Annotated in this window: 55 protein-coding genes and 1 tRNA gene (2 of these 56 cut by a window edge); 34 read left to right on the top strand and 22 right to left on the bottom strand. The window is 63.6% G+C overall.

The features are described 5' to 3' along the window. Positions 1 to 669, bottom strand: partial view of a LysR family transcriptional regulator gene (locus JaAD80_RS02570; RefSeq protein ID WP_102292739.1) — the 5' portion only. Its footprint begins 240 nt before the window's first position; 669 of the gene's 909 nt are visible here — the first part of the coding sequence; the start codon lies at positions 667 to 669; its stop codon lies off the left edge, out of view. Between the two features lie 118 nt (positions 670 to 787). On the opposite strand from JaAD80_RS02570, the gene metE reads away from it, so the two are divergent. From metE to minE, 4 genes are all read left to right on the top strand, one after another. Continuing rightward, complete coding sequence (metE, locus tag JaAD80_RS02575; protein ID WP_102292740.1) at positions 788 to 3118, top strand: 5-methyltetrahydropteroyltriglutamate--homocysteine S-methyltransferase; 2331 nt, start codon at positions 788 to 790, stop codon at positions 3116 to 3118. 251 nt (positions 3119 to 3369) lie between these two features. Continuing rightward, positions 3370 to 4119, top strand: a complete 750-nt coding sequence (minC, locus tag JaAD80_RS02580) for a septum site-determining protein MinC (RefSeq protein ID WP_102292792.1) — start codon at positions 3370 to 3372, stop codon at positions 4117 to 4119. 37 nt (positions 4120 to 4156) lie between these two features. Next, positions 4157 to 4972 (top strand): septum site-determining protein MinD, encoded by an 816-nt coding sequence (gene minD / locus JaAD80_RS02585; RefSeq protein ID WP_071325832.1) that lies wholly within the window; start codon positions 4157 to 4159, stop codon positions 4970 to 4972. A 1-nt stretch (position 4973) separates the two neighbouring features. Continuing rightward, complete coding sequence (minE, locus tag JaAD80_RS02590) at positions 4974 to 5225, top strand: cell division topological specificity factor MinE (RefSeq protein WP_034752886.1); 252 nt, start codon at positions 4974 to 4976, stop codon at positions 5223 to 5225. 44 nt (positions 5226 to 5269) lie between these two features. Here minE and JaAD80_RS02595 read toward each other — a convergent pair whose 3' ends face one another. Continuing rightward, positions 5270 to 5773: a hypothetical protein gene (locus JaAD80_RS02595; RefSeq protein WP_102292793.1), complete on the bottom strand. Its 504-nt coding sequence runs from the start codon at positions 5771 to 5773 to the stop codon at positions 5270 to 5272. Positions 5774 to 5940: 167 nt separating this feature from the next. Between JaAD80_RS02595 and JaAD80_RS02600 the strand changes: the two genes are divergently transcribed. The 7 genes from JaAD80_RS02600 to JaAD80_RS02630 all read left to right on the top strand — a co-directional run bounded on the left by JaAD80_RS02600 (position 5941) and on the right by JaAD80_RS02630 (position 13562). After that, on the top strand, positions 5941 to 6630 hold the full coding sequence (locus JaAD80_RS02600; RefSeq protein ID WP_102292741.1) for a response regulator transcription factor: 690 nt from the start codon (positions 5941 to 5943) through the stop codon (positions 6628 to 6630). Between the two features lie 92 nt (positions 6631 to 6722). Further along, positions 6723 to 7997 carry a glutamyl-tRNA reductase gene (gene hemA / locus JaAD80_RS02605; protein ID WP_102292742.1) on the top strand — a complete coding sequence of 425 codons (1275 nt, stop codon included), beginning with the start codon at positions 6723 to 6725 and terminating at the stop codon, positions 7995 to 7997. 86 nt (positions 7998 to 8083) lie between these two features. Continuing rightward, positions 8084 to 9160, top strand: coding sequence for a peptide chain release factor 1 (gene prfA, locus JaAD80_RS02610; RefSeq protein WP_102292743.1), 1077 nt, complete (start codon positions 8084 to 8086; stop codon positions 9158 to 9160). Positions 9161 to 9364: 204 nt separating this feature from the next. Then, positions 9365 to 9835, top strand: a complete 471-nt coding sequence (locus tag JaAD80_RS02615) for a disulfide bond formation protein B (RefSeq protein ID WP_102292744.1) — start codon at positions 9365 to 9367, stop codon at positions 9833 to 9835. Positions 9836 to 9846: 11 nt separating this feature from the next. After that, the gene (gene prmC / locus JaAD80_RS02620; protein ID WP_102292745.1) at positions 9847 to 10677 is read left to right on the top strand and encodes a peptide chain release factor N(5)-glutamine methyltransferase; all 831 of its coding nucleotides are present in this window, start codon (positions 9847 to 9849) and stop codon (positions 10675 to 10677) included. Positions 10678 to 10892: 215 nt separating this feature from the next. Next, a complete protein-coding gene (gshA, locus tag JaAD80_RS02625; protein ID WP_102292746.1) occupies positions 10893 to 12494 on the top strand; it encodes a glutamate--cysteine ligase in 1602 nt (533 codons plus the stop codon). Positions 12495 to 12518: 24 nt separating this feature from the next. Next, complete coding sequence (locus tag JaAD80_RS02630; protein WP_102292747.1) at positions 12519 to 13562, top strand: histone deacetylase family protein; 1044 nt, start codon at positions 12519 to 12521, stop codon at positions 13560 to 13562. Positions 13563 to 13643: 81 nt separating this feature from the next. Here JaAD80_RS02630 and JaAD80_RS02635 read toward each other — a convergent pair whose 3' ends face one another. Together JaAD80_RS02635 and JaAD80_RS02640 are read right to left on the bottom strand one after the other, a co-directional pair. Next, positions 13644 to 14426, bottom strand: coding sequence for a LytTR family DNA-binding domain-containing protein (locus JaAD80_RS02635; protein ID WP_102292748.1), 783 nt, complete (start codon positions 14424 to 14426; stop codon positions 13644 to 13646). Beyond that, positions 14413 to 15678 (bottom strand): histidine kinase, encoded by a 1266-nt coding sequence (locus tag JaAD80_RS02640; RefSeq protein ID WP_102292749.1) that lies wholly within the window; start codon positions 15676 to 15678, stop codon positions 14413 to 14415. Before JaAD80_RS02640 ends, JaAD80_RS02635 begins: the two co-directional genes overlap by 14 nt. Positions 15679 to 16016: 338 nt before the next feature. On the opposite strand from JaAD80_RS02640, the gene JaAD80_RS02645 reads away from it, so the two are divergent. Next, entirely contained in the window at positions 16017 to 16442 is a 426-nt protein-coding gene (locus tag JaAD80_RS02645; protein ID WP_102292750.1) for an organic hydroperoxide resistance protein, read from the top strand. 57 nt (positions 16443 to 16499) lie between these two features. Here the strand turns inward: JaAD80_RS02645 and JaAD80_RS02650 are convergent, their stop codons facing one another. Then, a complete protein-coding gene (locus tag JaAD80_RS02650; RefSeq protein WP_102292751.1) occupies positions 16500 to 17342 on the bottom strand; it encodes a type 1 glutamine amidotransferase domain-containing protein in 843 nt (280 codons plus the stop codon). Between the two features lie 108 nt (positions 17343 to 17450). Between JaAD80_RS02650 and JaAD80_RS02655 the strand changes: the two genes are divergently transcribed. Genes JaAD80_RS02655 through JaAD80_RS02665 form a run of 3 tightly spaced genes read left to right on the top strand, consistent with a single transcriptional unit; the run spans position 17451 to position 19544 of the window. After that, positions 17451 to 18359, top strand: coding sequence for a LysR family transcriptional regulator (locus tag JaAD80_RS02655; RefSeq protein ID WP_102292752.1), 909 nt, complete (start codon positions 17451 to 17453; stop codon positions 18357 to 18359). 40 nt (positions 18360 to 18399) lie between these two features. Further along, a complete protein-coding gene (locus JaAD80_RS02660) occupies positions 18400 to 18876 on the top strand; it encodes a GNAT family N-acetyltransferase (protein WP_102292753.1) in 477 nt (158 codons plus the stop codon). Continuing rightward, positions 18873 to 19544 carry a diphthine--ammonia ligase gene (locus JaAD80_RS02665; RefSeq protein ID WP_102292754.1) on the top strand — a complete coding sequence of 224 codons (672 nt, stop codon included), beginning with the start codon at positions 18873 to 18875 and terminating at the stop codon, positions 19542 to 19544. The genes JaAD80_RS02660 and JaAD80_RS02665 overlap by 4 nt, the downstream gene beginning before the upstream one ends. A gap of 67 nt (positions 19545 to 19611) precedes the next feature. Here the strand turns inward: JaAD80_RS02665 and JaAD80_RS02670 are convergent, their stop codons facing one another. Together JaAD80_RS02670 and JaAD80_RS02675 are read right to left on the bottom strand one after the other, a co-directional pair. Further along, entirely contained in the window at positions 19612 to 20073 is a 462-nt protein-coding gene (locus JaAD80_RS02670; protein WP_102292755.1) for an FKBP-type peptidyl-prolyl cis-trans isomerase, read from the bottom strand. Between the two features lie 155 nt (positions 20074 to 20228). Next, complete coding sequence (locus tag JaAD80_RS02675) at positions 20229 to 22106, bottom strand: potassium transporter Kup (protein WP_102292756.1); 1878 nt, start codon at positions 22104 to 22106, stop codon at positions 20229 to 20231. Between the two features lie 237 nt (positions 22107 to 22343). Between JaAD80_RS02675 and rarD the strand changes: the two genes are divergently transcribed. Next, a complete protein-coding gene (rarD, locus tag JaAD80_RS02680; RefSeq protein ID WP_102292757.1) occupies positions 22344 to 23234 on the top strand; it encodes an EamA family transporter RarD in 891 nt (296 codons plus the stop codon). 95 nt (positions 23235 to 23329) lie between these two features. Further along, a complete protein-coding gene (ettA, locus tag JaAD80_RS02685) occupies positions 23330 to 24997 on the top strand; it encodes an energy-dependent translational throttle protein EttA (RefSeq protein WP_102292758.1) in 1668 nt (555 codons plus the stop codon). 72 nt (positions 24998 to 25069) lie between these two features. Here the strand turns inward: ettA and JaAD80_RS02690 are convergent, their stop codons facing one another. After that, entirely contained in the window at positions 25070 to 25648 is a 579-nt protein-coding gene (locus JaAD80_RS02690; protein ID WP_258002779.1) for a porin family protein, read from the bottom strand. Positions 25649 to 25876: 228 nt separating this feature from the next. On the opposite strand from JaAD80_RS02690, the gene JaAD80_RS02695 reads away from it, so the two are divergent. Beyond that, a complete protein-coding gene (locus JaAD80_RS02695; RefSeq protein WP_102292760.1) occupies positions 25877 to 26458 on the top strand; it encodes a molybdopterin-dependent oxidoreductase in 582 nt (193 codons plus the stop codon). A 172-nt stretch (positions 26459 to 26630) separates the two neighbouring features. On the opposite strand, the gene JaAD80_RS02700 is transcribed toward JaAD80_RS02695, so the two are convergent. Beyond that, the gene (locus JaAD80_RS02700) at positions 26631 to 26993 is read right to left on the bottom strand and encodes a hypothetical protein (protein WP_102292761.1); all 363 of its coding nucleotides are present in this window, start codon (positions 26991 to 26993) and stop codon (positions 26631 to 26633) included. Between the two features lie 263 nt (positions 26994 to 27256). On the opposite strand from JaAD80_RS02700, the gene JaAD80_RS02705 reads away from it, so the two are divergent. Beyond that, on the top strand, positions 27257 to 28711 hold the full coding sequence (locus JaAD80_RS02705) for a sensor domain-containing diguanylate cyclase (protein ID WP_102292762.1): 1455 nt from the start codon (positions 27257 to 27259) through the stop codon (positions 28709 to 28711). A 10-nt stretch (positions 28712 to 28721) separates the two neighbouring features. Here JaAD80_RS02705 and JaAD80_RS02710 read toward each other — a convergent pair whose 3' ends face one another. The 6 genes from JaAD80_RS02710 to JaAD80_RS02735 all read right to left on the bottom strand — a co-directional run bounded on the left by JaAD80_RS02710 (position 28722) and on the right by JaAD80_RS02735 (position 33776). Further along, complete coding sequence (locus tag JaAD80_RS02710; protein WP_102292763.1) at positions 28722 to 29564, bottom strand: Rossmann-like and DUF2520 domain-containing protein; 843 nt, start codon at positions 29562 to 29564, stop codon at positions 28722 to 28724. 9 nt (positions 29565 to 29573) lie between these two features. Then, on the bottom strand, positions 29574 to 30161 hold the full coding sequence (locus JaAD80_RS02715; RefSeq protein WP_102292764.1) for a DUF924 family protein: 588 nt from the start codon (positions 30159 to 30161) through the stop codon (positions 29574 to 29576). A 16-nt stretch (positions 30162 to 30177) separates the two neighbouring features. After that, positions 30178 to 30918 carry an MgtC/SapB family protein gene (locus JaAD80_RS02720; RefSeq protein ID WP_102292765.1) on the bottom strand — a complete coding sequence of 247 codons (741 nt, stop codon included), beginning with the start codon at positions 30916 to 30918 and terminating at the stop codon, positions 30178 to 30180. Further along, positions 30919 to 31173 carry a hypothetical protein gene (locus JaAD80_RS02725; protein ID WP_102292766.1) on the bottom strand — a complete coding sequence of 85 codons (255 nt, stop codon included), beginning with the start codon at positions 31171 to 31173 and terminating at the stop codon, positions 30919 to 30921. Next, positions 31173 to 32984 carry an aminopeptidase P family protein gene (locus JaAD80_RS02730; RefSeq protein WP_102292767.1) on the bottom strand — a complete coding sequence of 604 codons (1812 nt, stop codon included), beginning with the start codon at positions 32982 to 32984 and terminating at the stop codon, positions 31173 to 31175. Before JaAD80_RS02730 ends, JaAD80_RS02725 begins: the two co-directional genes overlap by 1 nt. A 93-nt stretch (positions 32985 to 33077) precedes the next feature. Further along, complete coding sequence (locus tag JaAD80_RS02735; protein ID WP_102292768.1) at positions 33078 to 33776, bottom strand: Crp/Fnr family transcriptional regulator; 699 nt, start codon at positions 33774 to 33776, stop codon at positions 33078 to 33080. A 180-nt stretch (positions 33777 to 33956) separates the two neighbouring features. On the opposite strand from JaAD80_RS02735, the gene JaAD80_RS02740 reads away from it, so the two are divergent. From JaAD80_RS02740 to JaAD80_RS02780, 9 genes are all read left to right on the top strand, one after another. Next, positions 33957 to 35888, top strand: a complete 1932-nt coding sequence (locus JaAD80_RS02740; protein ID WP_102292769.1) for an AMP-binding protein — start codon at positions 33957 to 33959, stop codon at positions 35886 to 35888. 14 nt (positions 35889 to 35902) lie between these two features. After that, positions 35903 to 36763 (top strand): ABC transporter ATP-binding protein, encoded by an 861-nt coding sequence (locus JaAD80_RS02745; protein ID WP_258002780.1) that lies wholly within the window; start codon positions 35903 to 35905, stop codon positions 36761 to 36763. A 41-nt stretch (positions 36764 to 36804) separates the two neighbouring features. Next, positions 36805 to 37701 (top strand): branched-chain amino acid ABC transporter permease, encoded by an 897-nt coding sequence (locus JaAD80_RS02750; protein WP_180979265.1) that lies wholly within the window; start codon positions 36805 to 36807, stop codon positions 37699 to 37701. Between the two features lie 84 nt (positions 37702 to 37785). Further along, positions 37786 to 38844, top strand: coding sequence for a branched-chain amino acid ABC transporter permease (locus tag JaAD80_RS02755; RefSeq protein WP_102292772.1), 1059 nt, complete (start codon positions 37786 to 37788; stop codon positions 38842 to 38844). Positions 38845 to 38900: 56 nt separating this feature from the next. After that, the gene (locus JaAD80_RS02760; protein ID WP_102292773.1) at positions 38901 to 40220 is read left to right on the top strand and encodes an ABC transporter substrate-binding protein; all 1320 of its coding nucleotides are present in this window, start codon (positions 38901 to 38903) and stop codon (positions 40218 to 40220) included. A 124-nt stretch (positions 40221 to 40344) separates the two neighbouring features. After that, positions 40345 to 41181, top strand: a complete 837-nt coding sequence (locus tag JaAD80_RS02765; protein ID WP_102292774.1) for an ABC transporter ATP-binding protein — start codon at positions 40345 to 40347, stop codon at positions 41179 to 41181. A gap of 15 nt (positions 41182 to 41196) precedes the next feature. After that, complete coding sequence (locus JaAD80_RS02770; protein WP_102292775.1) at positions 41197 to 41550, top strand: MmcQ/YjbR family DNA-binding protein; 354 nt, start codon at positions 41197 to 41199, stop codon at positions 41548 to 41550. Position 41551: 1 nt separating this feature from the next. Continuing rightward, on the top strand, positions 41552 to 42808 hold the full coding sequence (locus tag JaAD80_RS02775; protein ID WP_102292776.1) for a phenylacetate--CoA ligase family protein: 1257 nt from the start codon (positions 41552 to 41554) through the stop codon (positions 42806 to 42808). 76 nt (positions 42809 to 42884) lie between these two features. Next, a complete protein-coding gene (locus JaAD80_RS02780) occupies positions 42885 to 43466 on the top strand; it encodes a hypoxanthine-guanine phosphoribosyltransferase (RefSeq protein ID WP_102292777.1) in 582 nt (193 codons plus the stop codon). Between the two features lie 176 nt (positions 43467 to 43642). Here JaAD80_RS02780 and JaAD80_RS02785 read toward each other — a convergent pair whose 3' ends face one another. The 3 genes from JaAD80_RS02785 to JaAD80_RS02795 all read right to left on the bottom strand — a co-directional run bounded on the left by JaAD80_RS02785 (position 43643) and on the right by JaAD80_RS02795 (position 45865). After that, on the bottom strand, positions 43643 to 44596 hold the full coding sequence (locus tag JaAD80_RS02785) for a nitronate monooxygenase family protein (RefSeq protein ID WP_102292778.1): 954 nt from the start codon (positions 44594 to 44596) through the stop codon (positions 43643 to 43645). A gap of 103 nt (positions 44597 to 44699) precedes the next feature. Continuing rightward, positions 44700 to 45623 (bottom strand): MBL fold metallo-hydrolase, encoded by a 924-nt coding sequence (locus JaAD80_RS02790; protein ID WP_102292779.1) that lies wholly within the window; start codon positions 45621 to 45623, stop codon positions 44700 to 44702. An 8-nt stretch (positions 45624 to 45631) separates the two neighbouring features. Continuing rightward, positions 45632 to 45865, bottom strand: a complete 234-nt coding sequence (locus JaAD80_RS02795) for a DUF1289 domain-containing protein (protein WP_102292780.1) — start codon at positions 45863 to 45865, stop codon at positions 45632 to 45634. 278 nt (positions 45866 to 46143) lie between these two features. Here JaAD80_RS02795 and JaAD80_RS02800 point away from each other — a divergent pair, with 278 nt between their 5' ends. Next, on the top strand, positions 46144 to 46557 hold the full coding sequence (locus JaAD80_RS02800; protein WP_102292781.1) for a CopG family transcriptional regulator: 414 nt from the start codon (positions 46144 to 46146) through the stop codon (positions 46555 to 46557). A 54-nt stretch (positions 46558 to 46611) separates the two neighbouring features. Continuing rightward, positions 46612 to 47889 carry a PHB depolymerase family esterase gene (locus tag JaAD80_RS02805; RefSeq protein WP_258002781.1) on the top strand — a complete coding sequence of 426 codons (1278 nt, stop codon included), beginning with the start codon at positions 46612 to 46614 and terminating at the stop codon, positions 47887 to 47889. A 4-nt stretch (positions 47890 to 47893) separates the two neighbouring features. On the opposite strand, the gene JaAD80_RS02810 is transcribed toward JaAD80_RS02805, so the two are convergent. From JaAD80_RS02810 to JaAD80_RS02820, 3 genes are all read right to left on the bottom strand, one after another. Next, positions 47894 to 49045 (bottom strand): two-component system response regulator, encoded by a 1152-nt coding sequence (locus JaAD80_RS02810; protein WP_102292783.1) that lies wholly within the window; start codon positions 49043 to 49045, stop codon positions 47894 to 47896. 31 nt (positions 49046 to 49076) lie between these two features. Continuing rightward, a complete protein-coding gene (locus tag JaAD80_RS02815; RefSeq protein WP_102292784.1) occupies positions 49077 to 52133 on the bottom strand; it encodes a response regulator in 3057 nt (1018 codons plus the stop codon). Positions 52134 to 52229: 96 nt separating this feature from the next. Then, a complete protein-coding gene (locus JaAD80_RS02820; RefSeq protein ID WP_102292785.1) occupies positions 52230 to 52433 on the bottom strand; it encodes a cysteine-rich CWC family protein in 204 nt (67 codons plus the stop codon). Positions 52434 to 52664: 231 nt separating this feature from the next. On the opposite strand from JaAD80_RS02820, the gene argB reads away from it, so the two are divergent. Further along, a complete protein-coding gene (gene argB, locus JaAD80_RS02825) occupies positions 52665 to 53558 on the top strand; it encodes an acetylglutamate kinase (RefSeq protein WP_010393729.1) in 894 nt (297 codons plus the stop codon). 65 nt (positions 53559 to 53623) lie between these two features. Then, a tRNA-Thr gene (locus JaAD80_RS02830) sits at positions 53624 to 53698 on the top strand. Between the two features lie 369 nt (positions 53699 to 54067). On the opposite strand, the gene JaAD80_RS02835 is transcribed toward JaAD80_RS02830, so the two are convergent. Continuing rightward, positions 54068 to 54937, bottom strand: a complete 870-nt coding sequence (locus JaAD80_RS02835; RefSeq protein ID WP_258002782.1) for a TraB/GumN family protein — start codon at positions 54935 to 54937, stop codon at positions 54068 to 54070. Positions 54938 to 55021: 84 nt separating this feature from the next. Here JaAD80_RS02835 and JaAD80_RS02840 point away from each other — a divergent pair, with 84 nt between their 5' ends. Continuing rightward, the gene (locus JaAD80_RS02840) at positions 55022 to 55756 is read left to right on the top strand and encodes a pyrimidine 5'-nucleotidase (protein WP_102292787.1); all 735 of its coding nucleotides are present in this window, start codon (positions 55022 to 55024) and stop codon (positions 55754 to 55756) included. 102 nt (positions 55757 to 55858) lie between these two features. Beyond that, positions 55859 to 56024 carry the 5' portion of a nucleoid occlusion factor SlmA gene (gene slmA, locus JaAD80_RS02845; protein WP_086137299.1) on the top strand. Its footprint extends 410 nt past the window's final position, so only the first 166 of its 576 coding nucleotides appear in the window; it begins with the start codon at positions 55859 to 55861; its stop codon lies off the right edge, out of view.

A 56024-nucleotide genomic window follows, 5' to 3' on the forward strand; every position in this document is an offset into this window, starting at 1 on the left:
CACCGTCAATTCGGCCGTGCGGCGCTCGAAAACGATGCCGGCCGGGCGCAGCACTTCGCGGATCAGGTCGATACGCTCTTCCGGCACGGGATAAGTGATCAAGGTTTCGCCCGTAAAGTCGGCCGCCGTCAGGCGGCGCTGCGCCTGCAGCCGGTGTTTCTGCGCCATCACCACCAGCATTTCAAAACGGAACAGGGGAAATACGGTGAAGTCGGGACCGTATGGCGAGCCGATCACCAGATCCGCCTCGCCCGAGCGCAGCAATTCCGCCGGCTCGCTGTGAAAGCCGGAAACAAGATCGATCTCCACTTCCGGCCAGCGCTGGCGGAACGCATCCATCACCGGCATGAGCCAGTCGAAACAGGTATGGCACTCGAGCGCCACGCGCAGCTGTCCCGTGTCCCCTTGCGACAGGCGCGCCACGTCGCGCTCGGCCAGCTCGATCTCGGGCAGCAGCTTGTCGGCCAGTTCCAGCAGCCGGCTGCCGGTGGCCGTAAACGCGATCGGCATCGACTTGCGCTCGAACAAGGGCGCCTTGTAGCGCTCTTCCAGCAGGCGGATCTGGTGCGACAGCGCCGACTGGGTCAGGTTGAGCAGCTGCGCGGCGCGCACCAGGCTGCCGGACGAACGCAGGGCACTCAGGGTGCGCAGGTGGCGGATTTCTAGCATCGGGAAATGACGGGATGGACGTGAATTATTTTCATGTTAATCGATAAAAGGTTTCGTTTTGATTATAGATCAGATTGCCGCACACTCTAGCGCATCCACATTAAATCTCGATGACATCATGACCGTTCACACCCACATTCTTGGCTTTCCCCGTATCGGCGCCGCGCGCGAACTGAAATTCGCGCTGGAAAGCCACTGGCGCGGCGAACTGCCAGAGGCGGCCCTGGAAGCCACAGGCCGGCAATTGCGCGCGCGCCACTGGGCGCAGCAAAGGGACGCCGGCCTGGACTACGTCACGGTGGGCGACTTCGCCTTTTACGACCAGATGGCCAGCCATATCCAGCTGCTGGGCTGCGAGCCGGCGCGTTTTCACTTTGAGGCGCAGCAATCGCCCTTGTCGCGCTATTTCACCATGGCGCGTGGCGCGGCGACCCATGCGGCGCAGGCCGAACAGGCCGGCTGCTGTCAGGCCGAGCACGCCCATGCGCCCCACGATGGCGGCCAGCATGCGCTGGAAATGACCAAGTGGTTTGACACCAACTACCATTACCTGGTGCCCGAATGGTCGCCGCAGACGCGTTTCTCGCTGGCGTGCGAACGGCTGCTGGCGGAAGTGGCCGAGGCGCAGGCGCTGGGCCACCAGGTCAAGGCGGCCCTGATCGGCCCCCTCACCTTTCTCTGGCTGGGCAAGGAAAAGACACCCGGCTTCGACCGCCTGGCCCTGCTGGAACAATTGCTGCCCGTCTACGGCGCCCTGCTCGACCGCCTGAAGCAGCAAGGCGTGGCCTGGGTGCAAGTCGATGAACCGATCCTGGGCCTGGACTTGCCCAACGCCTGGCGCAGCGCCTTTGAAAGCAGCTACTGGCAGCTGAACCAGGTGGGCGTGAATATCCTGCTGGCCACGTATTTCTCGCCGCTGGAAGAAAACCTCAGCCTGACCTGCCGCCTGCCCGTGGCCGGCCTGCATGTCGACGGCATCCGCGCGCCGCATGAACTGACCAGCGTGACGGACTGGCTGCCCGCGCACAAGGTGCTGTCGGTCGGCATCGTCGACGGGCGCAATATCTGGCGTACCGACCTCGACGCCGCCCTGGCCGTGCTGCGGCCGCTGGCGGCCAGGCGCACTGGCCAGTTGTGGCTGGCGCCGTCGTGCTCGCTGCTGCACGTGCCGTTCAGCCTGGAGGCGGAAACGCAGCTCGATGCCGACATCAAGCCCTGGCTGGCGTTCGCCACGGAAAAGCTGGCGGAACTGTCCCTGCTCAAGGGCGCGCTGCAAGGCCATGCTGATGACGCCGCGCTGGCCAGCGCGCGCGTGGCCAGCGCCAGCCGCCGCGCCAGCGCCCGCGTGCACCGTACGCCGGTCACGCAGCGCCTGCAGGCGCTGTCGCCTACCGTCGACCGCCGCGATTCCAGCTTCCCGTTGCGCCAGACCGTGCAGCGCGCGCGCTTCCAGCTGCCCGACTTTCCGACAACGACCATCGGCTCCTTCCCGCAAACGGCGGCCATCCGCGCCGCCCGCGCCAGTTACAAGCGGGGCGAGCTGGCACGCGCCGACTACGAACAGCAGATGCGCGCCGAAATTGCCCACGCCGTGGGGCGCCAGGAAGCGCTGGGCCTGGACGTGCTGGTGCATGGTGAAGCGGAGCGCAACGACATGGTCGAATATTTCGGCGAGCAGCTCGACGGCTTTGTCTTCACGCGCCTGGGCTGGGTGCAGTCGTACGGCTCGCGCTGCGTCAAGCCGCCCGTCATCTATGGCGACGTGCAGCGCCCGGCCGCCATGACCGTCGCCTGGACCGTCCATGCGCAAAGCCTGACGCACAAGCCGATGAAGGGCATGCTGACGGGCCCCATCACCATCTTGCAATGGTCGTTCGTGCGCGACGACCAGCCGCGCGCGACAACGGCGCTGCAGATCGCCCTGGCCATCCGCGACGAAGTGGCTGACCTGGAAACGGCCGGCATCGGCATCATCCAGATCGACGAGCCGGCCATCCGCGAAGGCTTGCCGCTGCGCCGCGGCCAGTGGGATGCCTACCTGGACTGGGCCACGCGCGCCTTCCGCATCGCCGCCTCGGCGGCCGGCGACGCGACGCAGATCCACACGCACATGTGCTACGCGGAATTTAACGACATCCTGCCGCAGATCGCCGCCATGGATGCCGACGTCATCACCATCGAGACGAGCCGCTCGGACATGGAGCTGCTGACGGGCTTTGGCGATTTCCAGTATCCGAACGACATCGGCCCCGGCGTGTACGACATCCACTCGCCGCGCATCCCCGCCACCGGCGACATGCTGCGCCTGCTGCAAAAAGCCAGCGCCGTGATTCCACCGGCCCAGCTGTGGGTCAACCCGGACTGCGGCTTGAAGACGCGGAGCTGGGCGGAAACGGAAGCGGCCTTGCAAAACATGGTCGCGGCGGCCCGGCAGATGCGCGCGGCTTGATCCAGGATCGATCCAGAATTGATGCAGGACAGCGCCGTCAGGGCGCATTCTCGGCGGCTTTCGGGGCGGCGCAGCGGTTTTCCGTTGCGCCGCCCCGGTTTTTTGACGGGAAGTACCTGTTGCCCTGCGGAATAGCACACGCCAGGCCCCTGACGGTGATTTTTTTGCAGTAGAATGCAAGAAATTTACTGCTCTCTATTGTTGCCGCACGGAAAAGTCGGCCTGCCGCAGTTTCACTTTGATAAATGTTTATGTCCAAAAGCCCGTCGCAGAAGCCTATCGAAATCAAGATTTCCACCGTCGTCGCTGTCTCCGCCATTGTGCATAGCGCCGCTACGCAGGCACTCGATAGTGCCTTGCACGACATGACGGGAGGCGTGGCGGACTTTTTCGAGGACGACCTGGCCGTGCTGGACGTGGCCGCCCTGCCGCCGGGCAGCGAACCGGTCGACTGGGCCGCCCTGGTGGCCCTGCTGAAAAAATACCGTTTGAATGCCGTGGCCGTGCGCAATGCGCCGGCCGAGATGCATGAGGCCATCCTGGCGCAAGGCCTGAGCCTCGACAGCGGCAAGACGCGCGACGATGCGCCGCCCAAGGATGGCCCGAAGGATACGCCGACGGCCGCCGCCCAGTCCGGCGCCGAAGCGCAGGTGATGGTGGTTGACACGCCGGTGCGCGCCGGCCAGCGCATTTATGCGCGCGGCTGCGACCTGATCATCACGGCCGTCGTCAACAATGGCGCCGAGATCATCGCCGACGGCAGCATCCACGTGTATTCCTCGCTGTACGGCCGCGCGCTGGCCGGCGCCTCGGGCAATGCCCAGGCGCGCATCTTCGCGCTGGCCATGGAACCGGAACTGGTGTCGATCGCCGGTGTGTACCGCACGTTTGAAGATGGTTTCCCTGCAGAAATGGCGCGGGGACCCGCGCAAATTCGTTTGGCTGGTGACAGAATCGATATACACTCTGTCAATCCGGTCACTCCCGTGAACCGCTCTTAAGCTGCACAATTCAAGAGATATCTGAAAAGGATTATTTGTGGCAAGAATTATTGTTGTGACGTCCGGCAAGGGCGGTGTCGGCAAGACGACCTCTAGCGCCAGTTTTTCCACTGGCCTGGCCATGCGTGGCCACAAGACAGCCGTGCTCGACTTCGACGTGGGCCTGCGCAACCTCGACCTGATCATGGGTTGCGAGCGCCGCGTGGTCTACGACCTGATCAATGTGATCAACAAGGAAGCGACCCTGAACCAGGCCCTGATCAAGGACAAGCACTGCGACAACCTGTTCATCCTGCCGGCCTCGCAAACGCGCGACAAGGATGCCTTGTCGGAAGAAGGCGTGGAACGCGTGTTGAACGACCTGATCAACATGGGCTTCGAATTCATCATCTGCGATTCGCCGGCCGGTATCGAGCATGGCGCGCTGATGGCGCTGACGTTTGCCGATGAAGCCATCATCGTCACCAACCCGGAAGTGTCGTCGGTGCGCGATTCGGACCGCATCCTCGGCATCCTGCAAGCCAAGTCGCGCCGCGCGCAGACGGGGGGCGAGCCGGTCAAGGAACATCTGCTGATCACCCGCTACTCGCCGAAACGCGTGGAATCGGATGAAATGCTGTCCTACCAGGACGTGCAGGAAATCCTGCGCATCCCGCTGGTGGGCATCATCCCTGAATCGGAACAAGTGCTGGCTGCCTCGAACCAGGGCAATCCGGCCATCCATTTCAAGGGCACGGACGTGGCGCAAGCCTATGAAGACGTGGTCTCGCGTTTCCTCGGCGAAGATGTCGAGTTGCGCTTTACCAACTATGAAAAGCCTGGATTACTCCAGCGTATTTTTGGGGCGAAGTGATATGGCCTTGCTTTCTTTCCTGTTCCCCCCCAAGCCGAAGACGGCCACCGCGGCCAAGGAACGCCTGCAGATCATCATCGCCCGCGAACGCAGCGGACGCGATGGTCCGGACTTCCTGCCCGCCCTGCACAAGGAATTGATCGCCGTCATTTCCAAGTACACCAAGGTCAATGCCGACGACATCAAGATCTCGCTGGACCGCCAGGGCAACCTGGAAGTGCTCGACGTCAACGTGGTCCTGCCGGACGCCTGATGCACCACGCCCCTCCTGGCCACGCCCGGGATGGGCGCTCCAGGCTACTTCGGCCTGACCGTGAGCAACTCCTGCGCCACCGCGGCGCAGGCATTCACGTGCTGGTTGCCGATCTGGCGGAACACGGCATAGCCGATCGCCGCCGCCACCGCCTGGCCGGCAAACGGCACGAAGCGCGCCACCTGCTTGGTGGCGATCTTAACGCCACTGCGCTTGAGCAGATGCAAAATCAGTTCGCGCGACACCAGCTTTCCTACCAGCATGCCGCCCATGCCCACCGCCGCGCGGTAGGCCATCATCTTGAACTGCGGGTTGAGGCGCTCGATCTGCTCGGGCGTGAGGCCGAATTCGTGGTTGATATCGTTGATCAGCATGGAAAACAGGCCCACATCGGACATCAGGTCGATGCCGGGAATGGGAATGGCCGAGGCGCCGGCCGACATCATGGCGCGCCGCTGCACCAGGCGCCGGCAGCGCTCGCGCACCTGTTCGATGTCGGCAAGACTGGCCGGTATCAGGGTCCAATCGGTGGTGTTGTTGTCTAGCATCGCCATTTCTCCGCGCTGAGGGTGTATCGGCAAGTGTAGCGTAAAGGGCCGGCCTGCCGATTTCACTGGACACAGTTGCAATCTCTGTTATATTTCACTTGAGCATTCCTTAACATTACGATAAGCAGAACAGACCGTCTGTTTGTTGCTACACATACCAGCCAATCATGCGAATTGCCGTACTCGATAGCGACCATAGTCAGGCAGAACTGATCTGCCAGGTGCTCACGGCCGCCGGCCATGCCTGCCACGAGTTTCAGAGTGGCAAGGAAATGCTGGGGCAGCTGCGCAAGGACAGTTGCGACATGCTCATCCTCGACTGGCATGTGAGTGACCTGGACGGTGCCGAAGTGCTGCGCCGTGCCCGCGAAAAACTGGCGCCCAAGGCGCCTGTGTTGTTTATGACCAACAGCTCGGGCGAAGACGATGTGGTGGCGGGCATGACGGCCGGTGCCGACGACTACATGATCAAACCGCTGCGGCGCAGTGAACTGACCTTGCGCACGCAGGCGCTGCTGCGCGTGGCCTATCCGGCGCAGAATGGTGCCGAACAATTGCAATTCGGTCAATATACGTTTGAAACCCGCCCAGGCCGCCTGCTGATGGGCGGTGAAGTGCTGGACGTGACGCACAAGGAATTCGCCCTGGCGCTGCTGTTCTTCCGCAACCTGGGCCGCCCCCTGTCGCGCGCCTACATCCACGAAGCCGTGTGGCAGCGCGACACGGCCCTGCCTTCGCGCACCATGGACACCCACGTCTCGCGCGTGCGCAACAAGCTGCAGCTGAAACCGGAACACGGCTACCGCCTGGTGCCCGTCTACAGTTATGGCTATCGCCTGGAAAAACTCGGGGGGTGACAGGCGCGCTGCAGGGCGAAAACAGCCGGACTGCTCAAAGATCGGGCACAAAGCGCTATAATGTCGGCATAAGAATTCCCAACAGCCCTGAAATGCAACTGCTCGCCGTCGGCCTCAACCACACCACCGCCCCAGTGTCGCTCCGCGAACAGCTGGCGTTTGCGCCTGAGCATCTGGGCCAGGCGGTGATGGCGGCGCGCACCTGGTTTCAGCGCATCGACTTGCGCGACAACGACGAAGCGGCCATCCTCTCGACCTGCAACCGTACCGAGCTGTATGCGGCCAGCCATGTGCCCAATCCGCTCGACGCGGGCGCGCATTTCCTCGCCGACTACCACCAGCTGAACTACAGCGAGCTGCGCCCCCACTTATATATGCTGCCGCAGCACGACGCCGTGCGCCACACTTTCCGCGTCGCCTCCGGGCTCGACTCGATGGTGCTGGGCGAAACGCAGATCCTCGGGCAGATCAAGGACGCCATCCGCACGGCCGACGAGGCGGGCGGCCTGGGCACGTATCTGCACCAGCTGTTCCAGCGCAGCTTTTCGGTGGCCAAGGAAGTGCGCAGCAGCACGGAAATCGGCGCCCACAGCGTTTCCATGGCGGCCGCCGCCGTGCGCCTGTCGCAGCGCATCTTCGACAAGATCGCCGAGCAGAACGTGCTGTTCATCGGCGCCGGCGAAATGATTGAATTGTGCGCCACGCACTTTGCGGCGCAAAACCCGAAAAGCATCACCATCGCCAACCGCACCATGGAGCGGGGCGAAGAACTGGCGCACCGCTTCAGCGGCAAGGCCATCCGCCTGGCGGACTTGCCGGAGCAGCTGCACCGGTTCGACATCGTCATCTCGTGCACGGCTTCCTCGTTGCCGCTGCTGGGCCTGGGCCTGGTCGAGCGCGCCATCAAGGCACGCCGCCACAAGCCGATGTTCATGGTCGACCTGGCCGTGCCGCGCGATATCGAAGCGGAAGTGGGCCGCCTGAACGACGTCTTCCTGTACACGGTCGACGACCTGGGCAAGGTCGTGCAGACGGGCCTGGAAAGCCGGCAGGCGGCCGTGGCGCAAGCCGAGTCGATCATCGAGACGCGCGTGCAATCGTTCATGAGCTGGGTCGATGACCGCGCCATGGTGCCCGTCATCCAGCATCTGCATGAAAACAGCGAAGCGCTGCGCCTGATGGAAGTGGAACGGGCGCGCAAGATGCTGGCCAAGGGCGCCGACATCGACGCCGTCCTGGAAGCGCTGTCGAAAGGCTTGACGGCCAAGTTCCTGCACGGCCCGCAACAGGCGCTGCACCACGCGCAAGGCGACGAGCGCAAGCAACTGGCCACCCTGCTGCCGAAACTGTTCCGCCCCCGCCGTTAGCGCCGCCCCGCCGGCCGCCTGCGCGCGGCCACCCTGCCCGCCTGCCGGGCCTGCTTCATCCCTACACTCTATTACCGCGAATCGCTATGAAACCATCCATGCTGGCCAAACTCGATCAACTGGCGAACCGCCTGGTTGAACTCGACGAACTGTTGATGCACCCGGACGCCACGTCGAACATGGACAGCTACCGCAAGATGACGCGCGAGCATGCCGAACTGGGCCCGCTGGTGGCGCTGTACCGTTCCTACCAGGAAGCGGGCAACGACATCGCCACGGCGCAGGAAATGCTGGCGGACCCGGACATGAAGGAATTCGCCCAGGAAGAAATCGAAACGGCGAAAGCCACCATGGCGCAGCTGGAACGCGAATTGCAGACCATGCTGCTGCCGAAGGACGTCAACGACGAGCGCAACATCTTCCTGGAAATCCGTGCCGGCACGGGCGGCGATGAATCGGCCCTGTTCGCCGGCGACCTGCTGCGCATGTACACGCGCTTTGCCGAACGCAACCGCTGGCAGGTGGAACTGGTGTCCTCGTCCGATTCCGACCTGGGCGGCTACCGCGAAGTGATCGTGCGCGTGGTCGGCAATGGCGCGTATTCAAAGCTGAAGTTCGAATCGGGCGGCCACCGCGTGCAGCGCGTGCCGGCCACGGAAACGCAGGGCCGCATCCACACCTCGGCCTGCACGGTGGCCGTGATGCCCGAAGCGGATGAAGTCGAAGACGTCAACATCAACCCGGCCGACCTGCGCATCGACACCTACCGCGCCTCGGGCGCCGGTGGCCAGCACATCAACAAGACGGATTCCGCCGTGCGCATCACCCACTTGCCGACCGGCATCGTGGTGGAATGCCAGGATGACCGCAGCCAGCACAAGAACAAGGCGCAAGCGATGAAAGTGCTGGCCGCGCGCATCAAGGACGTGCAGCTGCGGGAACAGCAGTCAAAGGAAGCGGCCACGCGCAAGAGCCTGATCGGTTCGGGCGACCGCAGCGAGCGCATCCGCACTTACAACTTCCCGCAAGGCCGGCTGACGGACCACCGCATCAACCTGACCTTGTACAAGCTCGACTTCATCATGGATGGGGATTTGACGGAGCTGACGAATGCGCTGGCGGCGGAACACCAGGCCGAGCTGCTGGCGGCGCTGGGGGATTAACCCCTAAAGCAAGGGCCGGGGTCGGACGGGGACGCCGAGTCCCTGAGGGTCCGACCCCGGATTCTGCCTTTGGGTTGAAGTTTGTAGGTCGGCTTAGCGCGCAGCGCGTAAGCCGACAGCTTTAAGTAGCGGCTAAGCAATAAAAATCGGCCCTTGTGCGAGAATGCGTAACGCTTTTCCCCCATCCACCTCACCGTGTCGCCCATGAAAAATTCACGCACCGTCCTCCTGTTGATCGCCGCCCTGTGTTTCCTGATGCTCGGCGTGGCCATGTATTTGCAGCATGCCATGAACATGGCGCCCTGCCCGCTGTGCGTGATCCAGCGCTACCTGTTCCTCGCCATCGGCATCGCCTGCCTGGCCGGCGCGGCCGCGAAGCGGCCCAAAATCGGCGCCGGCATCGGCCTGCTGGCAGCCCTGGGCGGCCTGGGCGTGGGCGCCAAGCATCTGTACGTGCTGGCCAACCCCGGCTTTTCCTGCGGCATCGACCCCGTGGAAACGGCGCTGAACAAGGTCTTCACGGCCGAACTCATGCCCTTCATGTTTGAATCCTATGGCGCTTGCGAAAGCGCCGGCGAGCCGTTTTTCGGCCTGTCGATCCCGCAATGGGCATTTGTCTGGTTCGCCATTTTTGCCATCGGCCTGCTGTGGACCCTGTTGCGCCGTAAGAAATAATTGAAAGCACCATGCCAGAAACCTTGATTCCCGCCGGCAGCACTGTCGGCGCCCTGCAAATCCGACCGCTGCTCGACCCGCTCGACAACCGCATCCTGCTGGGCCACGCGCTGGGCCTGTCGCGCGTGAGCCTGATCACGCAATCGGAGCGCGTGCTCACTGACGATGAAGCCGAGCGCCTTTCCGGCTTGCTGGCACGCCGCCTGCAAGGCGAGCCGATCGCCTACATCGTCGGCCAGCGCGAATTCTTCGGCTTGCCTTTTGCCGTCAGCGACGCCGTGCTGATTCCCCGTCCCGACACGGAAGTGCTGGTGGAACTGGCGCTCGAGCGCCTGCCGCCCGGCGGACGCGTGCTCGACATGGGTACCGGCAGCGGCGCCATCGCCGTCGCCCTCGCGCATACGCGGCCCGACGCCGTCGTCACGGCCCTCGACGTCAGCAGCGCGGCGCTGGCCGTGGCGCGCCGCAATGCCAGCGCCAACGGCGTCAACATCACCTTCATGGCCAGCGACTGGTTCGAAGCGCTGGGCACGGAAAAGTTTGACCTGATCGTCTCCAATCCCCCCTACATCGCCAGCGGCGACCGCCACCTGGCCGAAGGCGATTTGCGTTTCGAGCCGGCCGGCGCGCTGACCGACCATGCCGATGGCCTGTCGGCCCTGCGCACCATCGTCGCCGGCGCCGCGCGCCACCTGGCGGCCGGCGCCTGGCTGCTGATGGAGCACGGCTATGACCAGGCGGCCCACGTGCGCGCCTTGCTGGCCGAGGCCGGCTACGGCAAAGTGCAGAGCTGGCGCGACCTGGCCGGCATCGAGCGGGTCAGCGGCGCGCGCCTCGGCTGACCCACTTCCTGTGCGCGGCGCTTGATCCAGCGACGCGCCAGATCCCCCGCAGTTTGTTAAAATATCAAGCGATTTCCTGACCGAAGCGCCGTCTCCGTTGCCCGGGACGGACGCTGGCGACGCGGCGTTTTTTGGGCCGGCGCCGACGCATTTGCCAAAATTCGGTTAATCTCAGCACAAATTATTTATATGCTGCACAAGAAAGGAAGCTCAAATTGCCCAACCTGTTGACTCGCCGCCTGGCATTGCTGACCGAAGATGCCAACCGCGCGCTGCTGGGCGGCTTGCGCGGCATCGAGCGTGAAACCCTGCGCGTTGACCGCGCCGGCCATCTGGCTTCCACGCCCCACCCTGCCGCCCTGGGCTCGGCGCTGACGCACCCTGAAATCACCACCGACTACGCCGAAGCGCTGCTCGAATTCATCACGCCGGCGGAAAGCGACATCGCCACCACCCTGGACAAGCTCGACACCGTGCACCGCCACGCCTACAGCCGCCTTGGCGACGAGCTGCTGTGGAGCCAGTCGATGCCGTGCCAGCTACCGCCCGAAGCGGACATCGCGATCGCCAACTACGGCAGCTCGAACATGGGCATGCTCAAGCACGTCTACCGGCGCGGCCTGGCCTTGCGTTATGGCAAGGCCATGCAATGCATCGCCGGCATCCACTACAACTATTCGCTCGACGAACAGCTGTGGCAGGTATTGCACGGCAACCCGGAGACCAGCGCCAGCGCCACGCAGGCAGCTGCCTCGCCGAAAGACGTGCAGTCGGAAAGCTATCTGGCGACGATCCGCAATTTCCGCCGCTACAGCTGGCTGCTGATGTATTTGTTCGGCGCTTCGCCGGCCCTGTCTGCCGGTTTCCTGCGCGGCCGCGCGCACAAGCTCGACACCCTGTCCGACGACACCCTGTTCCTGCCGTATGCCACCAGCCTGCGCATGAGCGACCTGGGCTACCAGAACGACGCCCAGTCCGGCCTGCGTCCGCACGAGAACAGCCTGGAAGACTACGTCAATGCGCTGACGCACGCCGTCAACGACCCATATGCGCCGTACGAAACGCTGGGCACGAAAAAAGATGGCGAGTGGATCCAGCTCTCCACCAACGTGCTGCAGATCGAAAATGAATACTATTCGACCATCCGTCCGAAACGCGTGATCCGCACGGGCGAGCGCCCGATCCAGGCCCTGTGCCTGCGCGGCGTGCAGTACATCGAAGTGCGCTGCATGGACGTCGACCCGTTCGAGCCGGTGGGCATCAGCCTGGAAACGGGCCGCTTCCTCGACGCCTTCTTGCTGTTCTGCGCGCTCGACGACAGCGGCTCCATCTCGGCCGAGCAAAGCGCCTGCTACACCAACAATTTCGCCCGCACGGTGAAGGAAGGCCGCACGCCGGGCCTCACCCTGCGCCGCGATGGCGAGGACATCACCCTGCAGGCGTGGGGCGAGGAACTGCTGGCGCGTATCGCGCCCGTGGCGGCCTTGCTCGACGCGCGCCACGGCGGCACGCAGCATGCGGACAGCCTGGCGGCGCAAGCCGTCAAGCTGGCCGACCCGGACGCCACGCCGTCGGCCAGGGTATTGGCCGAACTGCGCGCCAATGGCGGCTCGTTTGCCACCTTCGGCCTGCGCCAGAGCGAACGCCATGCGGCCTACTTCCGCGCGCATCCGCCCACGCCCGAGCAAAGCGCGTATTTCGACCAGCTGGCGGAAAGCTCGCTGGCCGAGCAGCGCGCCATGGAGGCGGCACCGGCCGGCAGCTTCGACGATTTCGTCGCCGCCTACCGCGCCAGCACCCTGTGCTCGCACACCTGATCCTGCCTGCCCCGCGCGCGCGCCATGCTGACCTTCTACAATGAACTGCACGGCCAGCACCGGGGCCGCTTCGAATGGTTCCGCGGCGAGATGGTGCCCTGCTTCGAGGCGCCGGAACGGGCCGACATGGTGGTGGCCGAACTGGGACGGCGCAACTTGGGGCGCATCGTCACGCCGCACGGCGTGCCCCTGACATCGCTCGAGCGCATCCATACGCCACGCTATTTGCACTTCTTGCGCCATGCCTGGCACGACTGGCTGGCGCTCGACCCGGACAACGCAGGCAAGGACGCCTTGCCGTCCGTCTGGCCCGTGCGCACCTTGCGCCACGATATCGAACCGGAGAATTTCACGGCCAGGCTGGGGCTGTACTCGATGGACAATGGCACGCCACTGACGTCCGGCACCTGGACGGCGGCCAAGACGGGCGCCGACTGCGCCGTCAACGCGGCCCACGCGCTGCGCCTGGGCGAGCGGGCCACGTTTGCCCTCACGCGCCCGCCTGGCCATCACGCAGGCAGCGATTTCTTCGGCGGCTACTGTTTTCTGAATAACGCGGCACTGGCTGCGCAGCACCTGCTCGACGATGGCGCCCGCAAGGTCGCCATCCTCGACATCGACTACCACCACGGCAATGGCACGCAGAGCATTTTCTATGCGCGTAATGACGTGCTGTTCGCCTCCATCCACGCCGACCCGCGCACTGAATATCCGTTTTACCTGGGTCATGCCGACGAGACGGGCAGCGGCGCCGGCAGCGGCTACAACGTCAACCTGCCGCTGCCGGCCGGCAGCAGCACGGCCAGCTGGTTCGCCGCGCTGGAAACGGCCTGCCTGCGCATCAATATGTACGCGCCCGACGCGCTGGTGGTCTCGCTGGGCGTGGATACCTTCGTCGGCGATCCCCTCTCGCACTTCGCCCTGCAAAGCGGCGACTACCTGCGCGTGGGCGAACGCCTGGCGCATTTGAATCTGCCCACCGCCTTCATCCTCGAAGGCGGCTATGCGGTGAAGGAACTGGGCATCAATGTGGTCAATGTGCTTGAGGGTTTTGAAACCGCGGAGTAATTCTGGGGTCAGACCCCCGTCCACGTTGACGGTGAGCCTGGCGTTAGCGGTGTTGAGGGTCTGACCCCGGCTTTAGCAGCTCTACATATTCCTGAACAAACTCATGAACGGCTGGCTCACGGCCAGGGTTTCCGGCCGCGTCTTCAGGCGCAGGCTGCCGCGCCCCACTTCATCGCGCGTGACGGATGCCACCATCTTCATGTTGACGATGGTGGAACGGTGGATCTGCTTGAAGATGGCAGGATCGAGCACGTCGAGCAGTTCGCGGATCGGCTTGCGCAGCAGCGCCTCGCCTTCCGCCGTCATGACGGCCGTGTACTTGGTGTCGGACTGAAAATAGGCGATGTCCTCCACCATGATCAGGCGCGTATCCTTGCCGCTGCTGGCCGTCAGCCACACCAGCGGCGGCGACTTGGCGGCCGCCGGCAAGGCGCTCGTCAATTGCTGCAGCAGGCCGGCCAGCGCGCCGTCGTTGACGCTCCCCTTCGCGGCACGCGCCTGCACGCGCTGCAAGGTGGCCTGCAGGCGTTCACGCCCGATGGGCTTCAATACATAGTCGACGGCGCCCTTGTCGAAGGCGTCGATCGCATACTGGTCGTAGGCCGTGACGAACACCACCTGGGTGGCGGGGCTGGCGGCCAGGGTGCCGGCCGCCACTTCCAGTCCCGTCAGGCCCGGCATGCGGATATCCAGGAAGGCGATATCCGGCCGCAGGGTCGCGATGGCGTCGAGCGCCGTGCCGCCGTCATCGCAGGCGGCGACGATGCGCAGGGCCGGCCACAGTTCGCCCAGCATCGCCACCAGCGCCTCGCGCAACAGGGTTTCATCCTCGGCGATAACGCACGTCATTTCATGCTGATCCATACGAGACTCCTTGCGCCGTGCTGTCGGGCACCGTGATGGTGGCCGTCACGCCATCGGGGAAATTGGCCAGGATGGCAAACGACGCGGCCGCGCCATACGTCAGGCGCAGGCGTTCGCGCACATTGCGCAGGCCGATGCCCGTGCCGGCGCCGTCATCGCTGAAGCCCTTGCCATCGTCGGCCACCGTGACGATCACCGTGCCATTGCCGCTGCGCGCCATGATCCACACGGTGCCGCCGCCGCTTTTCGGCTCCAGTCCGTGCTTGATGGCGTTTTCCACCAGGGTTTGCAGCATCATCGGCGGCAGCTCCACCTGGCGCAGGTATTGCGGCACTTCGATCTGCAGGTTCAGGCGCGCGCCCATGCGGATTTTCAGGATATCGAGGTAGGCGCGCGCCCGCTCCAGTTCCGTGCCCAGGGTCGACATGGATTGCTCGGTGCGCGGCAGCGAGTGGCGCAGGTACAAAATCAGGTTGCCCAGCATTTCGTCGGCCCGCACCGGGTCGCTGCGCGTGAGCAGCTGCGCGCTGGCCAGGGTGTTGTACAGGAAGTGCGGCTCCACCTGCGCGTGCAGCAGGCTCAGTTTGGCCACCGTGAGTTCCTTTTCCGTCACCGTCTGGCGTGCCTCGGCCTGTTCGCCGCGGCGCCGCTGCGCCACCCGGCGGGTAATGGCGCGCGTCACCGCTTCCGCGTTTTCCAGATTGCTGCCATGATCGACAAGGAACCAGTCCGTCCAGGCATTGCGCGCCGGCTCGCAGATCAGCGTCACGCTGCCCGCCTCGCCATTCGGCGTGACGGTGGCGAGGATCTGGTTCGGCCGCGGCTCGAGGAAGCCCAGCACGCGCATGCGCGGCAAGCCCGTGTCAGTGTACGGCGCCGCGCGGCGCACTCTGGCCTGCACCTGCAGGCTGTCGCGCGCGCTTTCAACCACTTCGCTGCCCGGCAGTTCGCGGATGGCCGCGTCGATCATGTCGAATGCCTCGCCCGCCTCGAACGGAATCTCGATCTGGCGCCGCTGGCGGCTCGACAGGGTGCTGGCGTTGACGGCCCCGGCGATCAGGCGCACGCGGCGCACATGCGAGAACGCATTCGTGATGACGGCGCTGGCCAGCAGCGCGCCGACGATGACAAAAAAGCCTTCCGTCTGGCCGAAGATATGGCGCAGAAAATTCTCGACCAGGATAGCCGTGGCGATGATGTAGGTGAGCATCGTTGCCAGCGTGATGCGCAGGATAAAGAAGAGGCTAGTCATGATTTTTCCTTGGGTATTGAAGTGGGCCCAGCATAATCAAGACCCCCGGCGGCGGTGGCCATTATGCGATGGAAGACCGTTAATGGCGACAAAGGCAAGAAAATAAAGGTTCAAGATAGCTGGCCAGACCTGCTGCGCTTTGGCAGCGGTGTTCGCGACGATTAGTCAGGTGCCGCGGCTGCCCGAATAAAATCGCTTGCAATTAAATAGCGCGCGATATATATTGAGCACATGGACGCCGGCATTGCTGCTGCAGACGGACATTCTGGGGCGACAGCCCATGAAAAAGTAGCACACTATTTAGTCGTTAACTATTTAACTCACCGAGGAAAATCATCATGTCGATCAAACAAGTCCTGTACCGCGCCCAAGCTACCGCCACCGGAGGCCGCGAAGGCCGTGCCGTCTCGTCCGACAATGTGCTCGACGTCAAGCTGACCACGCCAAAAGAACTGGGCGGCAATGGCGCCGTCGGCACCAACCCGGAACAGCTGTTCGCCGCCGGCTACTCGGCCTGCTTCATCGGCGCCATGAAATTCGTCGGCGGCCGCGACAAGATCGCCCTGCCAGCGGATCTGTCGATCGAAGGCAACGTCGGTATCGGCGCGATCGACACGGGCTTCGGCATCGAAGTGGAACTGAAAATCTCGCTGCCAGGCATGGAACGCACCGCCGCCGAAGCGCTGGTCGCCGCCGCCCACATCGTGTGCCCGTACTCGAACGCCACGCGCGGCAACATCGACGTCACCCTGACGATCGTGTAATCCCCGCTGCACGCACTCCCTCCCCGGCCGCGCCCTGGCGCCGCCGGGGAGTTTTCGTTAACGAGATACCTGCAGCGCCTGCAGCAGCTTGTCCGCCAGGGCCGGCGCCGATGCGGGATTCTGTCCCGTGATCAGTTCGCGGTCGACCACCACATTGCTGCTCCACGGCGCCTGGTTCTGCACATAGCGCGCGCCGGCCGCCTGCAAGCCCGACTGCGGATAGAACTTCATCGTTCCGCCCTGCAGCGCGCCTTGCGCCGCCGCCTCTTCCTCGTTGCTGATCACCGTCATCCGGTAGCCGCTGTAGATCCAGTCCGCCGGTGCGGGGGGCGTCTGGCCCGCCTGCAGCGCGGCCGTAAACGTGCCCGCCCGGGGCAGGGCCGACAGCAGCGCGATGGGGCCGTGGCACAGCAGCGCCGTCGGCTTGCCATCCGCGTGGAACTGGCGCAGCAGGGCGCCCAGGCTGGCATCCTTCAACAGATCCTGCATGGGCGCGTGGCCGCCCGGCACCAGCACGGCCGCGTAGTGGCCGTAACCGATCTGTTCCACCCGTTTCAGGCTGATTACGGGCGAGCGGCCCGGCAGCGTCAGCGCCAGCCGGTCCAGCAAGGCCTTGTGCGCCGCGTGGGCCGCCACGTCGCCGGCAAAATAATCGGCCGTATCCGAGCCGGCATCCAGCGTGGGCGCCTGGCCCAGCGGCGTGGCGAATGTCACCGTGTGGCCCGCGTCGAGCAGCTTTTTCACGGGCTGCATCAGTTCATTCAGGTAAAAGCCCGTCGGGAAGACCTTGCCGTCGCGCAACTCAAGGTGGCTGGCGTCCGACAGCACGACGAGGACCTCGGCCGCCTGGGCGGTGGAAAAGGCGGTGAACAACAGGCTGCTGATGAGTAATTTTTTCATGGTGTGGCCTTTCTGTAGAGAGGTCGCCAGCATATTCCGAATCAAATCGTGGAAAAATGATCAATAATGCACAGCACTGATGCGTAATACGACTGAATAAGGCAACACATGGATAAATTGCAGGCGATGCAGCTGTTTCGCCGCGTGGCCGAGCTGGGCAGCTTTCGCCGCGCGGCCGACGAACTGGACCTGTCGGCCTCGTATGTGAGCCGGCGCATCGGCCAGCTGGAGCAGGAGCTGGGCGGGCGCCTGATGACGCGCACCACGCGCCAGCTGGCACTGACGGAAACGGGCGCGGCCTACCTGGAACACTGCCGCAAGCTGCTCGACGAGCTGGCGCAGGCCGAAGACATGGTGGCGCACTCGACGGCGCACGTGACGGGCCGCCTGCGCATCAACGCGCCGCTGACCTTGGGCGTGGGCGAACTGGCCGAGGGCCTGGCCGATTTCATGGCCGACTGGCCGGCCTTGCGCCTGGACGTCGACCTGAAGGATGAATACGTGGACCTGGCGGCGGCCAACTACGACCTGGGCTTTCGCGTCACCACCGCGCTCACCGACTCGAGCTACGTGGCGCGCCACATCCACGACTACCGCCTGCACATCTGCTGCGCGCCGGCCTACCTGGAACGCCATGGCCCATTGCAGGAACCGACGGATCTGACGCGCCAGCGCTGCTTCATCTACAGCCACGCCCTGTTCGGTAGCCGCTGGCCCCTGCGCCACGCGGGGCCGCACAGCGACATCGAAGTGCCGAACTGGGTACGCACCAATAACACCCTGTTCATGCGCAGCCTGATCCTGCGCGGCCTGGGCATCGGCATCCTGCCCACCTTCGTCTGCCGCGAGGAACTGGCCAGCGGCGCGCTGGTCGAGCTGTTCCCCGAGGTGGAGCGTCCCGGCCTGGCGCTGTTCGCCATCTACCCGTCGCGCCAGCTGGTGGCGCCCCGCGTGACGCGCTGCATCGAACACCTGAAGCAGTGGTTTGCGCAGCGCTATCCCACGCCGGCGGCGTGAAGCCGGTAAAATCACGGCCACTCTCAATCAAGGATGCCCCATGATCAGCTGGCAATGGAACACGTTCGACGAACTCGGTCCCCACGATCTGTACCAGGTGCTGGCCTTGCGCCAGCGCGTGTTCGTGCTGGAACAGCAATGCCTGTACCCGGACCTCGACGGCCACGATCAGGCGGCCATGCACCTGCTGGGCTGGCAGACGATCGATGGCCAGCGCCGGCTGGCGGCCTACCTGCGCGTGCTGGCGCCGGGCGCCAAGTATGTGGAAATGTCGCTGGGCCGCGTGCTGACGGCGCCCGAGGCGCGCACCACGGGCGCCGGCAAGCTGCTTCTGACTGAAGGCATCGCGCGCGCCGTGCGCCAGCATCCGGGCCACGCCATCCGCATCGGCGCCCAGCAGTACCTGGAGCGCTTCTACCAGTCGTTCGGCTTCGTCACCGTCAGCGCGCCGTACGACGAAGACGGCATACAGCACGTCGACATGCTGCGCGCGGTGGCGCCGGGAGCCGCGGCATGACGACGGCCCTGATTTCCTGGAGCGGCGGCAAGGACTCCTGCCTGGCCCTGTGGCGCGCGCGCAACGCCGGCCTGGACGTCCCGCTGCTGATCACGGCCATGGATGAAGATGGCCGCAAGTCGCGCTCGCACGGCGTGCCGCCGGAACTGCTCGAGGCGCAGGCGGCCAGCCTGGGCGCGCGCCTGCGGCGCTATCACGCCAGCTGGGCCAGCTATGAAGAACAATTCATCGCCATGCTGCGCGCGGCGAAAGACGAGGGCATACACCACGCCATCTTTGGCGACATCGACCTGCAGCCGCACCGCGACTGGGAAGAAAAAGTCTGCGCGGTCGCCGGCCTGACGGCGCACCTGCCACTGTGGGGCGGCGACCGCCGCGCGCTGGTCGACGAGTTTCTTGCCGCCGGTTTCAAGGCCATTGTCGTGTGCATCAATGGCCAGCATCTGCCGCGTGCATTTTGCGGGCGCGAGTTCGACGCCGCCTTCCTGGCCGATCTGCCGCCCGGCGTCGACGCCTGCGGCGAAAACGGCGAATTCCACACCTTCGTGTATGACGGTCCCGCCTTCAGCGCCCCGGTGGCGCTGCGCCGCACGCAAGTGCTGCAATATGACGCGCCGGCCAACCTGGGCGGCGCTACCTACTACTTCCAGGAACTGGCGCCCGCCTGAACGGGACCCCAAAACAACAAGGGCGATTCCGTGGAATCGCCCTTGTCGGTACCTGCCATGCCCAGGCTTATTTGGCCTTCGTCACTTCCACCAGCGTGATGTCGAACACCAGGCCGGCGTAGGCTGGAATCACGGGCGGCTTGCCCGCCTTGCCATAACCGAGGTCATACGGAATGGACAGGCGGCGGGTAGCGCCGACCTGCATGCCGACCAGGCCACGCTCCCAGCCCAGGATCACGAGACCCTTGCCCAACGGAAACGGAAACGCGCCAGGCAGGCTCGTGTCGAACTGCGTGCCCTTGTTGTCCGGCTTGGTCGCGTCGTACAGCCAGCCCGTGTAGATCACCCGCAGGGTGTCGCCCGCTTCCGCTTTCGCGCCGGTGCCCGGCACCAGGTCAGGGAAAGTGAACTCTTTCACTTGCGTATTCGGGTCAAGCACGACCGGCTTTTCCGTGTTTGCGGCGGCGCCGCAGGCGGCCAGGGCCACGGCGCAAATGAGCGTGGCAATCTTTTGAAATACCGATTTCATGGTTTCCCTTTAAATATTGGAGTGTGACTGAGGCCCGTACGGTGCGGACCGGTACGGGCTGGAGTTTAACAGGACTCGCGTAGCCCATTTGTAAGCAGACGTAAGCACGATGGTGCTTGTGTGCCAATACAACATTGGCACAAGCACCACATTCTCTAGATTTCCACCTGCGTGCCCAGTTCGATGACCCGGTTGCTCGGGATCTGGTAGTAGTCGGCCGCCGTGCGCGCATTGCGCGACATGGTGACGAACAGGTGCTCGCGCCACGGCATCATGCCATGTCCCGGCGTGGAGATGATGGTCTGGCGGGCGATGAAGAACGACGTTTCCATCATCTCGAAGTCCAGCCCCTGCTGCGCGCACTGCGCCAGGGCGGCCGGAATGTCCGGTTCATCCTTGAAACCGTAGTGCACATTGACCTGGTAGCACTGGTGGCCCAGGTCCACCACGCGCACCTGCTCCGATGGCGCGACCCACGGCTCTTCATGCATGAAGACGGTGAGGAAAATGACGCGCTCGTGCAACACTTTGTTGTGCAGCAAGTTATGCAGCAGCGCATGCGGCACGCCGTCCGTTTCGCCGCGCAGGAAAATGGCCGTGCCAGGCACGCGCTGCGGCGGCGCGATGAACAGCGAGGCAAGGAAATCGTCGAGCGGGATCGCGTGCTTTTCCAGATTCTGGAACACCAGCTGGCGGCCCCGCTTCCAGGTCAGCATGACGATGAACAGAATCGAGCCCAGCAGCAGCGGGAACCAGCCGCCATGGAACAGTTTCAGGGCCGTCGCCGACACCAGGTTGACGTCGATAATCAGGAAGAAACCCGTGGCGGCCCAGCACAAGGCCAGATTCATCTTCCAGCGGTAGCGGATGACGAAGAAGGTCAGGATGGTGGTGCACAGCATGGTGGCAGTGACGGCGATGCCGTAGGCGGCGGCCAGGTTTTCCGAGGAGCCGAAGCCGACCACGGCCAGCAGTACCACGCACAGCTGCAGCCAGTTCACGGCGGGAATGTAGATCTGGCCGATTTCGCTTTCCGACGTGTGGCGCACGCGCATGCGCGGCAGGAAGCCCAGCGCGATGGCTTGCTTGGTCATCGAGAAAGTACCGGATATGGTTGCCTGCGAGGCAATCACGGTGGCCATGGTCGACAATATCACCAGTGGATAAACGCTCCAGGCGCCCAGCTGCTGGTAGAACGGATTCGAGACGGCTTCCGGATGCGCCAGCAGCAGGCCGCCCTGGCCCAGGTAGTTCAGCGCCAGCGCGGGGAAGGCGATCAGGAACCACGCCATGCGGATCGGCTTCTTGCCGAAGTGGCCCATGTCGGCGTACAGCGCCTCGGCGCCCGTCAGCGCCAGCACCACGGCGCCCAGCGCGACAAAGGCCACAAAACCGTTGTTCATCAGGAAGGTGGCCGCGTGGATCGGGTTCAGCGCGGCCAGGATCTGCGGCGACTTGATGATGTTGACCACACCCATGCCGGCCAGCGCGGCGAACCACAGCACCATGATGGGCGCAAAATAGCGGCCGATGCCGGCCGTGCCGTGCGACTGTACGGAATACAGGGCCACCAGCACCACCATCGTCAGCCACACCACATGCGGACTGAAGGCGGGCGTGGCCACTTCCAGGCCCTCGATGGCCGACAGCACGGAAATGGCCGGCGTGATCACGCTGTCGCCGTAGAACAGGGTGGCGCCGAAGACGCCGATCACCATCAGCGGGAAATGCCAGCGCGACAGGCGGCTGACGGACGACAGCACCAGCGCCATCAGGGCCATGATGCCGCCCTCGCCGCGGTTGTCGGCGCGCAGCACCAGGGTCACGTACTTGAGCGAGACGATCAGCGTCAGGCCCCAGAAGATCAGCGAGATGATGCCCAGCAGGTTGTCGTGCGACAGCGCCAGGCCGTGGGCCGGGTCAAAGACCGTCTTCAGGGTGTACAGCGGACTGGTGCCAATGTCGCCGTAGACGATGCCGACGGCGGCCAGGGTCATGCCGGCCAGGCCGCTTTTTTTGTGTTCCGACGTCAAGGTTGCACCCGTTTTTGTTTTGTTGCATCGCACAATATGATAGGTATTAGCAAATAGCAAGAGTATTTTTGCATGGTTCCGCAGCTGCCCCAAGGTCGTTGTTTTGTGCCGTTCCGCCATGTCGCGCGGGCTTGCGGCCGTTGATTTGTTGCCATTCTACGCCTCGCCAGCGGCGCCGGGCAGCCCCCTGTGTTTTCAGCGATAATGACAGACTGACCACTCTCCAGCGCCCCCATCATGAATCCAGGCATGTTGTACGCCTCCCTCGCCTTCCTGTGCTGGGGTCTGTTTCCACTCTACTTCCATGCCATTGATGAGGTCGCACCGCAGGAAATCCTTGCGCACCGCATGGTCTGGTCGCTGCTCTTCCTGGGTATCGTGCTGACCATCCGCCGCCAGTGGGGCTGGCTGGCCAGCCTGCGCGGCCAGCCGAAAGTGGTGGCCAGCTTCGTGGCCAGCGCGTTCTTGCTGTCGGCCAACTGGTTCATCTATATCTGGGCCGTCAACAACGGCCACGTGGTCGACGCCAGCCTCGGCTATTTCATTACGCCGCTGATCAATGTCATGCTGGGTTTTATGCTGTTGCACGAGCGCCTGCGCCGCCTGCAGTGGCTGGCCATCGGCCTGGCCGCCTGCGGCGTGGCCTGGCTCACCTGGCAGGCAGGACAGATTCCCTGGATCGCCCTGCTGCTGGCCGGCTCGTTTGGCGGCTATGGCCTGCTGCGCAAGACGGCCGCGCTGGGCGCGCTGGAAGGGTTGTCGTTTGAAACACTGATTCTGTTCCCCCTGGCGCTGGCCTATATGCTGTGGCTGGGCTGGCAGGGCCAGAGCGGCTTCGTCAATACGGATTCCACGGCCACGCGCGCCCTGCTGCTGGCGTCCGGCCCCATCACGGCCATTCCCCTGCTGCTGTTCGCCGCCGGCGCGCGGCGCCTGCCGCTGGCCGTGCTGGGCTTGCTGCAATACATCGCCCCCACAGGCCAGCTCCTGATCGGCGTGTGGGTCTTCCATGAATCATTCACGCAGGAACGCATGCTGGGCTTCCTCGTCATCTGGACGGCGCTGGGCCTGTATGCGGCCGAAGGCCTGTGGACGTCGCGCCGCGCGCGCAGCGCCAGCGCCGCCTAGCCGCCCATGGGGTCCGTTTCCGCAGCGCACAGCGCTGGCCGGAAACGGGCGTTTACCGTATCCTGTCCGTCTTTGTATATCACCCGAGATTTCTAATGGCAAATTACGTCTACACCATGAATCGCGTGGGCAAAATCGTCCCGCCCAAGCGCCAGATTCTGAAAGATATTTCCCTCTCCTTCTTCCCAGGCGCGAAGATCGGCGTGCTGGGCCTGAACGGTTCCGGTAAATCGACCCTGCTGAAAATCATGGCAGGCATCGACACCGACATCCAGGGCGAAGCCGTGCCGATGCCGGGCCTGAACATCGGCTACCTGCCGCAGGAACCGCAGCTCGATCCGGAAAAAACCGTGCGCCAGGAAGTCGAATCGGGCCTGGGCGAAGTGTTTGAGGCACAAGCCAAGCTGGAAGCCGTGTACGCCGCCTACGCCGAGGAAGACGCCGATTTCGACGCCCTGGCCACGGAACAGGCACGCCTGGAAGCGATCATTTCGACCTCCGACGGCGGCAATTTGAACTTGCAGCTGGAAATGGCCGCCGACGCGCTGCGCCTGCCGCCATGGGACGCCACCATCGGCGTGCTGTCCGGCGGTGAAAAGCGCCGCGTGGCGCTGTGCAAGCTGCTGCTGTCCAAGCCGGACATGCTGCTGCTCGACGAGCCGACCAACCATCTGGATGCGGAATCGGTCGACTGGCTGGAACAATTCCTGCTGCGCTTCCCCGGCACCGTGGTGGCCATCACCCATGACCGCTACTTCCTCGACAACGCGGCCGAGTGGATCCTGGAACTGGACCGCGGCCACGGCATTCCATGGAAGGGTAACTACTCGACCTGGCTGGAGCAGAAGCAAGCCCGCCTGAAGCAGGAAGAAGCGACGGAATCGGCGCGCCAGAAAGCGCTGCAGAAGGAACTGGAGTGGTCGCGCCAGAACCCGAAAGCGCGCCAGGCCAAGTCGAAAGCCCGCCTGGCCCGCTTCAACGAGCTGTCCGAGCACGAATACCAGAAGCGCAATGAAACGCAGGAGATCTTCATTCCCGTGGCCGAACGCCTGGGCAATGAAGTCATCGAGTTCAAGAACGTGTCGAAAGCGTTCGGCGACCGTTTGCTGATCGATAACCTGAGCTTCACCGTGCCGCCAGGCGCCATCGTCGGCATCATCGGCCCCAACGGCGCCGGTAAGTCGACCCTGTTCAAGATGATCACAGGCAAGGAAACCCCGGACAGCGGCGAAGTGGCCATCGGCCAGACGGCGCGCGTCTCCATCGTCGACCAGAACCGCGATAGCCTGGCTGACAACAAGTCCGTCTTTGAAGATGTGTCCGGCGGCGCCGACATGCTGACCGTGGGCCGTTTCGAGATGCCGTCGCGCGCCTACCTGGGCCGCTTCAACTTCAAGGGTTCCGACCAGCAGAAGCAAGTGGGCAACCTGTCCGGCGGTGAACGCGGCCGTCTGCACCTGGCGAAAACCCTCTTAATGGGCGGCAACGTCCTGCTGCTCGATGAACCGTCGAACGATCTGGACGTGGAAACCCTGCGCGCGCTGGAAGACGCCCTGCTGGAATTTGCCGGCAGCGTCATGGTCATTTCGCATGACCGCTGGTTCCTCGACCGTATCGCCACGCACATCCTGGCGTTCGAAGGCAACTCGCAAGTGACCTTCTTTGACGGCAACTATCAGGAATACGAAGCGGACAAGAAGAAACGCCTGGGCGAAGAAGGCGCGAAACCAAAACGTATTCGCTACAAGCCTTTGACGACGTAATGTACGTCTAAGAAGGCAAAAAGGCAGTCACCTCGCGGTGACTGCCTTTTTTTTCAGCATATTTCTAAACCATTAGAAATTGTAGCGTGCGCCCAAAGCCAGGCCCGTAGCCTTGTGGCCCTGGTCGGCGCTCTTGCCGAAGTGTTCCACTTCCGCCGTCAGCGAAACTTTCTCGTTGATCGCGTACTGGGCACCGACGGAAGCATACACGCCCGTCTTGTCATTGCCGCTGATGCCGGTCGACAGGCCCGTGCCGCTCAGACTATTCTTGACCTTGGCCACGCCCAGCTTGCCGAACACGCCGACCTTGTCGGTCACGGGCATGGTGGCCTTGCCCGCCAGGTAGTAGCCGTGCGAATCCGTTTTCACGCTGCCGTTGCCGGCGCCGGTGACGTAGCTGTAATCCTTGCTGCCGAAATCGGCGTAGCCGCCCTCGATGGCCCAGGTCTTGTCGAAGTCATAACCGGCAAACACCTTGCCGCCAGCCTTGTAGCCGCTGTGGTTATCGGCACTGGTGGCGCCAGGAATATCGAAGTTATAACGGTTGCCCGTGATGCCAGCACCCACGTAGGCGCCTTCGGCGTGCGCGGCGCTCATGCCGGAAAATGCGGTAACGGTAGCGATCATTGCAAACAGGATATTCTTCTTCATCATGTTCTCTCTCTCAAATTAGTTGACGTGCCTGGATTCGCAGTTCAGCGAAGTGCGATGACTACACAATAACAGCCGAAAAAAGCTACGTCTTTCTCCATTGCGTAAGAACTGTGACAAGATGTAAGTCGAGATTGCAAACTGACAATAACGGCAAATAGCGCACCGTTGAGCGAACTTAAGATAGACTTAAGCCCATTAGCGATTTTCAGTCAACAGGAGAGGTGCATGCATAAACGCCAGTTTCTCGCCGCCGCCATCGCTGGCGCGGCCCTGCCCGCCATCGCCCGGGCGGCGCCCGCCGGCCTGCGCGGTCCGGCCCTGCTGACCGTCACGGGCAGCATCGACAAGCCCAACCGCGGCCCGTTCGATGCCGTGCGCGACCAGATGATGCACAAGCAAAAGATCAGTTTTGAACGGGCGCGCGCATTCGACTTCGCGGCGTTGAGCAACTTGCCGGCGCGCACCATCCGCCCGACACTGGAATACGATGGCAAGGCGCACGCCTTGCGCGGACCGCTGCTGGTGGACGTATTGAAAGCGGCGGGCGCGCCCGAAGACGATGCCGTGCGCCTGCTGCTGCGCGCCGTCGATGGCTATGCGGCGGCGCTGAGCATGGCGCAGGCGCGCACGCAGCGCGTGATCGTCGCCACCCACCTTGACGGGCAAGCCATGGCGCTTGGCGGCCTGGGCCCCCTGTGGGCCATCCACGATGCGGACCGCATCCCGGCCCTGGCGGCGCTGCCCCTGGCCGAACGTTTCAGCCATTGCCCGTGGGCGCTGTATCACATCGGCGTAGAGGCGGGCTAAGGTGGGCTAAGGTGGACTAAGGTGGACTAAGGCAGCTTGCCACGCCAGGCAAAACCGTAGCGGGCTGCAGTGATGTGTGGCCGCGAAGCGCAGCCGTGCTTGAGCACGGGGCGCCGAGCCGGTGAGCATCACCGGCCGCACAGCGCGCGGCGCAGCAGGTTTTGACCGGCGTTTAAGCGTAGGCTTCCGCCATCGACATGACGCGCGGCGTGATAGTGATGCCGTGTTCCAGGAACAGGGCCGTGATGGCTTCCACGTTCTGCGTGCACTCGTCCGTCTTCCAGCCCTTGAAAATATCGGTGCCGTCTTTCTGGAAATGCACATCCAGCACCTTGCCTCCATCCTTGTGCAGGTAGGGCGAACTATAGGTGTTCTCGAAGCCGAGCGCCTTCAACTGGCTCAGCAAGGCGTGCGGCGGGTGATCCGGATCGGTGGCCAGGAACACGCCAAAAGTCTTGCCGGGTGGCTTGGCGGCGATGTCGACCTCATAAATGCCGGGGGCTTTGCTGACGGACGTACTTTTTAAAAATAACATGCAACACTCCTTGCGCGTGGCGCCCTGCGCCGGAAACAGGCAGCAAGACAGGGTGATGCGCGATGCTTCCCCTCGTCAAATCTTATTGCTTATTTGCATCTTTGTCGACAAATCGGCACTTTTATTTGGTAAGTCGTGGTTATCTTGTCGCGTTCGCCAGCATAAATTGCCAATAAGGCTAGATATCATTGCACCTATATCAGGCCTGCTGCATACTTTTGGCTTGCGTAAAGATGGCCGCCAGCCACCCTCCCCTCGTCTCCATGCGTCTTCTGTCGATCAAATACCGTCTGCTCATCCTCCTGACCCTGATCCTCGGGGCCGGCTTCATGGCGACCAGCCTGGCCAGCTACCTGGCCTCGCGCAAGGCCATCGAGCACGGCATCGCCGACCAGACCCTGCCTTTGACGGGCGACAATATTTATTCAGAAATCCAGAAAGACATGCTGCGCCCCGTCTTCATCTCCTCGCTGATGGCGCACGACACCTTCGTGCGCGACTGGATGCTCGCCGGCGAGCGCGATCCGGCGCAGATCGTGCGCTACCTGGCCGAGGTCAAGAAGAAATACGGCGCCATCACCAGCTTTCTCGTTTCCGACAAGAGCAGCAAATATTATTACGCGGAAGGCACCCTGAAGTCCGTCAGCCCGGAAGCCACGCGCGACATCTGGTACTACCGCGTGCGCGCCATGGAGAACAGCGACTATGAGACGAATGTCGACGTGGACATGGCCAACCGCGACAGCATGACCATCTTCATCAACCATCGCGTCTATGACTACCACGGCGGCTTCATCGGCGCCACCGGCATCGGCCTGACCCTGGCCACCATGAGCCACATCATCGACCGCTACCAGGCGCGCTTCCACCGCAATATCTATTTTGTCGATGGCGCCGGCACCCTGGTGTTGTCGGGCAAGAGCATGGGCAACGGGCACGGGAATATCCGCAAGCTGCCCGGCGTCAATACCATCGCCGGGCAGATCATCAACCAGCGGAGCGCACCCACGCACCTGTCCTACCAGCTGGGGCATGCGCAAATCCTCGTCAACTCGCGCTTCATTCCCGAACTGGGCTGGTACCTGGTGGTCGAGCAGAATGTCAGCGACGAAGTCAAGTCGCTGCAGGGCGTGTTCTTCCTCAACCTGGCCATCAGTTTTGGCGTGACCCTGCTGGTATTGCTGCTGACCTTGCTGACGGTGAACCGCTACCAGCGCCGCATCGAGCGCATCGCCTCGACGGACGCCCTGACCGGGCTGTTGAACCGCCAGTCGCTAGAATTGCTGTTCCAGCGCGCCATGCTGCAGTCGCGGCGCACGGCGCAGCCGATGTCGGCCATCCTGTTCGATATCGATTTCTTCAAGCGCGTCAACGACACCCACGGCCACCTGTGGGGCGACAAGGTGATCCGCAGCGTGGCCGGCGTGGCGCGCGCCACCGTGCGTGCAAGCGATGTCGTCACGCGCTGGGGCGGCGAGGAATACCTGGTGCTGCTGAACGACTGCAGCCTGGCGCAGGCGCTGGAAGTGGCGGAAAACCTGCGCGCCGCCGTCGAAGGACACGATTTCGGCATGCCTGCGCCGCAGGTGCCCGTGACGATCAGCCTGGGCGTGGCCGAATACCGGCTCGACGAAAGCGAATCGGCCTTCTTTTCACGCGCCGACAGCGCGCTGTACCAGGCCAAGCATCACGGCCGCAATCGCGTGCACGCCGCTTGACCTTGACAGTTCAGCGCCGCGCCTTGCGCCTGGCCAGGTCCTGCGTGGGCGCCACCAGGGCGCGGTACAACTCGCCCGTGGACGCATCCCATTGCTGCACCGCCTGCTGCTGGCGTTGCACGGTGGCCGAATCGCCGCGCGCGATGGGGCCGGACAGCGCCGGCGCCGCCCCCAGGCGGAACACGTTCGCCACCGCTTCCGTCACCAGCGGCTGGGCCAGCTCGCGCGCCACCGCTTCCGGGATGCCGGCCGCCTGATAGGCGCGCAAGGCCGCGTCGAGCACCGTCACCAGGTAATTGCTGGCGAAGACGGCGGCGGCGTGATACAGGGTCTTGGCGGCCGGATCGATCGGCACGGGGCGCGCGCCGATGGCGATCAAGGCTGGCGTGAGGAAGGCCAGCGCCAGCGGGTCGCCCTCGACGCCGCAAAAGGTGCCGTCAAAGGTGGCGGCCACCTGCTGTGGATCGGCAAAGCTGCGGATCGGGTGGGCGCTGGCCACCGAGGCGCCCGCCTGGGTGGCCGCCAGCAGCACGTTTGAGGCCAGCGCGCCGCTGCAGTGGAAGACGATGGCGCCCGCCTGGCGCCCTTCCGCCACCAGGGCCGCGCAGGCGGGGCCGATCTGGTCGTCGGACACGGCCAGCAGAGTGACGTCGGCGTGGCGCAAGGCTGCATAACTGTCGACAGGCGTGCCGGCGCCAATGAAGGCGACAGCCGCTTGCGCCGATGCCATCGAGCGTGTCAGCACATCCTGCACCAGGATTTTTCCACCCTGCGTGCCCTCGGCCTGCGCAAACAAACGGCCCAGCACGCGGCCCACGTGGCCGGCGCCGATGATGTTCAAGGTAACATTCATGGCAATAATCTAGAAACTCGATCCCGGCTGGCGCAGGAATTCCACCTCTTGCGGCGTGGAAACGCGGCCCAGGATGGCGTTACGGTGCGGGAAGCGGCCGAAGCGGGCAATGACTTCCTGGTGGCGCTGGGCGTAATCGAGCATGCTCTCGAAACCCGGATGCGCCTGCGACAGCAGCTGGAACAGTTCGACGGCGCGCGCCTGCATGGCCAGGTCTTCCGCATGCTCGAACGGCAGATAGACAAAGGCGCGCAGCATCGGCGGCAGCTGCTGGTCCAACCCTTGCTCGGTCAAGAATAGCGCCAGGGCCAGCGCCTGCGCATCGCCGGCAAACGCGCGCGGCGTGGCGCGGTGGACATTGCGGGTAAACTGGTCGAGCACGATGATGCGCGCCAGCGCGCCATGCGGCGTCGCTTCCCAGTCGCGCAAGCCGCCATCGATGGCGGCGTCGATCAGCGCGCCAAACCGCCCGGCGATGCGCGCGTCGAAACTGTCGTCCTTGCGGAACCATTCCGCGCGCGCCTGGCCGTAGCCTGGCTTATCCGCTGGCAAAAACCAGAAATCGAGTACTGCCTGCGCTTGTGCGTCCATGTGCATTCTTCCCGGTAGCGTGTCAATTGCGGGCATGCGACAGCTGGAAGCCAGCGATGCCGTCGAAAGCGGCCAGTTCGGCCGACATGGCCGACAGGCTGGCGCCCGTGTTCCTGCCATGCGCGATGGCGACAAAGCGCCACTCCTGCATGCCGTCCGTGCTGCCGATGGTCAGCGAGCCGCCGGCGATGTCGTAGCCGCGCTTGGCCGCCATGCGCCGCAGCGCATCCTCGCGCGGGATAAAGCCCTGCTTGAAGCGCATGGTGATGGCCACCGCGTGGCGCGAGGGCAGCAGGTTTTCCAATTTTGACAGGAAAATCATCGCCATCGCGCACAGGAAGGCCAGGCCCATGGCCGACAGATAAAAGCCGATGCCCACCATGATGCCGATCACGGACGAGGCCCAGATCGAGGCGGCCGTCGTCAGGCCGCTGATATTGAAGCCCTCGCGCATGATGACGCCGGCGCCGAGGAAGCCCACGCCCGTGACGATGCCCTGGATGACGCGCGTGGGGTCGCTGCCGACGATGGCACCATGGCCGCCGTACCAGAATTCCGGATAGCCACCCAGCACCGTCAGCGCGGCCGAGGCCATGCACACCAGGCTGTAGGTGCGCATGCCCGCCGCGCGCCCGTGGTAGGAGCGCTCATAGCCGACCAGTAGCCCCAGCAGCAGCGCACCGAGCATGTTCAGCAGGATCACGCCATTCGTCGCCAGTTCGGCCGGCGACCAGTACGCGCGCAGGAAGTCGATGGTCGGCATTTAGTCCTGGGACTTTTTGGTCAGCTGCTTTTCAAACGCCACATCGAGCTTGCTGACGCGGCGCGCCTTTTGCGGTCCCAGTCCGTTCACGAAGGCGACAAAGGCATCGAGTTCCAGCGGCGGACACAAAGGCGGCAAGCCGGGGCCTTCGGTGAGGAAGAACAGCTCGTCGCCCGTGCGCGCCATCGTGTACAGGCGGTGGCCGGTGCGTTCCTTCAGCCGCTCGATGGCGGAGGTGGCGCGGGTCGAGCGCATCAGATGGCTCCCGTGCGCTGTTCCAGCCACGCCAGCGCATCGCCCGACAACAGCGGCGCCAGGCGCGCACGCACCGTGGCGTGGTAGTCGTTCAGCCAGGCCGCCTCGTCGTCGCGCAGCAGCGAACGCTCGACGCAGCGCGTGTCGATCGGGCACAGGGTCAGGGTCTCAAAACGTAAAAACTCGCCGAACTGCGTCGTATCGGCCGCTACGTTCAGCACCAGGTTCTCGATGCGGATGCCCCACTGGCCGGGACGGTAGATACCCGGCTCGACGGAAGTGATCATGCCCGGCTCCATGGCCGTCTGCGGCTCCGGCATGGCCGATTGCGAAATCGACTGCGGCCCTTCGTGCACGTTCAGGAAGAAGCCCACGCCATGGCCCGTGCCATGGCCAAAATCGATGCCTTCTGCCCACAGCGGCGCGCGGGCGATGGAATCGAGCATGGGCGACTTCACGCCGCGCGGGAACTGCGCGCGCGACAGCGCGATCATGCTGCGCAAGACCAGGGTGAAATCGCGCCTGTGTTCGGCCGTGATACTGCCGACGGGCACCACGCGCGTGATGTCCGTGGTGCCGCCCAGGTACTGGCCGCCCGAATCGATCAGCAGCAGGCCGTCGCCTTCGATCGTCGCCTCGCTACCGGCATGCGCGTGGTAATGCATGATGGCGCCGTGCGCATTGAAGCCGGCGATGGTGCCGAAACTGGGGCTGACAAAGCCGGCACGGCGGGCGCGCGCGGCCGTCAGGTGTTCGTCGACGCCGATTTCCGTCAACGGCGCGCGCTGCGGATCGGCAAGGGTGCGATCTAACCAGCTGAAAAATTCGCACAGGGCGGCGCCATCCTGCTCCATGGCCGCGCGCACGTGCGCCGCTTCGCTGTCCGTCTTGCGCGACTTGGCAAACGTGGTGGGGTTGATCGCTTCCACCACGCGCACGCCGTCGGCCACGGCCTGGCGCGTGCCGAAGGTGATGCGGCGCGGGTCGAGCAGCAAGGTAGCATCGGCCGGCAAGGCGGCCAGCGCGGCGGCCGTGCGGTCATATGCGGCCACGTCCACGCCTTCGCTCTCCAGGGTGGCGCGCAGGGCGGCGGCTATCTTGCCGTCGGCGACAAACAGGGTGGCGCGCTCGGGGCCCACCAGCGCATGGGCCAGGAAGACGGGGTTGTAGCTGACGTCGGCGCCGCGCAGGTTGAACAGGTAGGCGATATCGTCGAGCGTGGAAATCACATGGTGGCTGGCGCCGTGCGCCGCCATGCTGGCGCGCAGGGCCGCCAGTTTCTGCGTGCGCGACAGGGCCGGATATGCGGCCACGTGCTCGTATACGGGTGCGGCCGGCATGGCCGGGCGTTCGGGCCACACGCCGTGCAGCACATCGGTATCCGTGCGCAGGGTCACTTGCGCGCCCAGCGCCTGCCGCAGCAAACGCGCATTGGCCAGGCCCAGCACGGCGCCGTCGACGGCCACCGTCTGCCACGGCTGCATGGTTTCGCCCAGCCAGTCGATATACAGCACGCTGGCGCCGGACGGGATTTTCTTCAGGACGATGCCGCTGCCGGCCAGTTCCGTTTCTGCCTGCTCCCAGTAGCGGCCATCGGTCCACACGCCGGCAACATCCTGCGTGACGACCAGGGTGCCGACGGAGCCCGTAAAACCCGACAGCCATTCGCGGCCCTGCCAGCGCGCTGGCAGGTATTCGGACAAATGCGGATCGGCCGAGGGCACGATCAGGGCATCGATTCCCTGCGCGCGCATGGCGGCGCGCAGTTCGGTCAAACGGGAGGCGGGGGTACTCTGGACGGATGTCTGCATGGCGGCGAAAAGGTGCGGTGCTGGGAAGCGCCTATGATACCGCGATTAGCCGGGCGCTTGCAGGGCGTTGCGGCGGCGCGGCTTCATTCGGCTTCATTCGGCATCGTCGGCCTCGTAGCGGCGCAAGCCGTCCAGGTCCAGCACGCGGATGCCGCCGTAATCGAGGCGCAACAAACCCTTTTTTTCCAGCACCTGCAAGGCCTGGTTGGCGCGCTGGCGCGAAGAACCGGACAGCAGGCCGATTTCCTCCTGCGACAGCTGCACCAGGGTTTCCACGCCCGGATACAGATGCGAGTTGAACATCGACGCCAGGCAGCGGGCCACGCGCGTGTTCAGATCCAGCAGGCGCTCGTTTTCCACCATGCCGATGAACTGGCCCAGGCGCTCGTTGAGCTGCATCAGCAGGAAGCGCGTAAACGGCAGGCTTGTTTCCAGCAGCCAGTGGAAGGTGGCGCCGGGCAGGCGCGCCACGCGCGTGTCGCGCAGGGCCATGGTGTCGTATTTGCGGATTTCATTCTTCAGCAATGAGCCTTCGCCGAACCAGCTGCCAGGCGGCACGCCGATGAAGGTCATGGCCTTGCCGGAGGCGGAAAAATTATTCATCTTGACCATGCCGCTGATGACGCCGATCCAGTTGTCCACCGGCTCGCCCTTGCGGCAGACAAAGCCGCCTTTCGGCACGAACGTTTCAAACACATCCGCCTCGACCCGCGCCAGTTGGGCGGGGTCGAGCAGCTGTGCCCAGTGGGCCGCGCGCACGGCATCCTTGAGGCTGATATCAGGGTTGGTCATTGTGCGATGCACCATCGAAAAGTGGGTAAATGTCCCCGAAAAGACAACTCGGCAAACTAACGCAAGCTACTATCATTGCACAAACGCCTTACACATAAAAAACACAGAGCGCCATCCAACGAGGTGGGGCCTGAGACAAGCAACAGGGAGACACTGGTGCAAACGAATACCACAGCAGCAATGCCGACTTTTCCGCGGCGCTTATTGCAACACGGGACAGTACGATCCGACAAGCCCGCCTTTCGCGAAAAATACCTGGGCATCTGGCAAACCTGGACCTGGTCCGAGGTGAATGACGAAGTACGCGCGCTGGCCTGCGGCCTGGCCGCCATCGGTTTCCAGCGCGGCATGAATTTGGCCATCATTGGCGACAACCGCCCGCGCCTGTACTGGGCCATGCTGGCCGCGCAAAGCCTGGGCGGCGTGCCCGTGCCCCTGTACCAGGACGCGCCAGCCGCCGATATGGCGTATGTGCTGCAGGATGCGCACATCCAGTACGCCATCGTCGAAGACCAGGAGCAGGTCGACAAGCTGCTCGAACTCAAAGCTCTGTATCCGCACGTGGCCCACATCGCCTATGACGATGAACGCGGCATGCGCCACTACCGCCAGCCGGAACTGATGTCGTTTGCCGCCCTGCAGACGCTGGGGAGGGCCTATGACCGCGAACATCCGGGCTTTTTCGACGCCGCCGTGGCGGCGGGTGCCGGCAGCGATTCGGCCGTGATCCTCTACACCTCGGGCACCACGGGCAAACCGAAGGGCGTGTGCCAGAGCCACACGGCGCTGCTGGCCGCGGGCGAAGGCTGCGTCGCCTTCGACAAGCTCACCGACAATGAAGACATCCTGTCCTACCTGCCGATGGCGTGGGTGGGCGACTGCCTGTTCTCGCTGGCGCAGGCCATGGTGGCGGGCTTCACCGTCAACTGCCCCGAATCGGGCGACACGGTGATGATCGACATGCGCGAGATCGGCCCCACCTGCTATTTTGCGCCGCCGCGCGTGTTCGAGAACATGCTCACCAGCGTGATGATACGCATGGAAGACGCCAGCCGCATCAAGCGCCGCATGTTCAGCCATTTCATGGACGTGGCCAAGCGCTGCGGCGCGCAGATCCTCGATGGCAAGCCCGTCCCGCTGGCGGACCGCCTCAGCTACCAGCTGGGCAACCTGCTCGTCTACGGCCCGTTGAAAAATGTGCTGGGACTGTCGCGCGTGCGCGTCGCTTATACGGCCGGTGCCGCCATCGGCCCGGACCTGTTCCGCTTCTACCGCTCCATCGGCGTCAACCTCAAGCAGCTGTACGGTTCCACCGAAACCTGCGCCTATGTGTGCCTGCAGCCCGATGGCAACATCAAGTTCGACAGCGTCGGCTTGCCCGCACCCGGCGTGGAAGTCAAACTGGCGGCGAATGGCGAAGTGCTGGTGAAGTCGCCCGCCACCATGAGCGGCTACTTCCAGCGCCCTGAGGCCACGGCCGAAGTGATCGACGATCACGGCTACTTCCATACGGGCGACGCGGGCGTGTTCGACAGCGAAGGACATCTGAAAATCATCGACCGCGCGGCCGACGTCGGCAAGATGAATTGCGGCGCCATGTTCGCCCCCAACTACATCGAAAACAAGCTCAAGTTCTTCCCCTTCATCAAGGAGGTGGTGGCCTTCGGCCATGCACGCGACCAGGTCTGCGCCTTCATCAATATCGACATCGAAGCCGTGGGCAACTGGTCCGAACGGCGCGGCATCGCCTATTCCGGCTACACGGACCTGGCGGCACGCGCCGAAACCTATGGCCTGATCCGCGACTGCATCGAGCAGGTCAACGCGGAACTGGCCGCCGATCCGCTGATGGACCGCACGCAGGTGCACCGCTTCCTGGTGCTGCACAAGGAGCTCGATCCCGATGACGATGAACTGACCCGCACGCGCAAGGTGCGGCGCAAATTCATCGCCGAAAAATACGCGGTGCTCATTTCCGCCCTGTACGACGGCAAGACAACGCAGTACATCGAGACCCAGGTGAAATTCGAGGACGGCCGCACCGGTTCAACCAGCGCCGACCTGCAGATCTGGGACAGCAAAACGTACCGGCCCCAGGGCCTGGCCGCATGATGGAGCACAGCACGATGCTAATGAACGAACCCGACGCCCATTTCGGCACGGCCCGCAAGGCCGGCCCCGTGATTCTCGACCTGAAGAATATCTCGCTGTCGTTCGGCGGCGTAAAGGCGCTGACCGACATTTCCTTCGACGTGAGGCAGCATGAAATCCGCGCCATCATCGGCCCGAACGGCGCCGGCAAAAGCTCGATGCTCAATGTGATCAACGGCGTGTACCGCCCGCAGCAGGGCGAGATCATCTACCGCGGCGAACACCGGCGCGGCATGGACTGCTATGCGGCCGCCAAGTCGGGCATCGCGCGCACCTTCCAGAACATCGCCCTGTTCAAGGGCATGACGGTGCTGGACAACATCATGACAGGGCGTAACCTCAAGATGAAGTCGAATTTCCTGCTGCAGGCCCTGTACTGGGGGCCGGCGCGGCGCGAGGAAATCGAGCACCGCAAGAAGGCCGAGGAGATCATCGACTTCCTGGAAATCCAGGCCATCCGCAAGACGCCCGTGGGGCGTTTGCCCTACGGCTTGCAAAAGCGGGTGGAACTGGGCCGCGCGCTGGTGGCCGAGCCGGAAATTTTGCTGCTCGATGAACCGATGGCCGGCATGAACGTGGAAGAAAAACAGGACATGTGCCGCTTCATCCTCGACGTCAACGACCAGCTGGGCACGACCATCGTGCTGATCGAACACGACATGGGCGTGGTGATGGATATCTCGGACCGCGTGGTGGTGCTCGACTACGGCAAGAAGATCGGCGACGGCACGCCCGACGAGGTGCGCAGCAACCAGGATGTCATCAACGCGTACTTGGGTGGTGTAGCCGGGAATTCAGGCAGCACGCTGCCTGCCGGCGAAACGACCTGCCCGTAATCGGGCATGGCTACGCATAACCCATTGGACAACTCATGAATATCAATTTTTTCTTTGAAGTGCTGATCGGCGGCCTGCTGTCGGGCGTCATGTACGCGCTGGTGGCCATCGGTTTTGTGCTGATCTACAAGGCGTCGGGCGTGTTCAATTTCGCGCAAGGGGCGATGGTGTTCTTCGCCGCGCTCACCTGCGTGGGTTTCATGGACAAGTTCGGCCTGTCACTGTGGCTGGCCATTCCGCTGACGATGGTGACCATGATCGTGCTGGGCATGGCGATTGAAAAAGTGGTCTTGCGCCCGCTCGTCAACCAGCCCGAGATCACCCTCTTCATGGCCACCATCGGCCTGACCTTCTTCATCGAAGGCCTGGCCCAGCTGATGTGGGGCTCGCAGGTGCACAAGCTGGACCTGCCCATCGAAGACGTGCCGATGCCCTTCCTGATGGACCATTTCAATATCATCGTCTCGCAGTTCGACGTGGTGGCGGCAGGCATCTGCGCGCTGCTGGTGATTTGCCTGGCCCTGCTGTTCTCGAAGACCAAGGTGGGCCGCGCCCTGCGCGCCGTCGCCGACGACCACCAGGCGGCGCTGGCCGTGGGCATACCGCTGCAGCGCATCTGGGCCGTCGTGTGGGGCGTGGCGGGCCTGGTGGCCCTGGTGGCCGGCTTGCTGTGGGGCGCCCGCAACGGCGTGCAGTTCGCCCTCACCTTCGTTGCCTTGAAGGCCTTGCCCGTGCTGATCCTCGGCGGCTTTACCTCGGTGCCGGGCGCCATCGTCGGCGGCCTGATCATCGGCGCCTCGGAAAAACTGGCGGAAGTCTACATCGGCCCCATGGTCGGCGGCGGCATCGAAGGCTGGTTCCCGTATGTGCTGGCCCTGCTGTTCCTGCTGGTGCGCCCGGAAGGCCTGTTCGGCGAAAAGATCATCCGGCGAATATAACGCCACCGTCACAGCATCGTAGGTCGGGTTAGCGCATGGCGCGTAACCCGACAACAGCCAACACAGCGAGCAAAGGACCATCCCATGATTTACCGTGAAGCAGGACAATTCAAGACCAGCTACCAGGCCGACAACCAGATCTTCCCGATCCGGCAAGACCGCCTGGCCTTGACGGCGACCCTGATCGCCGCCGTGTTCATCCTGCCGTATTTCGCCTCGCCGTACATGCTCTCGGCGATCCTGATCCCGTTCCTGATCTTCGCCCTGGCGGCACTGGGCCTGAACATCCTGACGGGCTACGCGGGCCAGCTGTCGCTGGGTACGGCCGCCTTCATGGCCGTGGGCGCGTTTGCCTCGTATAACTTCATGGCGCGCCTGCCAGGTTTGCCGCTGCTGGTGTCCTTCATCCTCGGCGGCCTGTGCGCGGCCATGGTGGGCATCGCCTTCGGCCTGCCCTCCTTGCGCATCCGCGGCTTTTACCTGGCCGCCTCCACCCTGGCGACGCAGTTCTTTGTTGTCTGGTGCCTGACCAAGATCCCGTATCTCACCAACTACAGCTCCTCGGGCGTGATCACGGTGCAGAAGATGAGCATCCTCGGCTACCAGTTCGATACGCCGCAAAGCAAATACCTGCTGGTGCTGGCCATCGTCGCCGGCATGGCCCTGCTGGCCAAGAACATGATCCGCTCGAACGTGGGCCGCTCGTGGATGGCCGTGCGCGACATGGACATGGCGGCCGAAGTGATCGGTTTCCGGCTGATGCGCACCAAGCTGCTGGCCTTTGCCGTCAGCTCGTTCTACTGCGGCGTTGCCGGCGCACTGTATGCCTACGCCTACCTGGGCACGGTGGAACCGGAAGCGTACAACCTGGACCTGTCCTTCCGCATCCTGTTCATGATCATCATCGGCGGCGTCGGCTCAATTCTCGGGTCCTTCCTCGGCGCGGCCTTCATCGTGCTGCTGCCCGTCTTCCTGAACACCATCGCGCACGGCCTGGCATTGCCCACCAGCGTGGCCTCGAACCTGGAACTGATGGTGTTCGGCGCGCTGATCATTTTCTTCCTGATCGTCGAGCCGCACGGCCTGGCCAGGCTGTGGCAGATCGCGAAAGAAAAGTTGCGACTCTGGCCCTTCCCCCATTAAGTTTTTGCAGTCGATGTCGGTTCACTTGAATACCAAATAAAACAAGAGGAGACACAATGAAACACATCAAATCGCTCATGCTGGCCACGGCCATCGCCAGTGCCGCACTCACCATCTCGGCCAGCGCGCAGGCCCAGGAAAAGGAGCAGTACATCGCCCTGCCATCGTACCGCGTGGGGCCGTACGCGGCCGGCGGTTCCGGCTTCTACGGCGGCATCATCGACTACTTCAATCTGGTCAACCAGGCCGGCGGCGTCAATGGCGTCAAAATCAGCTGGGAAGAATGCGAAACCGAATACAACCCGTCGCGCGGCGTGGAATGCTATGAACGCCTGAAAACCAAGCAGGGCGGCGCCACCCTGGTGGAAACCCTGTCCACGGGTGTCGCCTACGGCATCCTTGACCGCGTGGCGCAGGACAAGATCCCCATGACGATGATCGGCTACGGCCGCTCGGACGCCGCCAACGGCAAGGTCTTCCCGTATGTGTATCCGCTGATCTCCAGCTACTGGAGCCAGGCCGCCGCCATGATCAAGTATTTGGGCGACAAGGATGGCGGCATGGACAAGCTGAAGGGTAAAAAAATCGTCCACCTGTACCACGATTCGGCCTTCGGCAAGGAGCCGCTGCCCGTGCTCGAAGCGCTGTCGAAACAGTACGGCTTTGAATTGGTCAAAATTCCCGTCGCGCCGCCCGGCAGCGAACAGCAGTCGCAATGGCTGCAGATCCGCCAGGCCAAGCCGGACCACGTGATCCTGTGGGGCTGGGGCGTGATGAACTCCGTGGCCATCAAGACGGCGCAGCGCAACGGCTTCCCGCGCGACAAGATGCTGGGCGTCTGGTGGGCCGGTTCCGAGGAAGACACGATCCCATCGGGCGACGCGGCCAAGGGCTACACGGCGATGACCTTTAATACCCCCGGCAACTACCCCGTGCTGGACGACATCCGCAAGAAGCTCTATGCGTCCGGCAAGGGCAACCTGTCCGACCAGTCGCGCATCGGTTCCGTCTACCACATGCGCGGCGTGACGGCCGGCATCCTGTGGGTCGAAGCCATCCGCACGGCGCAGGAAAAATTTGGCAAGGGCAAGCCGATCACGGGCGAGCAGATGCGCTGGGGCCTGGAAAACCTGAACGTCGACGATGCGCGTCAAAAAGCCGTGGGCGCGCTGGGCATGTTCCCGACCGTGAAAACCAGCTGCGACGACCATGAAGGCTCGGGCGCCGTGAAGGTGCAGCAGTGGGATGGTAAGAAGTGGACCGCCATCACGCCGAAATGGATCGTCGGCGACAAGGCCCTGGTGCGCAAACTCGTTGAGGAATCGTCGGGCAAGTACGCCGACGAGAAAAAAATCACGCCGGCGTGCATGAAGTAAGCGGCTTTCGGGGTGGTGTCGGATTACGGCCTGCGGCCTAATCCGACCTACGCCGCATCCACGTAGGTCGGATTAGCGTAGCGTAATCCGACAAGCACCAACATCACATGAAAACGAAGCAGCCATGACACCCACTGCCACGCAAACACCGGACACCGCGCCGCCGTACCTGTCGGTCAACAATATCGAAGTCATCTACGACCACGTGATCCTGGTCCTGAAAGGCGTGTCGCTGCAAGTCCCGCAGGGCAAGATCGTGGCGCTGCTGGGCGCGAACGGCGCCGGCAAGTCGACCACCCTGAAAACCATCTCGACCCTGCTGCGCGGCGAACGGGGCGACGTCACCAAGGGCGAAGTCCAGTTCAAGGGCGAGCGCGTGGATCAATTGACGCCGAATGAACTGGTGAAACGCGGCCTGTCGCAAGTGATGGAGGGACGCCACTGTTTCGGTCACCTGACCATCGAGGAAAACCTGCTGACGGGCGCCTACACGCGCAGCCTGTCGCGCGGCGAACTGAAAGACGCGCTGGAGAAGGTCTACCACTATTTCCCGCGCCTGAAAACGCGGCGCAGCAGCCAGGCCGGCTATACCTCCGGCGGCGAACAGCAGATGTGCGCGATCGGCCGCGCGCTGATGGCCAAGCCATCGATGATTTTACTGGACGAACCGTCGATGGGCATCGCGCCACAGATCGTCGAAGAGATCTTCGGCATCGTCAAGGACTTGAACCACAAGGAAAACGTCTCTTTCCTGCTGGCCGAGCAGAACACCAACGTGGCGCTGCGCTATGCCGACTTCGGCTACATCCTGGAAAACGGACGGGTTGTGATGGAAGGGCAGGCACAGGAACTGGCCAGCAACGAGGACGTCAAGGAATTTTACCTGGGGGTGTCCACCGCCGGGCGCAAGAGCTTCCGCGACATGAAGTTCTACCGCCGCCGCAAGCGCTGGCTGGCCTGACGCCGGAGACAGGCCATGGACCTGGAACGGGCGAAGGCAGTCTGCCGCGGCTTTCCCGGCGCGACCGAAGACATCAAGTGGAGCAATGTGCTGGCGTTCTCCGTCGGCGGCAGGCTGTTCGCCCTGTGCGGCGCGGAAGCGCACAGTACGCGCGGCATGAGCTTCAAGGTCGATGCGGAACGCTTCCTGGAACTGACGGACCGCCCCGGCTTTCGCCCGGCGCCCTACCTGGCCCGGGCCGGATGGGTTTTGGTGGCCCGCCCCGACGCGCTTGACGACGCAGAAATGGCCGCCCTGCTGCACCGTTCATACCGCCTGATTGTTGCCAGGCTGACGAAAAAACTGCAATTGACATTGGAGAATCCGTAACATGACCGATACGCTCGACAGTCTGGAAACGCGCGCCCCCGATGCCCGCGAACGCGAATTGATGGCCGGCCTGCCACAGCTGATCGCGCGCGCGCAACAGGCGCCGGGCTGGGCCCGCATCCTCGATGGCATCGATGCGGCCAGCATTACCAGCCGCGCGGCGCTGGCACTGCTGCCCGTCACGCGCAAGTCCGATCTCAAGCAATTGCAGCATGCGCAGCTGCCGTTCGGCGGCTTGAACACGACGCCGAAAAACGCCCTCTCGCGCGTCTTCGTCTCGCCCGGCCCCATCTTCGATCCGGAAGGCCGCGGGCCCGACTGGTGGCGCTTCGCGCGCCCCATGTATGCGGCCGGCGTGCGCGCCGGCGGCCTGCTGCAGAACTGTTTTTCGTATCATTTCACGCCGGCCGCCTTCATGGTCGAAGGCGGCGCCGCGCGCATCGGCTGCACCGTCATCCCGGCCGGCATCGGCCAGACGGAAATGCAGGTGCAGGCGATGGCTGACCTCAAGCCGGACACGTATATCGGCACGCCGTCCTTTTTAAAACTGATCATCGAAAAGGCGCGCGAAATGGGCGCCGATATCAGCAGCGTCACCAAGGCCGTGATGGGCGCCGAAGCCCTGCCCGAATCGCTGCGCAGCTGGTTTGCCGCGAACGGCGTGCCGCACGTGTTCCAGACCTATGCCTCGGCCGATATCGGCAGCATCGCCTATGAAACGGCGAGCAATGGCAAGCTCAACCCGGGCATGGTCATCGATGAGAACGTACTGCTGGAAATCGTCCATCCGGGCAGCGGCATTCCCGTCGCGCCGGGTGAAGTGGGCGAGGTGGTCGTCACCGTCTTCAATGCCGACTACCCGCTGATCCGCTTTGCCACGGGCGATCTGTCGGCCGTGCTGACGGACGCGCCGGCGTCGCCGTGCGGGCGCACGAATACGCGCATCAAAGGCTGGATGGGCCGCGCCGACCAGACCACCAAGGTGCGCGCCATGTTCGTGCATCCGTCGCAGGTACACGAGATCGCGCGCCGCCACCCGCAGATCACCAAGGCACGGCTGGTGGTGACGGGCCGCATGGCCAACGACGAGATGACTTTGCATTGCGAAGTCGCCGATCCGACGGACGCCAGCAATGTGGAAGCCATCATCGGCTCGATCCGCGAACTGACCAAGCTGCGGGGCGAAGTGTTGCTGGTGGCCGTGGGCAGCCTGGCGCAAGATGGAAAAATAATCGACGATATACGCGATTACAGCTAGGCGTAGCGCGCTGCTGGCGTTTGCGGGATAATACCCGCATTCACCATCAGCCCCATTCATCGCCATGCAAGAGTCCATGCAAGAATTTCATCACAACCGTGCCCGTGACCTGATCAAGAACGCGGAACTGCTGTTCGACCAAGATGCCGTGCAGGCGTCGATCACGCGCATGGCCGATGTGCTCAACACGCGCTTCAACGCCGAGGAATCGAAAGAATTCCCGCTGGTGCTGGGCGTGATGGGCGGCGCCGTGGTATTCACCGGCAACCTGCTGCCACAGCTGAGCTTCCCGCTCGAGTTCGACTACATCCACGTCAGCCGCTACGGCGACGACGACAAGGGCGGCGAAGTGGTGTGGAAAGTCATCCCCCGCTCGAACGTCTCGGGCCGTACCGTGATCGTGCTCGACGATATCCTCGACGAAGGCGAAACCCTGGCGCACGTCAAGCAGCGCCTGCTGGACATGGGCGCCTCGGAAGTCATCCTGGCCGTGTTCGCCGACAAGGCCATCGGCAAGAAAAAACCCGTGCAAGCCGACATCGTCGGCCTGGTGATCCCGAACCGCTTCGTCGTCGGCTTCGGCATGGATGCATATGGCTACTGGCGCAACCTGCCAGGCCTGTGGGCCATCAAGCCAGAGGATTTGAAGCAGGAGTGAATGGGGTAATTGCGGTGTCGTCGGATTACGGCCTTCGGCCTAATCCGACCTACGCCACCGGGCACTGGTAGCTCGGATTAGCGCACAGCGCGTAATCCGACAAACCCACCAGCGTTACAAATCTGGTGGCTCGGATTAGCGGCGCACGCCGCGTAATCCGACAACCGCCACCAACGCTACAGCTTCAAGCGCGCGCGCGCCGCATCGTATTCGGCCTGCAGGCGCGCCACCATCTCCGCCACCGTCGGCACGTCATCCATCAGGCCCACGCCCTGGCCCGCGCCCCAGATGTCGCGCCATGCCTTGGCGCTGCCCGAACCGAAGTTCATCGAGCTCTTGTCCGCTTCCGGCAAGGCTTCCGGATCGAGTCCGGCCGCTTCGATCGATTTTTTCAGGTAATTGCCGTGCACGCCCGTAAACAGGTTGGTGTAGACGATGTCCGCCGCGCTGGAATCGACGATGGCGTCGCGGTAGCCGTCGCTGACGTTCGATTCCTTGGTCGCCAGCCAGCGCGAGCCGATATAGGCAAAGTCGGCGCCCATGGCCTGCGCGGCCAGCACGGCATCGCCCGTGGCGATGGAGCCGGACAGCGCCAGCGGACCGTCGAAGAACTTGCGCACTTCGCCCACCAGCGCGAACGGCGACAGGGTGCCTGCATGGCCGCCAGCGCCCGTGGCCACCAGGATCAGGCCATCGACGCCTGCTTCCAGCGCCTTTTTCGCGTGACGGATCGAGATCACGTCATGCAGCACGATGCCGCCATAGCTGTGGATGGCGTCGAGCATTTCCTTGGGCGGCGCGCGCAGCGAGGAAATGATGATGGGAATGCGGTGTTTCACGCACACGTCAACGTCATGCGCCAGGCGGTCGTTCGACTGGTGCACGATCTGGTTGACGGCGATCGGCCCGACTTTCTTGTCGGGATTGGCGGCCTGGAAGGCGGCCAGTTCGGCTTGCAGCTCGGTGAGCCAGGTGTCGAGCAGTTCAGCGGGACGCGCGTTCAGGGCAGGGAAGGAGCCGACGATGCCGGCCTTGCACTGCGCCGCGACGAGGGCCGGGCCGCTGGCGATGAACATCGGCGACGCGATAACGGGTAAGGAGAGGTTTTGTAACGCTGCAGGCAATGCCATGGCGGACTCGCTGAAAAGTGGATCGGACAAAAGGATTAAACACCAGAGCAACGATTATAGTGCAGAAAAAGTACGATCGTGCTGAATTTAATCCGATGCCGCGCTATCCATCATTAAGCAAGTGCTCACCCTCGACACGTGCCGCCGCTGCCCTCACCAATTGCGAAATGGCCCACTCGGCCAGCGCGCTTACCTCCTGGCGCAGGAAGCGCCGGTTGGCCTCTTCGAAGATGGGCATGCCGCGCAACAGTGCCGGCACCTCGGCGATGGCGATGCGCTGGCGTTCCAGCAGCAGGAATTTCAGCAGCACCTTCACCGCGTTCTGCGCATTGCGCACCGGGTCTGACGCCAGGTAATCGAGGCGCGACCAGGCGCGCTGCAGGGCGCCGGCGGCATCCGTGAATGGGCGTCCGTGGCCGGGGATGACGACGCGCACGTCCAGGCTGGCGATCAGGTCAAGGGTGGCGCGCGCCTCGATGAAGCCGGAGCCGCCATCGAGTTCCGGGAAGATCACGCCAAAGCCGTTTTCCCACAGCGCGTCGGCGGAGATCAAAATGCCCTCGTCGGCGCAATAGAAAATCAGCGAATGCGGATCGTGGCCGGGCGCGCCCAGCGCCTGCCAGGCCAGGTCGCCCAGAGTCAGCATGTCGCCGGGCGAGAGGGTAGCGTCAAAGCCGAAGCGCGGGCATTGCTGGCCCGTGGCCTGGAAACTGAGGGCGTCGACATCCCAGGTGCGCACCTTGTCGGCCTCCGTCACGGGGATGGCCGTGCGGCAGCCGTATGCGCCTTGCAGCAGCGCGTTGCCGCCGCAGTGGTCGGAGTGCAGATGGGTGTTGAACAGGCGGTCCAGCGGACGGCCATCGAGACTGTGGCGCACCAGGGCCAGGGTTTGCGGCGCGTGCGTGACATAGCCGCTGTCGATCAGCGCCGTCTCGTCCCGCCCCTGGAACAGGATGTTATTCGACGACAGCCAGCCGCGTTCAAATACCTGCATCGCATCGGGGAAAAGCGCTGGCGATCGCGGCATGGGCTACCTCAGTAGTCGGGTTCGAAATCGAGCAGCGACTCGCGGCCCGGCAATTCGGCCCAGACGGCGCGCTTGAAGTCGTCGTCGGCCTTGCTCCAGGCAATGATCTCGTCGAGCGTGCGCAAACACCCTTCGCACAAGCCGCTGTTGCGGTTCATCTTGCACAGGCTGACGCATGGCGACGGTACCGGCGACGGCAAGGAGGGCGGGACGGCTGGCGGAGGTGGGGTAGCGACCATCATGAAGCGGCATCGGTGAGTGTACAGGCATGCATTATGCCGCGAATCCGTGCCGGCGCGGCGATGGCATCGCCCTGCAATGTTTCTTCTGCTATATTTTTGAGCAGAAAGCATGATCAAAAACCTATCTGCCGCACATTTATTTTTTGCCGGCTTTTCACTCTGTGGCAGCCGCTCCTACAGCCGGACCAGGCCAAATCCTGCTTGACTTGAGATCTTTCAGAACTATACTACCATCCATGCAGATGGCAATTGGATGCCACAGGGAGTTCTGGAGACTTATGGCCAAGCAAGAAAGCAAGCCCAAAATTGGGGAATCCGAAAAAATCACGATCAATCTCGGCTTGATCGACCTGGGGCAGATCGATCTGCTGGTCCAGGAGGGATTTTATTCCAACCGCACGGATCTGATCCGTACGGCCATACGCAACCAGCTGGGCACCCACGCCGACGTGGTGAAACAAACTGTCGCGCGTAAAAGCCTGGTCCTGGGCATGCAGCATTATTCGCGCGCCGACCTGGAAGCGATCCAGGCAGCCGGTCAGCGCTTGCAGATACAGGTGCTGGGATTGGCCAGCATCGCCAGCGACGTCTCAGTGGAACTGGCACTGGCCACCATCGAGTCGATCTTCGTATTAGGTGCCCTGCACGCCAGCACCGTCGTCAAGACGGCGCTCGCAGGGCGAATTCACTAGCGTATTGGTTCGCGGCGATGACCCGGCCGATGCGCGGCACCGTTAAGGATGGTCATGAAACTAGCTCAAGACATGTTGGCGCAGATGCGCGCCGCAACCCGTAATCTGATGGGCAGCGGCCCTGCCGCCGCCACCGAAGCCATTCAACAGGCGCTGTCCGCCGCCGGCCTGGCGCCGCAAGCGGCGGCCACGCAGCAGCAGCAGCAGCAGCCGATGCGCGACATTAATCCACCACCTGCGCCGCCGCCAGCGCCGGCAGCCGGCGCACAGCCACAAGCGGCCGCCGCGCAGGAAGCGCCTGCCGCCGCTCCCACGCCCGCCCAGGCGGCGCAGGAGTTCGCCCAGGATTTCATGTCACGCCTGGGCGTGCCCGCCGGCCTGGGGCAGCACAGCTTCGACATGCCCAGCTTCGAACTGCCGAATTTTCATCCGCCCGGTTTCAATGCGCCTGCCGCCACGCCGGTCGACGTGCCGGCCGGTGCCCAATTCATCGACGGCGTGTACCGCAACCATGCGGGCACGCGTTCGTACAAGCTGTATATCCCCAGCAGCTACCATGGCCAGGCCATGCCGCTGATCGTCATGCTGCACGGCTGTACGCAGAATCCCGACGATTTCGCCGCCGGCACGCAGATGAACGCGCTGGCCGAAGAGAAGGAATGCTTTGTTGTCTATCCGGCGCAGACGCAGGGCGCCAACAGCTCGCGCTGCTGGAACTGGTTCAATGCGCTCGACCAGCAGCGCGACCAGGGCGAACCATCGCTGATTGCCGGCATCGCCCAGCAAGTCATCGACGAATACCCGGTCAACGAACGCGAAGTGTTCGTTGCCGGCCTGTCGGCGGGCGGCGCCATGGCCGTCATCGTCGGCACCCTGTATCCGGAACTGTTTGCCGCCGTCGGCGTGCATTCTGGCCTGCCCTTCGCCTCGGCGCAGGACTTGCCGTCGGCGCTGGCCGCCATGAAGGGCGGCGCCATGCCCAATCCGAAACGCCAGGCGCCGGCAGGCGGCGTGCCCATCATCGTCTTCCACGGCGACCGCGACACCACCGTCAACCTGCGCAATGGCGATGAACTGATCGCCCAGGGCGTGCGCAGCCAGGCGGGCGGCAAGGCCGCCAGGGCCGCCTCCACCGATGGCAGCGTACCGAATGGCCACCGCTACACGCGCACCACGCACAGCCAGGCCGACGGTTCTCCGCTGGGGGAATACTGGGTCATTCACGGTGCCGGCCATGCGTGGTCGGGCGGCAGCGACAGCGGCAGCTATACCGATGGCAAAGGACCGGACGCCAGCCGCGAGATGCTGCGCTTTTTCAAGACGGTCAGCTGATCCGTCAGCTGCTTGCGCCGACGAACGGCGCGATCTGCCGCTGCTTGTCGGCGATCTCGCAGACGCCGTCGGCGTAGCGGTTCGAGATGGCGATGAACTGGTTCTGGATCGCCAGGAAGGCGTCGACGATCTCGGCGTCGAAATGCGTGCCGCGTCCTTCGCTGATGATCTGCACGGCCTGCGCATGGCCCATGCCCTGCTTGTAGATGCGCCGGCTGATCAGGGCATCGTATACGTCGGCCAGCGCCATCAGGCGCGCCGAGATCGGGATCGCCTCGCCCGCCAGCCCTTGCGGGTAGCCGCTGCCATCCCATTTTTCATGATGGCTGTAGGCGATCTCTTTCGCATACTTGAGAAAATCGACCTCGATGCCCAGTTCATGTTCGGCCGCCAGGATGGCGTCGCGCCCGAGGGTCGTATGCGTCTTCATGATGGCCATTTCATGCGGCTCGAAGCGGCCCGGCTTGAGCAGGATATGATCGGGGATGCCCACCTTGCCGATGTCGTGCAGCGGCGCCGTCTTGAATAACAGCGCGATATTCTTGTCCGTCAAAAAATCACGGAAGCGCGGCAGGTCGCGCACCTTTTCAGCCAGTGCCTTCAGGTAGTGCGAGGTGCGGCGGATGTGGTTGCCCGTTTCGCTGTCGCGCGTCTCGGCCAGCGAGGCCATGGCATGGATGGTGACATCCTGCAGTGCCGCCACTTCCTGTACCCGGCGTTCCACCTCCGTTTCCAGGTAATGGTTCTGGTCGCGCAAAAAATCCTGCATCTGCTTCATGCCCAGCTGGGTCTTGATGCGCGCCAGCACGATGGGCGCTGAAATCGGCTTGGTGATGTAGTCGACGGCGCCCATGGCCAGGCCCAGCTGCTCGTCGGCCACTTCGCTCATGGCGGTGACGAAAATCACGGGGATGCCGGCGGTGGCGGAATCGGCTTTCAGCGCGCGGCACACGTCGTAGCCGCTCATGCCCGGCATCATGATATCGAGCAGGATCAGATCGGGCTGGTCGCTGCCAGCGGCGATCTTCAGCGCGCGCTCGCCATTGACGGCGATCTTGGTGCGGTACTCGCCTTCCAGCACCGCGCGCAGCAGGTCGATATTGTCCGGCGTGTCATCCACCACCAGGATGGTGGGCTTGCTATTCAAGGCTTTCATGCCCTTCCTTCGCTCTTCATTTCTGTCCTTGTCACAGTGTCAGCTCCAGCGCCTCGGCCACTTCGCCCAGCTGCGCCAGCGCGCCCTCGAAGTCGTATTGTCCCAGCATGCGCTTCAGCTGGCGCGCGTGTTCCGCCTGGCCTGCCGCCACCAGCACGGGGCCGAAATCGTCGAGATGCCTGACGGCCTGCGCGTCATCCTGCAGCAGCAGCTGCGACAGCTCGCGCAAGCCGGCCTCCAGGCGCATGCGGTCCACTGGTGCCGGCACCGGCACGGCGCCGGCCGGCTCCGCAGAGGCGGCACGCGACTGCATGGCCAGCACGATCTTCGGCACCAGTTCATCAAGCGCCAGGGTGCAGGCGGCCAGCGCCTGCGGCAAGCCGTCATGCGAACCGAGGCTGAGCAAATGCTCTACCCGCGCGGCGCTGTCGGCCAGGCCGCCGGCGCCGATATTGCCCGCCAGGCCCTTGAGCGTATGCGCTTCGCGGATCGCCGTTTCCAGCTGGTTGTTCTCGATGGCGGTCGCGATGCGCAGCATGGCATCGAACTGGGTTTCCACGAACCGGTCCAGCAATTTTCGCATCAAAGCGGCATTCCCGCCCACGCGGCGCATGGCTTCGGCCATTTTCAGGCCGGCGATGGCGGGCAGTTCCGCTTCCGGCTGCGCCACCGTCATCTGCGCGTCGTCCTGCGGTTCGGCCGGCGCGATCCAGCGCGCCAGGGTACCGAACAACTGCGCCACGTCGATCGGTTTGGCAATGAAATCGTTCATGCCGGCATCCAGGCATTTTTCCTTGTCGCCGACCATGGCGTTGGCCGTCATGGCGATCACGGGCAAGTCCGAATAGCGGGGATCCTGGCGCAGTTTGCGCGTCGCCTGGTAGCCGTCCATCACCGGCATCTGGCAATCCATCAGCACGCCGTCATAGGCGTTTTCCGCGATCTTCGCCAGGGCGATGGCGCCATTGCCGGCGATATCGACGCGGATGCCCGCATCGCTGAGAATCTGCTGCGCCACTTCCTGATTGACTTCATTGTCTTCCACCAGCAGCAGCCAGGCGCCGCGCAGGGCGCGCTCATCGTCGCGGTAGCTGCTCTGGCGCCGGGTCTTGCGGCTCTGCCCCGTCACGCCGCCAAACACGAAGGCAATCTGGTCGAGCAGGGTCGAGGCGCTGACCGGCTTGGTCAGCACGCCATCGAGCCGCAGGTCGCGCTGGCGCGCCGCCTCCTGCAGCGCCTCGCGGTGATAGGCGGTGATCATGATGCAGGCCGGCGTCGCGTCGATGCCGGCGGCGTCGGCGCGGATGGCGGCCAGGGTATCGAGGCCATTCATGTCGGGCATGCGCCAATCCATCAGCAGCAAGCCATATGGCCGCCCCTCGGCGCACGCCTGCGCCACGGCGCCGATGGCCAGCGCGCCGCTGTACACGGCGCGGGCCTCGAAGCCCAGCGCCGACAGCATGCTGACGAAAATCTCGCGCGCGCTGGGATTGTCGTCCACCACCAGCACGCGCAGCCCCTTGAACTGCTGCTGGTGCTGCAGTGGCTGCTGGCTGTCGCGCGGCACGGCGGCCAGGCCGAAGCGGGCCGTAAAGAAGAAGGTGCTGCCCACGCCTGCTTCGCTTTCCAGGTCGATCTCGCCTTCCATCATTTCCACCAGGCGCTTGCTGATGGTCAGGCCCAGTCCCGTGCCGCCATGGTGCCGCGTGGTCGACGTGTCGGCCTGGGTGAATGCCTGGAACAATTTGCTGCGCTGGGCCGGCGTCAGGCCGATACCCGTGTCGCGCACCGCCACGCGCAGGACGGCCGCATGCTCGTCGCGCTGCTGCAGGCGGATGGTGACGACGATCTCGCCCTTGTCCGTAAATTTGATGGCGTTGTTGGTCAGATTGATCAACACCTGGCCCAGGCGCAGCGGGTCGCCCTGCAGCGCGTTGGGCACGTCGGCGGCGACGTCGAACAGCAGTTCCAGGCCCTTGTCCTGGGCCCGCATCACGGACAGATCGGCGATCTGCGCCAGCACGTCTTCCAAGAAAAAATCGACCTTCTCGAAGGCCATCTTGCCCGCCTCGATCTTCGAGAAATCGAGGATGTCGTCAATGATGGCCAGCAGGTTCTTCGATGCCGATTCCACCTTCTCGAGGTAGTTGCGCTGGGTTGGCGTGAGCTCCGTCTGCAGCGCCAGATGCGTCATGCCGATGATGCCGTTCATCGGCGTGCGGATTTCATGCGACATATTCGCCAGGAAATCGGACTTCATCTTGGTCGCATCCTCGGCCACCTCGACGGCATGGCGCAAGTCCTGCTCCACGGCCAGGCTGGTGCTCATGTTTTTCAGCGCCTGCATCAATTCGCCCGTCTCGTCGCGCGAGGTCACTTCGATGGCGGAACTGAAGTCGCCATTGGCCACGCGCGTGGCGATCGCCACCGCTTCGCCCAGCGGCCGCGTGATCGAGCGGGCCGACCAGGCAAAGGCCAGGCCGACCAGCAAGGCGGCCAGGCCGATGCCGCCCATCAGGGTAAGAGAGGTGTCGATATCGTTGCGTATCCTGGCCGCGCTGTCGCCGATCTGCCGCTGCTGCAAGTCGTCGAGCTGGCCCACGTACAGCAGCACCTTTTCCAGCACGGGCAAGGTTTGCGTCTGCATGGCCTGCTCCGCGCCGGCCTGGTCACCCTGCCCGACCAGCGCGAACAGCGCCTGCAGCGAAACGTAATAGTCGGCGCGCGCGCGGTGCATCTGCGCCAGCAGATGCCGCTCCTCGGTGCGCGCCTTCAGGCCATCGAGGATGCGCACCTGCTCGTCGATGCCCAGCTTGATCGCCTCCAGGCGCTCCTGGTTCGCCTGGCGCAGCGGCAGCTGGTGCTGGCTCGGCAGGCTGGCGATGCGCGTGGCCGCCTCGCGCGCCAGGGCGTGGATCTTGCTGGTGGCCTTGGCGGCGACCCAGTCGCGCTGCAGGATATTGTCCGTCTCGGCGCGGATCGCATAGATGCGGCTGCCCGACAGGACGATGACGACCAGCATCAGCACGATCAGCATGGCATAGCCAGCGTTGATGCGCACGCCGATCCGGATATCCGTGAAACGCATGACAGTTTCCTATCAGAAATTCTTAAAAACGGCAGTCTGACCCTATTCCCCTACAAAATGCAAGGTCTTTTGCAAAGGATTTGCGCGCCAAAGCGCTTATTTGGCGGCTGTTGCGTCTTTTTCAGGCGGCGTCAATGCGTCGATATGGGCTTGCAGGCAGGCGGGGCACCAACAGGCAGCGGCGGCGCTGCCGGGCACGGGGAGGGCGGGCGGCAGGGCCACGCACCAGCACGGCGTGCTGGCGTCCGGGTCAAGCTGGCCACACTGGAACGTGGCGCCGCAACGGCTGCACTGGCTCATGGCTGTGTGTGAATTGGCAAGTGTGTGACATGCCGGCATTGCGGCTGTCGCACATGTAACTGGGGGTAAAAGGGCTGGCTGGGAGGCATATCGGGCCAGACTATAGGATCATCAGGGAAAATACAACAAGATCGCCCTATAATGCCTCCAGGATTTTCTTCTTCCCTGTAAAATCGCACAAATCTATTTTCCGGACTCGCCATGAATCAACTAGCTAACTTGAACCTGGACATGAATGACGACTTGACGGCGGTGTCGCCGCAAATCAAGGCGCAGATTCTGGCCGAGGCCCTGCCCTACATCCGCAATTTCCACGGCAAGACCATCGTCATCAAATACGGTGGCAATGCCATGACGGACGAGCGCCTGAAGCACGGCTTCGCGCGCGACGTCATCCTGCTCAAGCTGGTCGGCATGAACCCTGTCGTGGTGCACGGCGGCGGACCGCAAATCGACAACGCGCTGAAAAAAATCGGCAAGCAAGGCACGTTTGTACAAGGCATGCGCATCACCGATGAAGAAACCATGGAAGTGGTGGAATGGGTGCTGGGCGGCGAAGTGCAGCAGGATATCGTCATGCTGATCAACCATTACGGCGGCCAGGCCGTCGGCCTGACCGGCAAGGATGGCGGCTTGATCCGCGCGCGCAAGATGCAGATGCCGGACCGCGAACATCCGGGCGAATTCCTCGACATCGGTTTTGTGGGCGAGATCGACGCGATCAACCCGGCCGTCGTCAAGGCGCTGCAGGACGACGCCTTCATTCCCATCATCTCGCCGATCGGTTTCGGCCAGGATGGCCAGGCCTACAACATCAACGCCGACGTAGTGGCTGGCAAGATCGCGGAAATCCTGAAAGCGGAAAAGCTGATCATGATGACCAACATCGCCGGCGTCCAGGACAAGCAGGGCAATCTGGTGACCGACCTGTCGGCACGCGAAATCGACGAGATGTTCGCCGATGGCACGATCTCGGGCGGCATGCTGCCGAAGATCTCCTCCGCCCTCGACGCCGCCAAGTCCGGCGTGAACACCGTGCACATCATCGATGGCCGCATCGAACACTCATTATTGCTGGAAGTGTTGACCGAGCAGGCTTTTGGTACTATGATCCGTTCGCACTAAAAAAATCGCAATGCATCACAGCGAGTAGTTTGGCGGCGCAGATCACCTGGCGCCGCTTTTAATTTGCCCTTGTAGCTCAGTGGTAGAGCACTCCCTTGGTAAGGGAGAGGCCACGTGTTCGATCCACGTCAAGGGCACCAGTATCCTTTCCCCGCAGCTGTAAAACTGTCCATGGCAGCGTTGTCCTTCCTCGCCGTACATTCGTACTGTCTTCGTCAGTCCGCCTTGCCCTGAACACTTTTCCATCTGCTCTGCCGTCATCTCCCCGTAATTCAAATGTCCATGGCTGCGTTGCCTAGCCTCGCCGACCATGCGTACTGTCTTCGTCTCGGCGCCTTGCCCTGAACACTTTTCATCTACTCTGCCGTCATCTCCCCATGGTAAAACTGTCCATGGCAGCGTTGTCCTTCCTCGCCGACCATTCGTACTGTCTTCGTCAGTCCACCTTGTCCTGAAGACTTTTCCAGCTGCTCTGCCGCCGGTTGTTGCGCGGCTGAGCTAGCGCTACCCTAATACACCCGCTCGACCTTCAAGCCCTTCTGGCGCAACAGCTCAGGCACGCTTTTCGTTCCCACCAGGTGCAGCACGCCGATGGCGGCCAGGCTGGACTTTTCGCGCGACAGCAGGCTGGCGATGCCGTCGGCCAGGGCGGGATTGCGGCCATCGAGCAACACCTTTTGCACGAACTGCGCGGAGAACGAGGGGTCGGTCGCCGCCTTGGCGGCCAGCTTGTCGAAGGCGGCCGCGTCGGCCGTGCGCCAGGCATTGGCGATCTCGCGCGCTTCCTGGCTTTGCTCCTGGTCTTCGATCGAGGCCACGCCGTCTTCGAGGAAGCGGCACTGGTCAGCCGGCGTCATCGCGCCGAACAGCGCCATCTGGCCTTCCATCGATTCGAGTTCCAGCACGGGGATCTTGCGCGCCTTGGCTTGCTGCGACAGGTAATTGTCCACCGCCAGCTCCGAGCGGTAGCCGAGGGTGGAAAACTCGCCGATGGCCAGCATGCTGGCCAGCATCCACGGCTTCATCGGCGCCACAGCTTCAGGCGCGATGCCGTATCTTTTCAGCAGCGGCGCCAGGCGCGGCGCCAGGGCCTGGCGGCAGTCTGGCGGCACCTTGCTGCCCGGCGCCTCCATGCCATATTTCAGCACGGCGCGAATGGCGCTATGCGGATCGGCGCCAGGATCGATCTCCAGCGCCAGCGCGCCGGCGCCTTCCAGCGCCTGCGTCACGGTCGGCTCGAGCGGGTAAAAATCGGCGGCGCCGACGTGGATGGTGCCGAACAAATACAGAGTGTGGCTGGCGTCCTGCACCTTGAACAGGGCGCCCCGGTTTTGCACCACGGGCGGCGCTTCGGCGCGGACCGCCTGCAAGGGCAGCAAGAATAATCCGCAAAACATCACTATAATCTGGCGTCGCATGGTTTTCCTGATTGTTGAATTTTTCATCTTTGCTTAAAGACTCCTGTGCCTGTGCCCCATCTTAACCGCTCGTCGCCGGTCTGGCTGTTTGACCTCGACAACACGCTGCACAATGCCTCGCATGCCATTTTCCCCACCATCACGGCCAATATGAATACGTATATTGCCCGTGTGCTGGGCGACGGCGTGACGCCGGCCGACGATGCCATCGTCAATGCGGCGCGCGCGGCCTACTGGCGCCGCTATGGCGCCACCTTGCTGGGCATGGTCAGGCACCACCAGGTACAGGCCGCGCATTTCCTGCACGAGACGCATGCCTTCGACGATTTGCCGGCGATGATACGCGCCGAGCGGGGACTGGGGGCTTTACTCAAGCGCCTGCCTGGCCGTAAAATTTTACTCACCAACGCGCCGCTGCGCTATTCGAGCGACGTGATGCGCCACCTGGGACTGCGCCAGCACTTTTCACACCACGTCGCCATCGAGGCGATGCAGGTGCACCGCCAGCTGCGGCCCAAGCCATCAACCCTGATGCTGCGCAAACTGATGCGAAAACATCAGATCCGTCCCGGCCGCTGCATCCTGGTGGAAGATACGCTGGCCAACCTGAAGGGCGCAAAAAGACTGGGCCTGCGCACGGCCTGGGTCACGCAATACCTGAAAATGGCCGATCCGATCGGCGTGGCAAAACTGCCCAAGGCGTTAAATCGCCCCGCTTACGTCGATGTCAAAGTAAAATCTGTCCGGCATTTGGCACGCCGCCTTCACCGTCTGCGTTGAAGGGAACTCCTGGGCCTCCGGTTGACACCGGAAGCCGCACCGCTAGCGGCGGTGACGGACCTTCCCATCAAGGCAGCATTTTTTTTAACGACAAGAGAAAATATGGCAAGCACACCGCCGGGCCAACGCAGGCTACAAATTCTTCAGGCCCTCGCCGCAATGCTGGAGCAGCCGAAAGGCGAAAAGATCACCACCGCCGCACTGGCGGCCAGACTGACCGTATCGGAAGCGGCCCTGTACCGCCATTTCGCCAGCAAGGCGCAAATGT

The sequence above is a fragment of the Janthinobacterium sp. AD80 genome (genome assembly GCF_002878455.1).
In the GTDB taxonomy this organism is placed as follows: Bacteria; Pseudomonadota; Gammaproteobacteria; order Burkholderiales; family Burkholderiaceae_D; genus Janthinobacterium.

Coding starts and splice junctions, on each gene's coding strand:
- metE (WP_102292740.1), top strand. CDS start 788: ATGACCGTTCACACCCACATTCTTGGCTTTCCCCGTATCGGCGCCGCG.
- minC (WP_102292792.1), top strand. CDS start 3,370: ATGTCCAAAAGCCCGTCGCAGAAGCCTATCGAAATCAAGATTTCCACC.
- minE (WP_034752886.1), top strand. CDS start 4,974: ATGGCCTTGCTTTCTTTCCTGTTCCCCCCCAAGCCGAAGACGGCCACC.
- JaAD80_RS02595 (WP_102292793.1), bottom strand. CDS start 5,773: ATGCTAGACAACAACACCACCGATTGGACCCTGATACCGGCCAGTCTT.
- JaAD80_RS02600 (WP_102292741.1), top strand. CDS start 5,941: ATGCGAATTGCCGTACTCGATAGCGACCATAGTCAGGCAGAACTGATC.
- hemA (WP_102292742.1), top strand. CDS start 6,723: ATGCAACTGCTCGCCGTCGGCCTCAACCACACCACCGCCCCAGTGTCG.
- prfA (WP_102292743.1), top strand. CDS start 8,084: ATGAAACCATCCATGCTGGCCAAACTCGATCAACTGGCGAACCGCCTG.
- JaAD80_RS02615 (WP_102292744.1), top strand. CDS start 9,365: ATGAAAAATTCACGCACCGTCCTCCTGTTGATCGCCGCCCTGTGTTTC.
- prmC (WP_102292745.1), top strand. CDS start 9,847: ATGCCAGAAACCTTGATTCCCGCCGGCAGCACTGTCGGCGCCCTGCAA.
- JaAD80_RS02630 (WP_102292747.1), top strand. CDS start 12,519: ATGCTGACCTTCTACAATGAACTGCACGGCCAGCACCGGGGCCGCTTC.
- JaAD80_RS02635 (WP_102292748.1), bottom strand. CDS start 14,426: ATGGATCAGCATGAAATGACGTGCGTTATCGCCGAGGATGAAACCCTG.
- JaAD80_RS02640 (WP_102292749.1), bottom strand. CDS start 15,678: ATGACTAGCCTCTTCTTTATCCTGCGCATCACGCTGGCAACGATGCTC.
- JaAD80_RS02645 (WP_102292750.1), top strand. CDS start 16,017: ATGTCGATCAAACAAGTCCTGTACCGCGCCCAAGCTACCGCCACCGGA.
- JaAD80_RS02650 (WP_102292751.1), bottom strand. CDS start 17,342: ATGAAAAAATTACTCATCAGCAGCCTGTTGTTCACCGCCTTTTCCACC.
- JaAD80_RS02655 (WP_102292752.1), top strand. CDS start 17,451: ATGGATAAATTGCAGGCGATGCAGCTGTTTCGCCGCGTGGCCGAGCTG.
- JaAD80_RS02660 (WP_102292753.1), top strand. CDS start 18,400: ATGATCAGCTGGCAATGGAACACGTTCGACGAACTCGGTCCCCACGAT.
- JaAD80_RS02665 (WP_102292754.1), top strand. CDS start 18,873: ATGACGACGGCCCTGATTTCCTGGAGCGGCGGCAAGGACTCCTGCCTG.
- JaAD80_RS02670 (WP_102292755.1), bottom strand. CDS start 20,073: ATGAAATCGGTATTTCAAAAGATTGCCACGCTCATTTGCGCCGTGGCC.
- rarD (WP_102292757.1), top strand. CDS start 22,344: ATGAATCCAGGCATGTTGTACGCCTCCCTCGCCTTCCTGTGCTGGGGT.
- ettA (WP_102292758.1), top strand. CDS start 23,330: ATGGCAAATTACGTCTACACCATGAATCGCGTGGGCAAAATCGTCCCG.
- JaAD80_RS02690 (WP_258002779.1), bottom strand. CDS start 25,648: ATGAAGAAGAATATCCTGTTTGCAATGATCGCTACCGTTACCGCATTT.
- JaAD80_RS02695 (WP_102292760.1), top strand. CDS start 25,877: ATGCATAAACGCCAGTTTCTCGCCGCCGCCATCGCTGGCGCGGCCCTG.
- JaAD80_RS02700 (WP_102292761.1), bottom strand. CDS start 26,993: ATGTTATTTTTAAAAAGTACGTCCGTCAGCAAAGCCCCCGGCATTTAT.
- JaAD80_RS02705 (WP_102292762.1), top strand. CDS start 27,257: ATGCGTCTTCTGTCGATCAAATACCGTCTGCTCATCCTCCTGACCCTG.
- JaAD80_RS02710 (WP_102292763.1), bottom strand. CDS start 29,564: ATGAATGTTACCTTGAACATCATCGGCGCCGGCCACGTGGGCCGCGTG.
- JaAD80_RS02715 (WP_102292764.1), bottom strand. CDS start 30,161: ATGCACATGGACGCACAAGCGCAGGCAGTACTCGATTTCTGGTTTTTG.
- JaAD80_RS02720 (WP_102292765.1), bottom strand. CDS start 30,918: ATGCCGACCATCGACTTCCTGCGCGCGTACTGGTCGCCGGCCGAACTG.
- JaAD80_RS02725 (WP_102292766.1), bottom strand. CDS start 31,173: ATGCGCTCGACCCGCGCCACCTCCGCCATCGAGCGGCTGAAGGAACGC.
- JaAD80_RS02730 (WP_102292767.1), bottom strand. CDS start 32,984: ATGCAGACATCCGTCCAGAGTACCCCCGCCTCCCGTTTGACCGAACTG.
- JaAD80_RS02735 (WP_102292768.1), bottom strand. CDS start 33,776: ATGACCAACCCTGATATCAGCCTCAAGGATGCCGTGCGCGCGGCCCAC.
- JaAD80_RS02740 (WP_102292769.1), top strand. CDS start 33,957: ATGCCGACTTTTCCGCGGCGCTTATTGCAACACGGGACAGTACGATCC.
- JaAD80_RS02745 (WP_258002780.1), top strand. CDS start 35,903: ATGCTAATGAACGAACCCGACGCCCATTTCGGCACGGCCCGCAAGGCC.
- JaAD80_RS02755 (WP_102292772.1), top strand. CDS start 37,786: ATGATTTACCGTGAAGCAGGACAATTCAAGACCAGCTACCAGGCCGAC.
- JaAD80_RS02760 (WP_102292773.1), top strand. CDS start 38,901: ATGAAACACATCAAATCGCTCATGCTGGCCACGGCCATCGCCAGTGCC.
- JaAD80_RS02765 (WP_102292774.1), top strand. CDS start 40,345: ATGACACCCACTGCCACGCAAACACCGGACACCGCGCCGCCGTACCTG.
- JaAD80_RS02770 (WP_102292775.1), top strand. CDS start 41,197: ATGGACCTGGAACGGGCGAAGGCAGTCTGCCGCGGCTTTCCCGGCGCG.
- JaAD80_RS02775 (WP_102292776.1), top strand. CDS start 41,552: ATGACCGATACGCTCGACAGTCTGGAAACGCGCGCCCCCGATGCCCGC.
- JaAD80_RS02780 (WP_102292777.1), top strand. CDS start 42,885: ATGCAAGAATTTCATCACAACCGTGCCCGTGACCTGATCAAGAACGCG.
- JaAD80_RS02785 (WP_102292778.1), bottom strand. CDS start 44,596: ATGGCATTGCCTGCAGCGTTACAAAACCTCTCCTTACCCGTTATCGCG.
- JaAD80_RS02790 (WP_102292779.1), bottom strand. CDS start 45,623: ATGCCGCGATCGCCAGCGCTTTTCCCCGATGCGATGCAGGTATTTGAA.
- JaAD80_RS02795 (WP_102292780.1), bottom strand. CDS start 45,865: ATGATGGTCGCTACCCCACCTCCGCCAGCCGTCCCGCCCTCCTTGCCG.
- JaAD80_RS02800 (WP_102292781.1), top strand. CDS start 46,144: ATGGCCAAGCAAGAAAGCAAGCCCAAAATTGGGGAATCCGAAAAAATC.
- JaAD80_RS02805 (WP_258002781.1), top strand. CDS start 46,612: ATGAAACTAGCTCAAGACATGTTGGCGCAGATGCGCGCCGCAACCCGT.
- JaAD80_RS02810 (WP_102292783.1), bottom strand. CDS start 49,045: ATGAAAGCCTTGAATAGCAAGCCCACCATCCTGGTGGTGGATGACACG.
- JaAD80_RS02815 (WP_102292784.1), bottom strand. CDS start 52,133: ATGCGTTTCACGGATATCCGGATCGGCGTGCGCATCAACGCTGGCTAT.
- JaAD80_RS02820 (WP_102292785.1), bottom strand. CDS start 52,433: ATGAGCCAGTGCAGCCGTTGCGGCGCCACGTTCCAGTGTGGCCAGCTT.
- argB (WP_010393729.1), top strand. CDS start 52,665: ATGAATGACGACTTGACGGCGGTGTCGCCGCAAATCAAGGCGCAGATT.